The organism is Vibrio sp. YIC-376 (assembly GCF_052353105.1).
Classification (GTDB): Bacteria; Pseudomonadota; Gammaproteobacteria; order Enterobacterales; family Vibrionaceae; genus Vibrio.
The window spans coordinates 1-57,671 of record NZ_JBBWFK010000017.1; the positions used below are offsets into that span (position 1 = coordinate 1).

Annotated in this window: 49 protein-coding genes, 2 tRNA genes and 2 rRNA genes (1 of these 53 running past the window's edge); 30 read left to right on the top strand and 23 right to left on the bottom strand. The window is 43.4% G+C overall.

All coding sequences use genetic code 11. From position 1 onward, the window contains the following. The 3 genes from rrf (WJM94_RS21330) to WJM94_RS21340 all read left to right on the top strand — a co-directional run bounded on the left by rrf (WJM94_RS21330) (position 1) and on the right by WJM94_RS21340 (position 462). A 5S ribosomal RNA gene (gene rrf / locus WJM94_RS21330) occupies positions 1-116 on the top strand. A 46-nt stretch (positions 117-162) separates the two neighbouring features. Next, positions 163-279 (top strand): 5S ribosomal RNA (gene rrf / locus WJM94_RS21335). Positions 280-371: 92 nt separating this feature from the next. Beyond that, a tRNA-Ser gene (locus WJM94_RS21340) sits at positions 372-462 on the top strand. A 78-nt stretch (positions 463-540) separates the two neighbouring features. Here WJM94_RS21340 and WJM94_RS21345 read toward each other — a convergent pair. From WJM94_RS21345 to WJM94_RS21355, 3 genes are all read right to left on the bottom strand, one after another. Then, positions 541-1,576 (bottom strand): IS630 family transposase gene (locus tag WJM94_RS21345; protein ID WP_444496184.1). Its coding sequence is split into 2 segments (ribosomal slippage): positions 541-1,111 and positions 1,110-1,576, totalling 1,038 coding nucleotides; the frame shifts between segments, so codons are not numbered across the junction. 182 nt (positions 1,577-1,758) lie between these two features. Continuing rightward, positions 1,759-2,115 (bottom strand): YibL family ribosome-associated protein, encoded by a 357-nt coding sequence (locus WJM94_RS21350; RefSeq protein WP_444496185.1) that lies wholly within the window; start codon positions 2,113-2,115, stop codon positions 1,759-1,761. Between the two features lie 89 nt (positions 2,116-2,204). Continuing rightward, entirely contained in the window at positions 2,205-3,200 is a 996-nt protein-coding gene (locus tag WJM94_RS21355) for a 2-hydroxyacid dehydrogenase (RefSeq protein ID WP_444496186.1), read from the bottom strand. Between the two features lie 231 nt (positions 3,201-3,431). Between WJM94_RS21355 and WJM94_RS21360 the strand changes: the two genes are divergently transcribed. Then, positions 3,432-3,914, top strand: a complete 483-nt coding sequence (locus WJM94_RS21360; protein WP_444496187.1) for a L,D-transpeptidase family protein — start codon at positions 3,432-3,434, stop codon at positions 3,912-3,914. A 37-nt stretch (positions 3,915-3,951) separates the two neighbouring features. On the opposite strand, the gene WJM94_RS21365 is transcribed toward WJM94_RS21360, so the two are convergent. Next, entirely contained in the window at positions 3,952-4,662 is a 711-nt protein-coding gene (locus WJM94_RS21365; protein ID WP_444496188.1) for a glycerophosphodiester phosphodiesterase family protein, read from the bottom strand. Between the two features lie 320 nt (positions 4,663-4,982). On the opposite strand from WJM94_RS21365, the gene WJM94_RS21370 reads away from it, so the two are divergent. The 8 genes from WJM94_RS21370 (at position 4,983) to WJM94_RS21405 (ending at position 13,013) form a co-directional block, all read left to right on the top strand. After that, on the top strand, positions 4,983-5,936 hold the full coding sequence (locus WJM94_RS21370; RefSeq protein ID WP_444496189.1) for a lactate/malate family dehydrogenase: 954 nt from the start codon (positions 4,983-4,985) through the stop codon (positions 5,934-5,936). A 696-nt stretch (positions 5,937-6,632) separates the two neighbouring features. Then, a complete protein-coding gene (locus tag WJM94_RS21375) occupies positions 6,633-7,400 on the top strand; it encodes a DUF3450 domain-containing protein (protein WP_444496190.1) in 768 nt (255 codons plus the stop codon). Then, a complete protein-coding gene (locus tag WJM94_RS21380) occupies positions 7,401-8,768 on the top strand; it encodes a MotA/TolQ/ExbB proton channel family protein (RefSeq protein WP_444496191.1) in 1,368 nt (455 codons plus the stop codon). Next, on the top strand, positions 8,768-9,322 hold the full coding sequence (locus WJM94_RS21385) for a MotA/TolQ/ExbB proton channel family protein (RefSeq protein ID WP_444496192.1): 555 nt from the start codon (positions 8,768-8,770) through the stop codon (positions 9,320-9,322). The genes WJM94_RS21380 and WJM94_RS21385 overlap by 1 nt, the downstream gene beginning before the upstream one ends. After that, on the top strand, positions 9,319-9,723 hold the full coding sequence (locus tag WJM94_RS21390; RefSeq protein ID WP_444496193.1) for an ExbD/TolR family protein: 405 nt from the start codon (positions 9,319-9,321) through the stop codon (positions 9,721-9,723). The genes WJM94_RS21385 and WJM94_RS21390 overlap by 4 nt, the downstream gene beginning before the upstream one ends. Continuing rightward, positions 9,723-10,343 carry an energy transducer TonB gene (locus WJM94_RS21395; protein WP_444496194.1) on the top strand — a complete coding sequence of 207 codons (621 nt, stop codon included), beginning with the start codon at positions 9,723-9,725 and terminating at the stop codon, positions 10,341-10,343. Before WJM94_RS21390 ends, WJM94_RS21395 begins: the two co-directional genes overlap by 1 nt. Further along, positions 10,340-11,512, top strand: a complete 1,173-nt coding sequence (locus WJM94_RS21400) for a tetratricopeptide repeat protein (protein WP_444496195.1) — start codon at positions 10,340-10,342, stop codon at positions 11,510-11,512. The genes WJM94_RS21395 and WJM94_RS21400 overlap by 4 nt, the downstream gene beginning before the upstream one ends. Before the next feature lie 520 nt (positions 11,513-12,032). Further along, positions 12,033-13,013 (top strand): porin, encoded by a 981-nt coding sequence (locus WJM94_RS21405; protein WP_444496196.1) that lies wholly within the window; start codon positions 12,033-12,035, stop codon positions 13,011-13,013. 97 nt (positions 13,014-13,110) lie between these two features. Here WJM94_RS21405 and WJM94_RS21410 read toward each other — a convergent pair whose 3' ends face one another. From WJM94_RS21410 to speA, 4 genes are all read right to left on the bottom strand, one after another. Further along, on the bottom strand, positions 13,111-15,276 hold the full coding sequence (locus tag WJM94_RS21410; RefSeq protein WP_444496197.1) for a S9 family peptidase: 2,166 nt from the start codon (positions 15,274-15,276) through the stop codon (positions 13,111-13,113). Between the two features lie 314 nt (positions 15,277-15,590). Next, positions 15,591-16,796 (bottom strand): multidrug efflux MFS transporter EmrD, encoded by a 1,206-nt coding sequence (emrD, locus tag WJM94_RS21415; protein ID WP_444496198.1) that lies wholly within the window; start codon positions 16,794-16,796, stop codon positions 15,591-15,593. A 247-nt stretch (positions 16,797-17,043) separates the two neighbouring features. Next, a complete protein-coding gene (gene speB / locus WJM94_RS21420; RefSeq protein ID WP_444496199.1) occupies positions 17,044-17,964 on the bottom strand; it encodes an agmatinase in 921 nt (306 codons plus the stop codon). A gap of 1 nt (position 17,965) precedes the next feature. Next, a complete protein-coding gene (gene speA / locus WJM94_RS21425; protein ID WP_444496200.1) occupies positions 17,966-19,876 on the bottom strand; it encodes an arginine decarboxylase in 1,911 nt (636 codons plus the stop codon). 688 nt (positions 19,877-20,564) lie between these two features. Here speA and WJM94_RS21430 point away from each other — a divergent pair. Further along, on the top strand, positions 20,565-21,305 hold the full coding sequence (locus WJM94_RS21430) for an MBL fold metallo-hydrolase (RefSeq protein ID WP_444496239.1): 741 nt from the start codon (positions 20,565-20,567) through the stop codon (positions 21,303-21,305). A 36-nt stretch (positions 21,306-21,341) separates the two neighbouring features. Here WJM94_RS21430 and WJM94_RS21435 read toward each other — a convergent pair whose 3' ends face one another. From WJM94_RS21435 to WJM94_RS21445, 3 genes are all read right to left on the bottom strand, one after another. Further along, positions 21,342-21,770 carry an ATP-dependent zinc protease family protein gene (locus WJM94_RS21435; RefSeq protein ID WP_444496201.1) on the bottom strand — a complete coding sequence of 143 codons (429 nt, stop codon included), beginning with the start codon at positions 21,768-21,770 and terminating at the stop codon, positions 21,342-21,344. A 68-nt stretch (positions 21,771-21,838) separates the two neighbouring features. Further along, a complete protein-coding gene (gene rimK / locus WJM94_RS21440) occupies positions 21,839-22,744 on the bottom strand; it encodes a 30S ribosomal protein S6--L-glutamate ligase (RefSeq protein WP_444496202.1) in 906 nt (301 codons plus the stop codon). 1,614 nt (positions 22,745-24,358) lie between these two features. Next, on the bottom strand, positions 24,359-24,697 hold the full coding sequence (locus WJM94_RS21445; RefSeq protein WP_444496203.1) for a 50S ribosome-binding protein YggL: 339 nt from the start codon (positions 24,695-24,697) through the stop codon (positions 24,359-24,361). Between the two features lie 300 nt (positions 24,698-24,997). On the opposite strand from WJM94_RS21445, the gene WJM94_RS21450 reads away from it, so the two are divergent. Further along, entirely contained in the window at positions 24,998-27,031 is a 2,034-nt protein-coding gene (locus WJM94_RS21450; RefSeq protein WP_444496204.1) for a PhoX family protein, read from the top strand. A 205-nt stretch (positions 27,032-27,236) separates the two neighbouring features. On the opposite strand, the gene WJM94_RS21455 is transcribed toward WJM94_RS21450, so the two are convergent. Together WJM94_RS21455 and brnQ are read right to left on the bottom strand one after the other, a co-directional pair. Continuing rightward, positions 27,237-28,454: a GGDEF domain-containing protein gene (locus tag WJM94_RS21455; protein ID WP_444496205.1), complete on the bottom strand. Its 1,218-nt coding sequence runs from the start codon at positions 28,452-28,454 to the stop codon at positions 27,237-27,239. A gap of 105 nt (positions 28,455-28,559) precedes the next feature. Then, a complete protein-coding gene (gene brnQ, locus WJM94_RS21460) occupies positions 28,560-29,870 on the bottom strand; it encodes a branched-chain amino acid transport system II carrier protein (protein WP_444496206.1) in 1,311 nt (436 codons plus the stop codon). 716 nt (positions 29,871-30,586) lie between these two features. Between brnQ and lhgO the strand changes: the two genes are divergently transcribed. Beyond that, positions 30,587-31,837: an L-2-hydroxyglutarate oxidase gene (gene lhgO / locus WJM94_RS21465; protein ID WP_444496207.1), complete on the top strand. Its 1,251-nt coding sequence runs from the start codon at positions 30,587-30,589 to the stop codon at positions 31,835-31,837. A 23-nt stretch (positions 31,838-31,860) separates the two neighbouring features. On the opposite strand, the gene WJM94_RS21470 is transcribed toward lhgO, so the two are convergent. Then, entirely contained in the window at positions 31,861-32,472 is a 612-nt protein-coding gene (locus tag WJM94_RS21470; RefSeq protein WP_444496208.1) for a DUF2913 family protein, read from the bottom strand. A 32-nt stretch (positions 32,473-32,504) separates the two neighbouring features. Further along, positions 32,505-32,588: transfer RNA gene (locus WJM94_RS21475), tRNA-Leu, on the bottom strand. Between the two features lie 557 nt (positions 32,589-33,145). On the opposite strand from WJM94_RS21475, the gene WJM94_RS21480 reads away from it, so the two are divergent. Then, a complete protein-coding gene (locus tag WJM94_RS21480; protein WP_444496209.1) occupies positions 33,146-34,354 on the top strand; it encodes a NupC/NupG family nucleoside CNT transporter in 1,209 nt (402 codons plus the stop codon). Between the two features lie 52 nt (positions 34,355-34,406). On the opposite strand, the gene WJM94_RS21485 is transcribed toward WJM94_RS21480, so the two are convergent. After that, positions 34,407-35,501, bottom strand: coding sequence for a DUF3541 domain-containing protein (locus WJM94_RS21485; RefSeq protein WP_444496210.1), 1,095 nt, complete (start codon positions 35,499-35,501; stop codon positions 34,407-34,409). A gap of 69 nt (positions 35,502-35,570) precedes the next feature. Then, on the bottom strand, positions 35,571-36,176 hold the full coding sequence (locus WJM94_RS21490; protein WP_444496211.1) for an alpha-ketoglutarate-dependent dioxygenase AlkB family protein: 606 nt from the start codon (positions 36,174-36,176) through the stop codon (positions 35,571-35,573). Between the two features lie 131 nt (positions 36,177-36,307). Between WJM94_RS21490 and WJM94_RS21495 the strand changes: the two genes are divergently transcribed. Next, on the top strand, positions 36,308-37,690 hold the full coding sequence (locus WJM94_RS21495) for a diguanylate cyclase (RefSeq protein ID WP_444496212.1): 1,383 nt from the start codon (positions 36,308-36,310) through the stop codon (positions 37,688-37,690). 378 nt (positions 37,691-38,068) lie between these two features. Here WJM94_RS21495 and WJM94_RS21500 read toward each other — a convergent pair whose 3' ends face one another. Further along, positions 38,069-39,625: a DUF3612 domain-containing protein gene (locus WJM94_RS21500; protein WP_444496213.1), complete on the bottom strand. Its 1,557-nt coding sequence runs from the start codon at positions 39,623-39,625 to the stop codon at positions 38,069-38,071. 175 nt (positions 39,626-39,800) lie between these two features. Here WJM94_RS21500 and WJM94_RS21505 point away from each other — a divergent pair, with 175 nt between their 5' ends. Beyond that, positions 39,801-40,379, top strand: a complete 579-nt coding sequence (locus WJM94_RS21505; RefSeq protein WP_444496214.1) for a hypothetical protein — start codon at positions 39,801-39,803, stop codon at positions 40,377-40,379. A gap of 115 nt (positions 40,380-40,494) precedes the next feature. On the opposite strand, the gene gefA is transcribed toward WJM94_RS21505, so the two are convergent. Then, positions 40,495-41,508 (bottom strand): diguanylate cyclase GefA, encoded by a 1,014-nt coding sequence (gene gefA, locus WJM94_RS21510; protein ID WP_444496215.1) that lies wholly within the window; start codon positions 41,506-41,508, stop codon positions 40,495-40,497. Positions 41,509-41,690: 182 nt separating this feature from the next. Here gefA and WJM94_RS21515 point away from each other — a divergent pair, with 182 nt between their 5' ends. Next, positions 41,691-43,235, top strand: a complete 1,545-nt coding sequence (locus WJM94_RS21515; RefSeq protein WP_444496216.1) for a cryptochrome/photolyase family protein — start codon at positions 41,691-41,693, stop codon at positions 43,233-43,235. Positions 43,236-43,299: 64 nt separating this feature from the next. On the opposite strand, the gene WJM94_RS21520 is transcribed toward WJM94_RS21515, so the two are convergent. After that, entirely contained in the window at positions 43,300-43,455 is a 156-nt protein-coding gene (locus tag WJM94_RS21520; protein ID WP_444496217.1) for a DUF2256 domain-containing protein, read from the bottom strand. A gap of 10 nt (positions 43,456-43,465) precedes the next feature. Next, positions 43,466-44,605, bottom strand: a complete 1,140-nt coding sequence (gene msrB, locus WJM94_RS21525; protein WP_444496218.1) for a peptide-methionine (R)-S-oxide reductase MsrB — start codon at positions 44,603-44,605, stop codon at positions 43,466-43,468. 174 nt (positions 44,606-44,779) lie between these two features. On the opposite strand from msrB, the gene WJM94_RS21530 reads away from it, so the two are divergent. The 8 genes from WJM94_RS21530 (at position 44,780) to WJM94_RS21565 (ending at position 54,087) form a co-directional block, all read left to right on the top strand. Continuing rightward, positions 44,780-45,178, top strand: coding sequence for an OsmC family protein (locus WJM94_RS21530; RefSeq protein WP_444496219.1), 399 nt, complete (start codon positions 44,780-44,782; stop codon positions 45,176-45,178). A gap of 115 nt (positions 45,179-45,293) precedes the next feature. Beyond that, positions 45,294-45,848, top strand: coding sequence for a sugar O-acetyltransferase (locus tag WJM94_RS21535; RefSeq protein ID WP_444496220.1), 555 nt, complete (start codon positions 45,294-45,296; stop codon positions 45,846-45,848). Between the two features lie 235 nt (positions 45,849-46,083). Further along, complete coding sequence (locus WJM94_RS21540; protein WP_444496221.1) at positions 46,084-46,461, top strand: hypothetical protein; 378 nt, start codon at positions 46,084-46,086, stop codon at positions 46,459-46,461. A gap of 287 nt (positions 46,462-46,748) precedes the next feature. Beyond that, positions 46,749-47,099: a DUF3147 family protein gene (locus tag WJM94_RS21545; protein WP_444496222.1), complete on the top strand. Its 351-nt coding sequence runs from the start codon at positions 46,749-46,751 to the stop codon at positions 47,097-47,099. 8 nt (positions 47,100-47,107) lie between these two features. Further along, positions 47,108-47,629 carry a GNAT family N-acetyltransferase gene (locus WJM94_RS21550; RefSeq protein ID WP_444496223.1) on the top strand — a complete coding sequence of 174 codons (522 nt, stop codon included), beginning with the start codon at positions 47,108-47,110 and terminating at the stop codon, positions 47,627-47,629. A gap of 43 nt (positions 47,630-47,672) precedes the next feature. Beyond that, positions 47,673-48,149, top strand: coding sequence for a GNAT family N-acetyltransferase (locus WJM94_RS21555; protein WP_444496224.1), 477 nt, complete (start codon positions 47,673-47,675; stop codon positions 48,147-48,149). A gap of 920 nt (positions 48,150-49,069) precedes the next feature. Next, positions 49,070-49,936: a hypothetical protein gene (locus WJM94_RS21560; RefSeq protein ID WP_444496225.1), complete on the top strand. Its 867-nt coding sequence runs from the start codon at positions 49,070-49,072 to the stop codon at positions 49,934-49,936. 32 nt (positions 49,937-49,968) lie between these two features. Then, positions 49,969-54,087, top strand: a complete 4,119-nt coding sequence (locus WJM94_RS21565) for a M66 family metalloprotease (protein WP_444496226.1) — start codon at positions 49,969-49,971, stop codon at positions 54,085-54,087. A gap of 154 nt (positions 54,088-54,241) precedes the next feature. Here the strand turns inward: WJM94_RS21565 and WJM94_RS21570 are convergent, their stop codons facing one another. Then, positions 54,242-55,165: a LysR family transcriptional regulator gene (locus WJM94_RS21570; RefSeq protein ID WP_444496227.1), complete on the bottom strand. Its 924-nt coding sequence runs from the start codon at positions 55,163-55,165 to the stop codon at positions 54,242-54,244. 145 nt (positions 55,166-55,310) lie between these two features. On the opposite strand from WJM94_RS21570, the gene yjjG reads away from it, so the two are divergent. Then, on the top strand, positions 55,311-55,985 hold the full coding sequence (gene yjjG / locus WJM94_RS21575; protein WP_444496228.1) for a pyrimidine 5'-nucleotidase: 675 nt from the start codon (positions 55,311-55,313) through the stop codon (positions 55,983-55,985). Positions 55,986-56,036: 51 nt separating this feature from the next. Further along, positions 56,037-56,576, top strand: coding sequence for an NUDIX domain-containing protein (locus WJM94_RS21580; RefSeq protein WP_444496240.1), 540 nt, complete (start codon positions 56,037-56,039; stop codon positions 56,574-56,576). 70 nt (positions 56,577-56,646) lie between these two features. Here the strand turns inward: WJM94_RS21580 and WJM94_RS21585 are convergent, their stop codons facing one another. After that, positions 56,647-57,084 (bottom strand): hypothetical protein, encoded by a 438-nt coding sequence (locus WJM94_RS21585; RefSeq protein WP_444496229.1) that lies wholly within the window; start codon positions 57,082-57,084, stop codon positions 56,647-56,649. A gap of 323 nt (positions 57,085-57,407) precedes the next feature. Between WJM94_RS21585 and macA the strand changes: the two genes are divergently transcribed. Beyond that, on the top strand, positions 57,408-57,671 hold the 5' portion of the coding sequence (macA, locus tag WJM94_RS21590) for a macrolide transporter subunit MacA (protein ID WP_444496230.1). It continues 909 nt past the right edge of the window; only the first 264 of its 1,173 coding nucleotides appear in the window; its start codon is at positions 57,408-57,410; its stop codon lies off the right edge, out of view.

A 57,671-nucleotide genomic window follows, 5' to 3' on the forward strand; every position in this document is an offset into this window, starting at 1 on the left:
TTGGCGACCATAGCATTTTGGACCCACCTGACTTCCATTCCGAACTCAGAAGTGAAACGAAATAGCGCCGATGGTAGTGTGGGGTTTCCCCATGTGAGAGTAGGACATCGCCAGGCTTATTTTATGTTTTCAGATTTTGTCTTTTTTATAAAAAGTCTGAAGGTTGGCGACCATAGCATTTTGGACCCACCTGACTTCCATTCCGAACTCAGAAGTGAAACGAAATAGCGCCGATGGTAGTGTGGGGTTTCCCCATGTGAGAGTAGGACATCGCCAGGCTTACTTTAGGTTTTCATCTTTTAGAAAAAGATGAAAACCAAAACTAAAAATTAGCATCATTAGTGTAAGACTAAATTTTAGTAACAATTTGTGGAGAGATGGCTGAGTGGTTGAAAGCACCGGTCTTGAAAACCGGCATACGTTAATAGCGTATCTAGGGTTCAAATCCCTATCTCTCCGCCACTATTAAGAAAGCCCGTTGAGAAATCAACGGGCTTTCGTCGTTTTAGCGCATGAGAAAATTTATACCAATCTGGAAAATTAACTGGTCAGGTCTATCCATCTTCTCGAACACATCTTGGTGACTCTGATGGAACATTCCAAAAAACTATTCCAAGCCCTACACACTTTGGAGACAATGTCTTCGTAATCCGAAAAAGACTGATTGGCGAGATAGTGTTGTCTTAACCAACCCCATACTTGTTCTATGGGGTTTAGCTCTGGAGAATAGGGTGGAAGTTTGATGACACTGAGGTTAGGAAAGTCATTGGCAATATCTTCTGTATGCCATCCTGCGCCATCCATAATGATGATGGCATGACGTCCTTTTTCAGTGACCGCCGATATTTGCTTTAAATGCTCGATCATGATGTCTTTATTGACCCACGGGACAACGATAGCGTCACCCATGCCTTTTTGGGGACAGACAGAACCAAACAGATACGCATATTCGAATTGTTGTTGCTTCACGGCTCTGGGACGCGTTCCTCTTTCAGCCCATAACCGTGTCGTTGTGTTTTGTTGCCCAAATCGAGCTTCATCCTGAAACCAGATATCAACATGCTCTAAAGCCAAATGACCTGGGATCTTAAGGATCGTTTCGAATTTGAATTTTTTTAAAATCTTCCTGTACTGCTTGAGATTGTTGTGGGTGTCTTGAACGGGAAGTTATCCATGCGAAACCCATATGGTCGAGTAGGTAATAGATAGAATCAGGATGATAATGCGTGCCAAATTCTTTCACGATATAGGCATGGGTATCGGCACCGGTAAGTCGTCCACCTTGAGTATCATGAGCTTTATCTTTGATGTATTGGCTCAATTGCTCTCTTTGTTCAGAAGTTAATAATGGTGGTCTTCCCGTTCTTGGCTTTTCCTTCAGCCCTTCTAATCCTTCTTCAAGAAAAGTCTGAACCCACTTATTAACACTGGTTCGGCTCACCTTAAGAAACTTGGCGATTTGGGTGCGAGAGTGTCCATCTTTGAAATGAGCAAGGGCCAGCAGTCTCATTTTCATCTGAATAGATTTCTGCTGGCTTGCGAGCTTTTTAAAGTCGATATTATTGAGGCTATCCATAGCGAATACGTTCTATCGTTGAATGGCCTCAATTAGATCATATTTTTTCTTAGATTGGTATAAGATGCACTTCAACTCACGACTATATTTGGACATGAAAGACCCCCAATAATTGGTGTCCAACTATTGGGGGTCAGTTCAATCTACTTGGGCTTGGAATAAAAATTGTGCCTTGAAGCTGATCAAAACTCTTTAGGGGCGAAGCCTGTCATCACATCTAAACGAAGCTCTTTACCCATTTTTGTCATTGGGTGAACGATCACCAGCCCACGCACACGTTTCTTTAGTTTACCGATGTCTGCTTGCTCTTCTTTGGTGATTTCGCGAGAAAATGGCATATCAAGCAAGCTTTTACGCTCTTTATTAAGCTCGTACGTCTGTTTGTGTTTTAGCTGATTAAGCTTTTTAGTTAATTGCTCAACTTCATCTGTAAACTTAGAAATCATTTCGTGATCACCACGAGAACGTGCTGCATCAAGTTTACGTTGGCAGGTATCTACGCGGTTGTGCAGCTTTTGAATATCAGTTTTTATGCTCATGGTAATTAGACTCTAATTTTAAATGGTCGAGGAGTATAGCATAGCTGAAATCCGGCTCTCTACTATTACTAAAGAACTCGCTCATTACTTCAGCTAATCAATTCGTTACCGGAAGTTTGACCGGAGAAAAACGCTTCAATGTTGCTTAGTGTGACTGTCGCAATATTATTTAGCGCTTCATGGGTAAGGAAAGCCTGATGTCCAGTGAACAAAACGTTATGACACGCGGACAAGCGGCGGAATACGTCGTCTACGATGACATCATTGGACTTATCTTGGAAAAATAGTTCTTTTTCGTTGTCATACACGTCCAGGCCAAGTGCACCAATTTTGCCTTGTTTGAGTGCTTCGATCGCCGCAAGTGAGTCTAACAACTCTCCACGACTTGTATTGATGATCATCACTCCATCTTTCATTTGGGCGAATGAATTGGCGTTCAGTAGATGGTAGTTCTCTTTACTCATAGGGCAATGCAAAGTAATGATATCTGAGTTGGCATAAATATCTTCAAGTGAACAGTAACGAGCGCCTATTTCGATAGCCAGTGGGTTTTCGTAGGGATCATAACAAAGGATCTCCATGCCCAACCCTTTGAATATTCTCATAGCGGCAATACCAATTTTACCAGTACCAATGACACCTACTGTTTTACCGTAAAAATTAAAGCCAACTAAGCCTTCCAATGAGAAGTTCGCATCTCTGGTTCGCTGATACGCTTTGTGTAAACGTCGATTCAAACACATCATCAAGCCGACCGTATGCTCGGCAACGGCTTCTGGAGAATAGGCAGGTACACGAACGACTTGTAAACCTAACTCTTTAGCGGCGTTTTGGTCGACTTTATCAAAACCAGCGCAGCGCATCGCAATCAGTTTTGTACCACCTAGAGCCAGTTCTCTCAGGACCGGCTCAGATAGGTCATCATTAACAAAAGCACACACGACTTCACAATCGTGTGCCATTTTGGCTGTCTTTGCGGTCAACCTGAAGTCGTGATAGTGAAATTTAAAGTCTCGGTTATTTTTTATTTTATTAAAAGAGGCCTCGTCGTAGGATTTTGCACTAAAAAAAGCAATGTCAATCATAATTCACTCTCTAACTCTGTGAGCTTTATCAATAAATCTACATATAAAGTAATTCAACTTAGGTACGATGAATAGATAAATCTGCAACAAATCTTTTGTCATACCAAGATGGCACTACAGAACTATTTTTTGCGTCTTGGCGTTATAATCAGATTGCTTTGTCTCCATCAACTGACTAGCATAACTTCTCTTCGTTTTTCCTTGTTGGCTTCTTTATTAGGCGTTCTGGCGATGTCAGTAAAATGGTGTTCTCTACTTTTGTGTTGTGCGTTTGTGTCTGGTGCGCACGCTTCTGTCGATCTTGTTAAAGTAGATAAATCCAAGCGGCGGATGTACCTGATGGCAGAAGAAGCTGTAGTAAAGGAATATCGAATTGCTCTGGGCGCTAACCCCAAAGGTCACAAGCAAGAAGAAGGAGACCATCGCACTCCAGAAGGTAACTATACTCTGGATTACATTATCAATGACTCCGCATTCTATCGCTCAGTACATATCAGTTACCCTGACCCTATTGATAATCTTGAGGCTCGTCGCCGAGGCGTTTACCCCGGCGGGAATATCAAAATCCACGGTTTAAAAAATGGCGAAACTCTGGAGTCGAGTTTCATCCAAAGCTTTGATTGGACGAATGGCTGTATCGCCATCACAAATGAGGAAATGGATGAATTCATTCAAATGGTTCCGATGGGAACTCCTATTACTATTGAATGGTAACTTTAAACGTTAGTATTCCTCATTCATAAAAACGCTTTTATTCGATAAAGCGGGTTGGGTGATCACTGAAAATACCATCCAATTTTGGAAGGTGTTTCAGTTTATTGGGGTTGTTGACGGTGTAACACATCACTTTATAGCCACGTTGTTGTAGCTGTATGATTTGGCGTGCCCGAATCCAGTTGATGTTGAGGTTACAGCTATATGCCTGAACTTCTTCCAGTAGTAAACGATCTTTTTTGGTTAGAAATTCGCTTAGTACACCTAAACGATAGCCCTTACAGTGTTTGAATAGCGCTCGTATCACGTCATGGCTAAAACTGGAAAGTAAAATATTTTCTTTAGAGAGGGGGCTGTCAGCGAGAACCTTTGCTAATAACTGAGCCACTTGTTCTGCTGGATGGCGATCGACTTTCACTTCAATATTTAAATTGAGACGGTTATCGGCAGCCATTTCAAGCAGCTCGTCCAGTGTCATGATGGTTTCACCCGAAAAAGCCTCGTTAAACCAGCCACCAAAGTCTAAATTTTTCAGCTCGGTTAACGTAAGTTCATCGACTCTGCCTTGCCCATTGCTACAGCGATTAACCGTGTGATCATGACAAACAACCAAAATATTATCTTTGGTTGGCTGAACATCAACTTCTACCCACTTCAAGTCAAGGTTTATTGCTGCCTGAACACTTATCTTGGTATTTTCTGGGTGCGTACCTGCAACACCGCGGTGGCCTATTAACAGTGTATCCATGTGATTGTTCTTCTCGTGTTGGGTTGAACCAGATTGTAATCGATTTTTGAGTCGTTTGGATTGGTGAACATAGCGTCATGTTGATGAAAAACATTCATTTACTAAGGCATTCTCAGAAATAGAAATATGTTGGACTTTTACTCTATCGCAGCTCATTTTTAAAGTAACGACTAATCTAGCGATGGAAGATCAATACCCAGAAACCGCGAGAAGCTGAGTTTGAGTATGATAGTTTACACGTGCGGTAATGATTTGATAAATGGATGGATTTGAATTGTGCATCTTGCAGTGATTTGAGTAGAAATATCAGGGAGAGAAAAATGAAGATCGGGGTCATTGGCGCTGGTGCCGTTGGCGTTGGAGTTTGTCATTACTTACTGACGCTGGGTAGTTTTAGCGAATTAGTTCTTTTAGACCAGAATCTGGAGCGAGCTGAAGGGGAAGTGTTCGATTTTCGACATACAGCGGCGTTAACCTTTTCTAAAAATACACGTATTATTCCTTCTAATGACTATCTGGACTTATTGGAGGCTGACATCGTTGTAATTACCGCTGGCGCCCAAATTCAACAAGACCAGAATCGTCTGGATATCGCAGAAATTAACGCCAAAATTGGAGTTGATATAGCGCGTAATATCGAGCGTGTGGCGCCAAAAGCGATACTTATCGTTGTGACTAACCCATGCGATATTGTCACTCACTTTATCGTCACTAACACTGGGTTTACAGCAAGCAAAGTGATCAGTAGCGGGTGTGTTATCGATACTGCGCGTTTAATGAGTATTGTCGCTAATCGTGTTGACCTCGACCCTAAGAATATCTTCGGGTATGTGTTAGGAGAACACGGTAGCCATTGCTTTACTCCGAAAAGCTTGATCTCTATTGCGGGGCAATCCGCTGATTATTACTGTGATACGCATAACCTCAAGCGAATCGATGCGGATGATTTACTAGAAGCGGTCAAACAAGCGGGATATGAAATCTTTCGCCGTAAACACAATACCGTACATGGTATTGCCGCGAGTGTGTTCCGAATTATTCAGGCTGTCATTATAAATGAGCGTTCAGTACTACCTGTTGGAACCATGATGTCTGGGCAATATGGCTTGAGCGGTGTGGTATTAAGTTTGCCAACGGTTGTGGGTAAAAAGGGGGCTGAATCTGTCCTTACTCATCCTTTTAGTGGTGAAGAGCTGAAAACGCTGCGAGCAATTAGTGAGAATTTGCGAACTGTAGTTGAGAACGTAGCAAAATCGACCAATTTAAAATATTAACCTTGAGCAATAAGAACTCAATAGCATTTCTATGAGCCTACTGCGAAGTAGGCTTTTTTGTCGCTTAATAAAAGAAAGAGTATGACTAGTTTTCAGACGAGAATTGCTCGTTTCCTACATCTGGGTGAACAGTGTGGAACTCTGCTACCTTGAAGATGTTAGGATAATTTTGTGATATAAGTCACGTTATTGTTGTTTGTCGTCAGAGAGTACTTTACAAAACATCGCGAATGCCAAGAATGTTCATTAATGCAAATGGTAATGGTTATCAGTAATATTCGTTCGTAAAATGATCGAGAGGAATCACATAGATATTGGTGTGCGATCTTAAAATAGTCTGAGTGATAGAGCCTGTTTACCAAGCACTAACGAATATTAGTACTCGATGCGAAAACAGAGAGTGTATCGAAGAAATATGGGTATGCACGTATTGATATGGGCGTGTTATACAAACATAAGTATGATGAAACCTTGGATATCTTGTTTGGCTGAATGTTGAAAGTCTGTTGGGTACCAATTAGCACGCGGAGTGCGTTAACACGACGAGTCAATAGATAGGCTAATCAGTTTAGTTGCGGACAACTTAAAAAATGCTGGTCAGCAATCCAGTTCAAATACTGATAACAACCTGATTTACAAAGGGGGGAGGACATTCTTCCCCTTTAGTCATTTTTAGGAAATAACATTTTAACTCGTATGAATCTAATCAAATCAAGTATCACTCTGCTGATCTCATCAGTTTTGATTCCCGTACACGCGGAAAACCTGAATGATGCTCAAGCAGTGCAGAGTAAAACTAACCAAGCATCGGCGGTTAGCCAAAAGCGTATTGATGCTAGCGCAGAAAAGGCGTTGACCTTGGAAGCCGAAATCGCACAGCTACAAGAAGAAGTCGCCAACTTGAAGATTTATCGCGATCATCTTACTAGCCTGGTTGATAGTCAGAACCAAGAGGTAGACAGCTTGAATGAGCAAATCGAGCAGATTGCTCAGACTCGTCAGGGTGTTGTGCCGTTGATGTACCATATGCTAGATGGGTTAAAAACGATTGTGGCTAACGATAAACCTATTCGCAAAGCTCAGCGTGAAGAACGTATCGCCAAGCTAGATGCGATGATGACACGTGCGGATGTAGCAGATGCAGAGAAGTTTCGTCGCATTTTAGAAGCGTATCAAATCGAGATGGATTACGGTTCCCGACTGGGCGTTTATCAAGGCAAGATTAACTTAACGGCTAATGAACAAATAGAAGCGGATGTTCTCTATCTGGGTCGCGTATCACTGATTGCGCGTAGTTTATCTGGAGAGGCATTCTGGAGCTGGTCACAGCAGCAAAACTCGTGGCAGCCACTTGGTTCTGATCAAAAAACGGAATTGGACAAAGCGTTTGCGATGGCAAACAAGCAAATCGCACCGAGCATGTTAACCCTGCCAGTGTCACTTACCGTCGCGGAGGGCAAATAAATGATCAATAAATGGTTATCGGTTGCTCTAATCTCAAGCGCAGCGTTGATGTCACACACCACATTTGCCAGTGACACTCTATTGCAAAAAGCGCAGCAAGAAAATCGTCAGCAACAAGCACACAATGTGACACGAGAAGCGGGTTTTAAACAAACAGAGACAGAGATCCAAGCGCTCAAAAATCAATTAGCCGCTGAGCGTGCTGCTCTGCAAGCTGAAGCGGACGCACTGAGTGCGACTTTCAGTAAAAATGAAGCCGAGTTGTCACAACTTGAAGAGAAACTTCGTTTAGAAACAGGTAGTCTTGGCGAACTTTTTGGTGTGGTTCGTCAGAATGCCAAAGAACTGGAATCCGAACTCAAAAACTCTGTTACCGGTGTGGACGGTAACTCTTACCAAAATGAAATTGATGCAATTGTCGCTGCGAAGTCGCTGCCGACTCTGCCTCAACTGCGCGCGATGTGGCGCAGCATGGAAGAGCAAATCAAAGTCAGTGGTGAGTTAGCTAAAGTGTCATTCACATTACTGGATGGTGAAGGTCGTGAGCAAACTGTCAATGGTGTTCGACTAGGTGCAATGGCCTTGTTGGACGACAGTGGATACGTGAAGTGGAATGGTCAACGTGGAGATGCGGTGAACTATCTGCGCCAGCCTGAAAATGGTCCAACAGCGGGCTCACTAACCTCGGGCGATATTGAAAATGTCGTAATTGATCCATCACGTGGCATTCTTTTAGAGCAACTTGCGAACTCTCCATCGCTACAAGATCGCCTTAATGCTGGTGGCGTGGTTGGCAAAATCATCCTTGGCTTACTTGCAATCGGTTTGATTATCGCACTGGTCCGTGGTGTTTCACTGATGATTGCTCGTCAGAAGATCGCACAACAATTGAAGAGTCCGGCTCAGCCAGGTGACAACCCGTTGGGTCGTGTTTTGGCTGTATACCAGAAAGATAAACACCGCAGCGTAGAAGCATTAGAATTACGCCTTCTTGAAGCCGTTGTCGACGAACAGACGCATCTGGAAAAAGGTTTGTCGATGCTAAAACTTTTGGCGGCACTCGCTCCTATGTTAGGTCTGCTCGGAACGGTAACTGGCATGATCGAAACCTTCCAGGTGATCACACAGTTTGGTAACGGCGATCCAAAAGTAATGGCAGGTGGTATTTCAATGGCGCTAGTGACGACGGTCCTTGGTCTTGTGGCCGCGATGCCTTTATTACTGGCTCATAATGTATTGAGCTCTCAGGCTGAGAACATTCGAAACATACTTGAGAAACAAGGCATCGGCCTAGTTGCAGAGCAAGTTGAGCGCGATATGCCTAAAGGTAAACATAGCGCGAATATCATTGCGGAGAATGCAGCGTAATGGAGCAGATCCTACTCAACACATTGGGTTTGATCAGTGAAGATTGGGCCACGACCTTGCTGAGCTTTATGCAGCAGGGTGGCCAGATCCTGTGGTGGCTGGCTGCTGTTGTTGCAGTGTGCTGGCTACTGGTGATGGAGCGGGTTATTTACCTGACGACGGTTTTTCCAAAGGTAAAGAGTCAGCTTTATGAACAGTGGCAAGCCAGAACAGAGCACCACTCTTGGTACGCACATCAAATTCGAGAAGGGTGGATTGCAAAGGCACAAATTGAGCTACGTCAGAACCTGTCCACTATCAAGCTGCTTGTCGCTATTTGCCCGATGCTTGGCTTGCTTGGTACTGTGACTGGCATGATTACGGTTTTTGATGTCATGGCTTCACAGGGCAGCAGCAATCCCAAATTGATGGCTTCGGGCATCTCTCTGGCCACCTTGCCTACCATGGCAGGAATGGTGGCTGCTTTGGCGGGGATGTTTATTCATGCGCGTTTAAGCAAAGTGTGTGAGCGCAAAGCTATCCAGTTAGAACAATCTTTAAGGAGTCAGAAGTGAGACTCGGACGCAGACCTAATCAACAGGACGAAGCACAAGTCGATTTAACATCCATGCTTGATATTGTCTTTATCATGTTGATTTTCTTTATTGTTACTAGCTCATTTGTACGTGAGTCAGGGGTGGAAGTAAATCGACCTCAAGCTTCAAATGTGGTGAGCCAAAAAGACGCGGGTATTTTCATTGCTGTGACTGCAGCAAACGATGTGTATATCGATAAACGTTTGGTAGATATTGAGCGTGTAGAAGCGTCGATAGAACATTTGCTGCTGGAACAGCCAGATGCATCGTTAGTGATTCAGGCAGACGAACATGCGTATAACGGTACAGTTGTAAAAGTCATGGATGCCGCTAAAGGTGCAGGTGTCAAGAACATCGCATTGGCTGCGGAGAAACCTTAATGGGCAGGCTGTTACTTGCGCTACCCGCATCGCTATTGATTTCTGTCAGCTTGTTTAGCTTTATGGCGTGGATGGTCGACAATGGCAATCAACGTGCTCCAAAGCCCTCTGAAGCAGTACGTTTTGATATGGTGATGGTGGAAAATGATGCGGATCTCCAGCGTCGTCAACGATCGGTTCCACAGCAGCCTGAGCCACCAAAAACGCCACAGCCAATGGATCTGTCTCACGCAAATACCCAAGTAGAACCAATGAGTCAGGTTACCCCAACCAGTGCTTTGGGATTAAATACAGCGCTAGATGGCATTGCAATTAGCGCGCCTAATCTTCAAGGCACCATGGGTAATCAACAAGCGCTACCTCTTTATCGTGTGGAACCTCGTTATCCGAGCAAGGCTCAGAAACGTAAGATCGAAGGTCACGTGGTGTTGCGCTTTACTATTGACGCGACTGGCCGTCCAAAAGACATTGAAGTGCTCGAAGCCGAACCAAGCCGGATGTTTGAGCGTGAAGCGATACGTGCTCTTAGAAATTGGAAATATCAGCCAAAAGTTGAGAATGGTGTGTCAATCGAGCAGTTTGGACAGACCGTAAGACTGGAGTTCAAGTTAACGAAATGATGAAGAAATTCCTAATCGGTGCCGTCCTGAGCTTAAGTGCTTTTACGACCATCGCCAGCGAGTTAAGTCAGTATACGGCTTCTCGTGTCCAGCGGGCGCATAACATGGCGCAGGAGGACAAGCTCAAAGAGGCCATTTCGACACTAGAGACATTGGATCTTTCTCGTGGTTACGATCAGGCTTTTGTCGCGCGTATGTTGGGCATTCTCTATTGGCAAAACCAGCAAATTAAGCCAGCCATCAAACAGCTGGAACTTGCGGTTAACAGTGGCTTATTACAGGATGAGCAAGCCTGGCAAACTCGTAAGATGCTGGCCGATATGTTGCTTAACGATCAGCAGTTTTCCAAAGCATTGCCTCACTACTACACATTGAGCAAATCAATACCCAAGAACCAGAAGGCCCATGATGTCTGGTTGCGTATCGCACAGTCGCATTATCAGCTAAGTGAATGGCAAAAAGTGATTTCAGCGATGGGACACTACGAACAGTTCGGCCAGCCAGACAAAACTGGCCCACTTTCGATAAAACTGTCTGCTGAACTTGAACTGAAAAAGTGGAAGCCAGCGATTGGAACCATAAAACGTTTGATTGCTATCGAGCCTGAACGTGTAGAGTGGTGGCGTCAATTGGTCTCACTACATTTGCGTGTTGATGATAATAAGCATGCACTGGATTCTCTGGCGCTTGCTAAACTAAGGGGTGTGAAACTTAGCCAAGATGATCTGAAACTGCTGGCACAACTCTATGCTAACCGGGGGATTCCAGAACGAGCGGCGTTGGTATTGAGCGAATTGGATGAGATTAACTCCAACAGTAAGCTAAAAGCGCAACAGGCAATGTATTGGCAAATGGCCAAAGAGTGGGACAAGTCGATTGATAGCTGGCGTGTGGCTGCACATCTTGATCCTCAGTACAACTGGAACTTTTCTCAGCTATTGGTGCAAGAAGGACATTACCAACAGGCGCTGGTGGTATTGGATAAAGTTTCTGGCCGAAAAGCGGATGTCGCACTTGTCAAAGCTCGTGCTTACTATAAATTGAAACGCATCGACGATGCGCTAGCGAACGCGAAACGATCTTATGAAATGAAACCGTCAGATCAAGCAAAAAGCTGGGTTATATATCTGTCTCAACTACAAAAAGTGGAAACCAGTTTAAATTCGTAAGCAATCCAAAGTACTTGTTAAAGACCCGAGGTAACACTCGGGTCTTTTTGTTTTCTCGGGACGAATATAAATCGCTGTATAGGTTATTACTTTTTACGTTCGTATTGGAGCCTGTAATGGCAGAGGATCTAACTTCAAAAAGGCAAGATTAATAGCACAAATAACTGTTATTTTTATCACTTAAACGCGTGTAAAAATCTTCCTTTCTCCATTTAACGGGATGGGATGCTGCAAAATATAATTATTGACCGGCAGGGCAGTAAAGGAAATAAAACTGATAACTCTTCTCACGCTGGGAGATGTAACACGCAAAAAAATACAAAATCTGTGCATATAAATGAAAAGTTCACTATTTTTTTGTGATTTTGTTCAAAATTTAATCACTAAGTGAACTAGTTGCATAAAAAAGTGTTTGTTTCATTTAGATTTCATTACTACTTTGTTATCTATTCGTTGCAAATGATTCAGGGTAACTCTGTTTCTTGGCGAATCGGCACAAACAACTATATGGATGTTAACAATGAAAATGAAAGCTCTAGCCGTAGCAGTGGCGGCACTAGCATGTGGTACACAGGCATTCGCAGCAGAAGTTTACAACAGCGATGGTACATCTTTATCAATCGGCGGTCACGTATCTGTGGGCGTGGGTGAGTACTACGACGAAGACGTTAAAGTTCACCAAGTTTCTCCTCGTATCAACGTTGCGGGCAAAAAAGACATCGGTAATGGTGTGACTGTTGATGCAAAAGGTGAATGGTCGCTTAACTACCTAAACGGTGGTGATCAGTCTTTCTCAACTCGTCTTGGTTACATCGGTGCAACTCATGAACAACTTGGTCGTCTAGTTGTGGGTACACAATGGTCACCTTATGCTGATGTTGCTCTTGTAGCAGATAAACCAATTGCATTTGCCAATGATTTCGCTTACCCATCCAATATGTATGAAGTTGGCTCAGCCCGTGCGGAAAAAATGTTGAGCTACCGTAAAGGCTTCGATTTCGGTGAAGGTATTGCTTTCAACCTAGGTCTAGCTTGGCAAGGTCAAAACGGTGATTACGATGACCGTGGTCAAATTGCTCTTAGTACAGAACTAGCTGGGTTTGGTCTTGGCTACGCATACAGTGGCGGTGACGTAGATATGGGTAGTTCAACAGAAACTGCAGAGTCACATATTTTCTCGGTTAACTACGGCTCTTATGGTTCAGGCCTATACGCTGCATTTGTGTACGGCATGAACGAATACTTCTATGAAGATTACGAAGATACAACTCAACTAGAAGGTATTGTAGCGTACGGCGTTAACGACTGGACATTCAGTGTAAACTACGAGTCAGTTGAAGATGACGATCTAGACACGCTATACAGCCAAATGGCGCTCCAAGCTGAATACGCTGTAACTCCATCATTCTACACATTTGCTGGTTACCAAATCGATCTAGGTAACGACATTGATGAAGATGAGAACGACTACTGGACTATCGGTGCTCGTTACTACTTCTAATTAATAGGACAGTTTCTACTGCCTAAACACATTTATTGTGTTAACGCCTACTCAATGTGAGTAGGCGTTTTTATTTCTTTCTGCTCGAGTCAAACCATTATTTTTCGTCTAAAAGGTCAAGGAAGAAGGCATACTCCAATGCATCTTCTTTCAATCTCTTGAAGCGGCCTGAAGCCCCGCCATGACCCGCTTCCATATCGGTTTTAAAGATAAGCACGTTACTATCCGTTTTCATTTCACGCAGTTTGGCCACCCATTTCATAGGCTCAAAATACTGAACTTGGGAGTCATGCAAGCCAGTGGTGATGAGCATGTTAGGGTAATTTTTCGCGGTTACATTATCGTAAGGCGAGTAACTTAACATGTAGTCATAGTAGGTTTTATCGTTCGGGTTGCCCCACTCATCGTATTCATTTGTCGTTAATGGGATAGATTCATCCAGCATGGTGGTGACGACATCGACAAACGGAACATGGGCACCAATACCACGATACAGCTCTGGCGCTTGGTTTATTACTGCGCCCATTAACAAGCCGCCCGCAGAGCCTCCAACAGCGAATACTTTGTCTTTTGCGCCATATTCTTGCTCTACCAGGCCTTTAGTGACGTCAATAAAGTCATTAAAGGTATTCTGCTTAGTGAGCTTCTTACCGTCCTCATACCACGGACGCCCCAGCATTTCAGAGCCGCGAATATGGGCGATCGCGAAAACGAAACCACGATCTAACAAGCTTAAGCGTGTGGAGCTAAATGTTGGTTCAATGGTTGCGCCGTAAGAGCCATAACCATATTGGTAAATTGGGTTGGTACCATCTTTCTTAAACAGATCTTTGCGATAAACCAGCGAGACAGGCACGGATTTTCCGTCACGAGCGGTAACCATAATACGTTCAGACTGGTAGTTATCTGCGTCGAAATCACCAAGAATCGGTGTTTGCTTCATGACTTCAGATTCACCCGTATTCAGATTGAAATCGTAATAGGTGCCAGGCGTAGTTAAGCTGCTGTAGTAGATGCGAACTTTACCGTTGTCTAACTCATGATTACCCGTCAGATAAGCAGCAAATGCGCTGTCGTGAAACTTGAGAGGGAACTCTTCACCTGTTGACAACTGACGCACGGTGACCGTCGATAAGCCATTTGCTCGTTGTTCATAAACTAAATGGTCATCGAATAATTCGAAATCCACGAGCTGTGTATCTTGGTCTGCAGGAATGACATCTTGCCATTTTGAACGATCGTGCATGTTGTCTTTATGCACTTTCATTAGGCGAAAGTTGATCGCTTGGTAATTGGTATAGATATAGTACCAGTCCCCGAGTTTTTCGATGCTGTATTCGATGCCAGATTCACGAGGGAAAAATGGCTCAGCTTTCGCGTTCGGCTCGTTGGCGTCCAGAACGGAAACACCGCTGGTTTCTGTACTAGAGTGCCAAATATAAACCTCTTCCCCGTCTTTACTACTGCTGATATAGGTGAAGAACTCACTATCTGTTTCTTCGTAGATAAGCTCGTCCGTGCTTTGCGGTGTTCCCAGCACATGTCGATATACTTGGTAACCTAACAGAGTTTTTGGATCTTTCTTTATGTAGTAGAACGCTTGGTTATCGTTTTGCCATGCGATAGCACTGGACGCTCCCTCGATTTCGTCCTTCAGGTATTGATCCGTCGAGAGGTCTTTAATCTTAATGGTATAAATACGTCGGCTTAAGGTGTCTTCCCCATAGGCCAATAGCTTCTCATTAGGACTGATGTGTAATCCACTGACACTAAAGAAATCATGATCCTTTGCCAGCTCGTTTACATCTAAGATCACCGATTTATCGGTGCCTGCGAAGTCTTTAGCTCGCAAGTGAACTTCGTATTCGTTATCACCAGAAACTTCGCTTGAATAAAAGTAGTTACCTTTACGAACCGGAACGGAGTTATCGTCTTTGGCGATGCGTCCCTTGATTTCTTCAAACAGTTGCTGCTGAAGCTCTTCGGTATGCTCTAACACAGTTTCAGTATATTGATTCTCTTGTTCTAGGTGCTGCAAGACGTCAGGATCTTTTCGCTCGTCGTCACGCATCCAGTAATAATTGTCGATACGAGTATTGCCATGAATCGTCATCGCGTGCGGGACTTTTTTAGCTACTGGCGCTGGTGTCTGTTGCGCGATGAGCTGCGATTGAGAGTGGTGGTTCATTGGTGAAGTTCCTTGATTGCTGCATCCGGCCAAAAGTGCGAGCGATACGGCCAAAGTCGTAAGAGTGAAACGCATCTGTTTATCCTTGTATTTTATACCTAAGCAAACATGTTGATTGTCATCTATATCTGCATGGTTTGTATGTGCTTTCTGGTGTGACACGGATTCTATTAATCTTCCTATGATCAATATGAAACTTAATTGTGTAAGCAGTTGTTATACAAAGCAAACAGTCTTTTTGAATATGAGACAGAAGTAGGATGCGCTTTGTGGATGCAATGAATAAATAAAAAAGGGACATACTTTAAAGTATGTCCCTACTAACTGTTTAACTGTTTAACTGTTTAACTGTTTAACTGTTTAACTGTTTAACTGTTGTGATGAGCGGATTATACGACCTGCGGCACTTGGTTGGAATGATCGGGCGTGCGATTAATCCAGCGTAAGCCGAGCATCGCAATGACCGACATCGCCAGCATTAAAATACCTAAAGGCATTTGGTTATGAGCTGGAAATAGCGATGCAAGTAAGGTAGCAATACCAGCGCCTAAATTTTGCATACCACCCAGCGAAGCTCCAGCGGTACCAGCATGGTTTGGGAATGGAGCAATTGCGCCTGTTGTGGCTGCGGGAAATAATATGCCAGCCCCCAGGAAGTAAATGGTTGCACCACCGATGAGAGTCAATGCGGTTGTTAGGCCAAATAGCCCCGGAATTAATACCATTGCAGAGCCGATAAAAATCGATACCAGACCGACATTAAGGGCTCGGCGCATTGAGCGACGCTGCGCTATATAGCTGGATAATCCTGCGCCGACTAAGTATCCCGGAATTGGAATAATAAACAGCAGACTTACAGTGGTGGCTGGTAAGCCTAACACACCACCTAACAGTACGCCCGCAGCTGCCTCAAATACCCCGACGCCTGCGAAAGTCGCCACAAGGCAAATTAAATATCCTTGGAAGCGTTTGTCGGATAAAACGTATTTATAGCTTTTGGTAACAGACTCATATTTTCTTTTTTCTGTCGGTAGTGTTTCCACCATGCTCGTCATCATCGTAATAACAACGGCAATACCGAATAGTGCAAGGAACAGGTAGCTAGAGCGCCAGCCTAAGGCTTCTGTCAAGAAACCACCTAACAACGGAGCCATCAATGGTGAGAACAGTATACACATGCTGATCAAGCTGTTTGCACGATGTAATTCTGCCCCATCAAAGCAATCGCGAGTTAATGTGCGAGCCATCGCCCCACCACAGCCGATCCCTAAGCCCTGAATAAAGCTGCCCACCAAGAACCACTCAAACTGGTGCGCAAACAGAGCCACCAAAGTACCTACAATGTATATGAGCAGGCCAGAGATGATAATAGGTTTACGACCCAGACGATCTGACAGTGGGCCATATACGAATTGCGATAAGCCATAAGGAATCAGGTAGCATGCCATGACAGCTTGAAGTGAAGAAGCAGAAACCAAAAAATCACTCGCCATATGACCAATTGAAGGCACGTACATTGTTTGGGTCATTTGACCTACGGCTGTCAATATTGCGATTAGAAAGGTAAGTTTCGCTAATGAAAACGAAGCCGACATTTGCGTAAATCTCCAAAAATTTAAGGTGCACAAAGCCTTAGCGCTCAATGTAGAGTGCTAACATACTTGTTGTATATAGGGGTTTATGAGGCGAGATATTAGTGTGCGAGTGTATGATTGGCAATCTAAAACTGTGACGTAAAGCAAGATTAAATTCTATGATTTGGATTAGAAAAACTAATCCATTTTATAGGGGGGAATAGGAAGAATAAAAAAGGGAGCCTGAGCTCCCTTTACAAGGTAGTGATTACTCGCGCCCAGAGGCGTAGGCGTAGAGCAATTCAAGAGCGATGGTAGCACCTGCTAGCGCAGTGACATCACTTTGGTCATAAGGTGGAGAAACCTCAACCACGTCCATGCCGACGATATTCATACCTGCCAATCCGCGAATGATCTTAAGTACTTTGTCGGTGTTAAGACCGCCACAAACTGGGGTACCCGTGCCCGGTGCGAACGCTGGATCAAGACAGTCAATGTCAAACGTAACGTATACTGGTTTATCTGCCACGGTGCGGCGGATTTCATCCAGAATCTCGTTTACAGACATGTCATTAGCCTGCATAGCATTAATCACGTTAAAGCCATGATCTTGCTTTTTGTATTCAGTACGAATACCAATTTGCACTGAGTTTTTCGCTGAGATCAAACCTTCTTTAGGCGCATGATAGAACATTGTACCGTGGTCGTATGAACTACCATTCGCGTAAGTGTCTGTATGAGCATCGAAGTGAATCAGAGCCATTTGACCATAGTGTTTCGCGTATGCACGAAGGATAGGTAAGGTGATAAAGTGATCACCACCTAAACCGAGCATCATTTTCTCGCTTTTTAGGATCTCACTTGTCGCCGCTTCCAAACGGTAAGTAAAATCTTCCGCATCTCCGCAATCGAAAACCAAATCGCCGGCGTCGATGACTTTCAACTTATCAAATACGTTGAAGTCCCAAGGGAATTTCTTACCTTCCCAAGCCAAGTTTACAGAGGCACGACGGATTGCGTCAGGCCCCATACGTGCGCCTGAGCGACCAGACGTTGCCATGTCAAGAGGAACGCCCAGTACTACGACGTCTGCCTCTGCTGTTACCGGATTTCTGATATACGGCAGACGCAGAAACGACATTGAGTTGGAGTAAAGCGAATAATCAGTTTTAGTAAACAAATCATTCATGTTAGAAGTCCTCTAAATAGGTGTATCCCACTAAACCTTGTTCCAGTTCAGCAAGGATTTGTGTTTGTTCACTGGCTTCAACACGCTCTGAAACCAGTTGTTTGTAATTCTCACGAATAGCATCAACGTCAATGTGAACGTAACGCATCATGTCTTCTACGCTATCACCTTCGTTGATGTAGCTGATTTCAAACTCACCATTTTCTTCCACATTGACGACTACGCTATGGGTGTCGCCAAATAAATTGTGCATGTCACCAAGAATTTCTTGATATGCACCAACTAAGAAGAAACCAAGTAGGTATGGCTTGTCTTTGCTCCATGCAGGAACAGGTAGCGTACTTTCTATACCTTGACCATCAACGTAAAGATCAATTGCACCATCTGAGTCACAAGTGATGTCCAACATCACTGCACGACGTTCTTCGGCATCTCCCAGACCAGAAAGAGGCAGAACAGGGAACACCTGATCAATCCCCCACGCATCTGGCAAAGATTGGAAGAGTGAGAAGTTCACAAAGAATTTGTCCGCAAGGCGTTCGCTTAACTCATCCAGAATTGGACGGTGGAAGCGGTTCTTCGTGCTCATCTTACGACTTAATTCGAAGTAGATGCGCAATGAAAGTTGTTCTGCCCATGCACGCTGCTCAAGGTTAATTACGCCAGCCGCAAAGTTTGAGTGCGCTTCTGCCAAATCGCTTTGGGTATCGTTGTAAATCTCAATCAGTGCTCGTGCATCGGTACCGTTTTGCAAGTTTTCCCAATTTCGCCACATGTTTTGTAGCAGCAGGGGTGCTTCTTCAGCCGGTTCGAATACTTCTTCAGGTTGATATGCTTCTGTACCAATTACATTAGATACCAACACGGCGTGGTGAGCTGTTAAAGAACGACCAGACTCAGAAATAATGACTGGCATTGGCTGTTCATATTGTTGGCACACGTCGCCTACGGTGTTCACGATATTTCGCGCGTATTCCGCCAGGCCATAGTTCATTGAGTTTGAAGATTGACTACGAGTCCCGTCATAATCCACGGCTAAACCGCCACCCACATCGAAATATTCGATGTTTGCGCCCATTGCACGTAACTCACAATAGAAACGTGCCGACTCATTTACGCCGTTACGCACGTCGCGGATGTTCGCCATTTGTGAGCCAAGGTGGAAGTGCACTAATTGTAACGCTTCTAGGTTGCCGTTGCTCTTAAGGCGATTAATCACGCTCAATACTTGTGATGCAGATAGACCAAATTTAGATTTATCACCACCACTTGACTGCCATTTGCCTGCGCCTTGGGATGCAAGGCGGATACGTAAGCCTAGGCGAGGTTTTACCCCAAGGCTTTTGGCTTCTTCAAGTACCAGATCAAGCTCAGATAGCTTTTCTAGTACGATGAAAACTTTATGACCCAGTTTTTCGCCAATCAGGGCAAGACGCACATACTCGCGGTCTTTATAGCCATTACATACGATCACGGAGCTAGCTTGCTGAGCCAGAGCCAGTACCGCCAACAGTTCTGGTTTACTACCTGCTTCAAGACCCAGTTGCTTAGTTTCAAGCTCTGCTTGGCTGGCGAGTATTTCATCAACCACTTCACGTTGCTGGTTTACCTTAATCGGGTACACCAACAAGTATTTGTTTGGATACTGATAATCGTCAATAGCTTGGTTGAAAGCGTCACAAAGCCCATGCACACGTTGATGCACGATCTGTGGGAAGCGAACGAGTACAGGCAAGTTCAGCTGTTTCGCTTCTAGCTCATTGACAATGGCACTGAAAGGGATTTGATGTGCACGATCACTACGAGGAGATACGTATACCTCGCCTTGGTCATCAATACCGTAGAAGCCTTGGCTCCAGTAGTGAACGTTGTAGTCCGCGCGAATGCGGTCTAGTTTAGTTGCTTTTTCCAACTCAATTCTCACAAAAATGTACTTAAACCTTTAATTAATTAGAAGGAAAAGTACCAAAAAGCAATTCATGAGGCATTAATACCAATCACAGTGAATAAGTGATCAGAAATAGCGCAGGAAAAATGCTTGAGAACAAGGCACAATTTTTTGATAAGTAGTTACTCTACAGTCAAAAATTGTAACGCAGTTGTCGAACATTTTAACCAGCTAGAATGACCAATTATTTGCTACGATTGGTATCACCTCATACCCTGACACGAACTCCGTGTGCGCGCATTAACGGACAAAAGTTGCCTAGAGTCTAATGATTAAAATCTATCTTTTCGATTATGCTTTGTTGTCGAACTGCGGTGTAAAAAATTTTACCCAAATGTCTTAAAAACTCAGTATTCAGGACGCTGTGAGTGGTGTTAGCTCAGGGATAATCATGCCGAAAAGGGCGGATTATTTTCGAAATAATTGACACTCAAATCGAATTGATGACCCGTTCACGAAGGCAGAACTTTTAGGGCTCCTAAACTTCAATTAACGGTTTCAATCAAACACTATTAGAATATCAAATCAAGTTACAAATATTTAACAATCATTCTATTCTGCTGTTATAGTCGATCTGACCTGCAAAGATGCGGTCACTCCAACATAAGGATATGTTTTGCAACTTCACAGAATTCAGGGATATATACAAACGATGTATCTCGCTGAGTATAACGATAAGCTCATGTTGCTTGATGGTGCGAGTCGGGCTGATATTCCTCATCTTAAGGACTTTATTGAGCATCAGCTCCAGCGGTCATTTACCGATCTGAAGTTGGTGGTGGTAACGCACATGCATCCTGATCATGCAGGAGCGGCGCATAAACTCAGAACTATCACGGGATGCAAAGTGCTAGCGGCCAGACGTGATGTTCAATGGTATGGTGGTGTCGATGGTTGGTTGATGCATTTAACCGATCTGGTACTGGCACGATGGATGGCAAACCGCATGCGCAAACCAAAACGTAATCTGTGGTACTCACGTAAATTACGGCCAGACATTGAGCTGGTGGATGGTGAAAGTATTCCCGGGTTTGAAGATTGGAAAGTACTGGAAACGTTAGGTCATACCGACAGAGATTTATCGGTGTATCACTCTGAGCAAAGTGTGCTGTATGTCGCTGATCTGATAGTAAAGGTGAAAAAACATCTCATTGCACCGTTTCCTATATTTCATCCGAATCAATACCGCCGTTCCGTCAAACGGGTTTTTGAACTGCAGCCGAAATGCCTGTTGCTAGCGCATGGAGGGGAAGTGATACTGGATGAAAAAGCTTATCAGCACATTCTTGATACGGCACCAACTAAGCCGCATACACATTGGCGAGTGACCAAAATAAAAGCGAAGGGAATATTTAAAACGCTATTGAGGAAAAAGCAGAAAACAGGCGAGTGACAAAAAATGGAAGTCACTCGTCTGAAATTGTGGGATTTATGGGGCCAATAAGTGAGATTGGCTTGGATCTACCAAGACTTTATCTTTCATCGCCTGACGACCTAGCAACATCATGTAAGTCATACTCTCACGATTTGTTAACGTAATATCGATTGGCCATTGCTTATCACCTAAGCGTAGCATCGTTGTGATTACACAGCGATGTTCGAACGTACCATTCGATGATTTTACTTTACGGTTCGCTTTTAGCCGTGCAGTACAACGAACCACTTGTTCCAAGTGATAAACATCAGGGTGTAGATCAAACTCTACATATGAGCGTCCATCTTTCTCAAAACACTCGAGATTATCTACATGTATAGAAGACGTTTGTGCGCCTGTATCAATGCGCGCTTCAAGGTGAGCTATCCCTAACTCTGGCAAGCAAATAGCTTCGGCATTCCCAATGATCATTTTCTGATTCATAGTGTCATCCTAGCGACGAGTAGCACAGAGAGACACATTGCTCCCTGGTGCTTGTTTGGACAGAGTAATTAACCTCTACCTCGAGTACGGTTCGAATTTGGTTTTGCGTTCTTCTCAATAAAGTCGAAGATCATACCTGCAATGTTTTTATGTGTTGCAAGTTCGATACCTTCAAGGCCTGGAGATGAGTTAACTTCCATCACAACAGGACCGTTTTTAGATTGAAGAATATCCACACCACATAGGTTTAACCCCATCACTTTTGCTGCATTGATTGCGGTTGCGCGTTCTTCTTTGCTCAATCTTACTAGTTGTGCCGAGCCACCACGGTGAAGGTTAGAGCGGAACTCGCCTTCTTTCGCCTGACGTTTCATTGCTGCGATGACTTTGTTGCCCACAACAAAGCATCGAATATCGGCACCTTTCGCTTCTTCAATGAACTCTTGAACCATGATGTTCGCTTTTAAGCCCATGAACGCTTCAATTACACTTTCTGCCGCTTTGTTTGTTTCAGCAAGTACAACACCAATACCTTGTGTGCCTTCTAAAAGCTTGATCACCAAAGGAGCACCGCCGACGTTCTTGATTACGTCCTGGATATTGTCAGGATGGTGTGCAAAGCCAGTACGAGGCAAGCCAATACCTTTACGTGATAAAAGCTGCAATGAACGCAACTTGTCACGAGAACGGCTGATCGCTACAGATTCGTTGACACAAAATGTACCCATCATTTCAAACTGGCGCACAACGGCGGTACCGTAGAAAGTGATTGATGCACCGATACGTGGAATAACCGCGTCGTACTGTGGCAATTCTTTCCCCATGTAACGGATCTTGGGGTTGTTACTCGTAATATCCATGTAGCAGTGCAGAGTGTCGATAACATCGATTTGATGTCCACGCTCTTCACCAGCTTGCTTTAGGCGCATGGTTGAATATAAATTCTCATTACGAGAGAGAATAGCAATACGCATGGCTGTTCCTTTGTAAGTCAGTACCAAAATAAAATATAAGTATAGAGTATAGAATGTAGCAGGTTGATGTTATTGATATGACATAAGCTACATACTTCAACGAGTTAGAATTGTGGTTGGACAACCACGTCGTCAAGGGTGTGCACCTTAGGTTTTTTCGCCATCAGATTAAAACGAAAAAAACTCATCGTAACGATAAAATTTATTTATCGAACTATGACTCTTTACAAAGTGTGACCGTTAAATAATTAAAGAACATCAATCAGAGAAAATGCACTTAATTTGAGCTTACTCGTAAAGATATCCAGTGGAATCTGCACCAATTGAAGAATGAGTATAAGCGACGATGAATAACGGTAAGTCGGAGATAAAATAAAACCCCGCCTGGATCTCCAGACGGGGCTTATTCTCTTTCGCAGCAATCCAGCTACTAATAGGTGCTCCCTGCATCTATCCTTGATTGTGGTTAAGTCCTTTAACCGAGTTCCCTGTTCATCGCCTTCCTAGCGGTGTCCATTCTTGCCTATCGTCCTGACGGGCGAACTCTATCCTAGAGTCTTAACTACATCCTTGCTGACAACTCATCCTAAGCCATCAAATCTTCATCCTGAAGATACCTAATCCATTAGGCTTTTTCCTGTTCCTGCCAACATCCTGTCGACACACTCAGTATTGATGTTTTGCGGATCTGACTCAATTAGCTATTTGAATTTTTTTTTGAAATCGATTGCAGTGTTTATTTGATTATCATTTAAATACAACATGTTATGTTATTTTAAGGCTTTGGTCTCAGAGTTGAATTGTCTATAGGCTTACATGCTGTGTGAGAGATCTCGCACAAAGAGGCGGGCTTATATCCTAACTTTGCTCGTTTTAATGAAGTTTTCAGGTTTGCTCCAGATCACAATTCAGCCTATATAACAATGTGTTTGGTATTTATAGTTACGCTTGGAGCCTCGTTGAGCGACTAACTGAAAAAGTGATTAAAGTAGGACAACTGAATATTCATGAGGTGATGTGATTATCAAGGACTAGACTTTTGTGTCGATGATGTGGTAATTGATTAATAACCACCTCGTGAAGTCTTGTTAAGATCTAAGTTTTATTAAGATTTGGTGACAGATAGAAAACGGAACTTGTTTGCCATTTTTTTGTCATATCAGGTGAGTAATTTGATCGTGTGAGAAGAAAAATCACGTTCAATTTAGTAAGTGGCTAACAGCTGCAACGCAACAATATTTTTCATTATATTGTGAAATTTGTCACGGTTAAGTGCCTTATTCCCATATAAATTCAAGGGATTAACGCACCTTAGACATTAAGCTCATGAAGAGCGTTATTTATATAAATGAGGGAGATTGCTATGAAAAAAATGAGAAGAGCTCAGTTACATCGTGTTCGTATTCAATATTGGAAAGACACAAAAGAAGCGACAGCTAAAAGAGCATAGTTAAGTACATTCGACGTCATTGGGCTGGCAGAGGGAAATAGAATTCCTTTCAATTGCCAGTTCCATAATAACCTACCGTAAATTTTTCCTATCTATACGCCATAAAAAAGCCAGTCCGAAGACTAGCTTTAAATGTTTGCGCTCAATTCAGTTTTACTATGTCTTTACAGGTAATTTGCGTCGACTAATTCGCCCGTTTGAGCACGCTTTACTTCTGAGCGAGCTTCTAACCAAGCTAAAACTTGTACTTTTTGCTCTTCAGTAGCGTTACCGTAACGTTCAGTCGCGCATAGGAAGCCTTCAAACAGCTCAAGGCCACCACCACCAAAGCACAGACCTAAACCATCAATGTAGTCGACAAAGTCATCAACGAATGCATCATAGCGGTCGAAGTCGTTGATGTCTGTTTCGCAGCTAATTTCGAAACCTAGGATAGCGAACTCTCCCAGAAACAGTTTCTTACGGATACGACGGCTTTTGTTATCGATTTTATCTAATTTCATAACTATCTCTCGCAGATGATCTTATTACGCACGCTTTATACCTTTAATGAGGTTATATCCCAAGTAAAATTCTAATAAATTGGCGTATTTGTAGGTTTCCTGACCAAACAGTGCTTAGTGCTTTTTTCATTCATATTAGGTTAAACCGGCTGTTTATTGATTTAGCTGGGTAATAATTAAGAAATATAACCTTCATGTTTCTTAATTATTTCTGTCATGTTTTTTCTCCAAACTTCCTCACGCTCAACTACTTATAGAATTCCAATTTAAAATCAAATCTGACATCGGGAAAGTGAAACCATGAGTAAGGAAACCTTCGACGCAACGCGTTATAACCGCAGCAATAACAAACCATTTGAAGAAGTACTAGAAGCGAGTTTATCTCGCCGCAGTATTCTCAAAGGCGGCCTGGGCATCAGTGCTATGACTGCGTTTGGTGCTTTTGGATTGGCTGGGTGTAACTCGTCTAGCTCAGGTAATTCGGTCAGCAGCGCGTCTGGTGTATCAAAAGCAGTGCTGAATTTTGAATCGATCCCTGGTTCGTTAACTGATGCTGTCTCTATTCCATCAGGTTACACTGCTCAAGTGTTGGTTCCTTGGGGTACTCCGTTAAATGCACAAGGCAACGCTTGGGAAAGTGACGGCTCAAACACCAGTACAGACCAGCTTAATGCTCTGGGTATGCACCATGACGGCATGCACTTCTTCCCTCTGAATGACAACACAACAGATGGCCTGCTATGTATCAACCATGAATACATTGATGAAAATGCTCTGCATCCAAATGGTCCAACAGTTGAAAATAATGTTCGCACTATCGTTGACGAAGTGCGTAAAGAGATCAACGCGCACGGCGTATCTGTTGTTCGCATCCAGCTAGAAGACAACGTGTGGAAACTGGTTGATACCGATCCATTAAACCGTCGTTACACTGGTGCGACAGTGATGGATTTATCTGGCCCGCTTGCACATACAGAACTAGCGGTGACACGTTTCTCGCCGGACGGCAGTCAGGCACGCGGTACACTGAATAACTGTGGTAATGGCTATACTCCTTGGGGCACTTACTTAACGTGCGAAGAAAACTGGCCGGGTTATTTTGTGAATGCAGGCGAGCGTACAGAAGATCAAGATCGTATTGGTATTGAATCTGCAAGCACTCGCTACCTATGGGAAACACTGGCAGGTGATTCACAAGAGCGTTTAGATGAATTTGCTCGATTTAACTTAGCTCCAACAGGCGCTAGCTCAGCTGATGATTACCGTAACGAAGCGAATGGCCACGGCTACATTGTTGAAATTGACCCATACACGCAAAACTCGCGTGCTAAAAAGCGTACGGCGCTAGGTCGTTTCCGTCATGAAGGATGTACATTCGCTAATCTAGAAGAAGGTAAGCCAGTTGTATTTTACTCTGGTCACGATTCTCGCTTTGAATATCTTTACAAGTTTGAATCAGCAGCGGCTTGGGAACCAGCTGATGCAAACCCTGCTAATCGCCTTGCTACGGGTGATAAGTACATGGATGAAGGCACACTTTATGTTGCTCTTTTCAATGAAGACAGCACTGGTACGTGGCTACCATTAACGCTAGATAGCACGACTACCTCTGGTGGTACATTGGCAGATCATTTTGATTCTCTTGCTGAAATTATTTTGAACACTGCAGGTGCAGCTGACCTTGTTGGTGCGACGCCAATGGATCGCCCTGAATGGTGTACAGTCGATCCATTTACGGGTTCTGTTTATTTGACACTAACCAACAACACTCGACGTGATGAAGCAAACGCAGCAAACCCACGTTTAAATAATAAGTTTGGTCACGTGATCCGTTGGGATGAAGGTGAATCAGCCACAGAATTTACTTGGGACATCTTTGTGTTTGGTTCACCAGCAAATGGTGATGCGGACACAAACCGTTCAAGCCTAACGGAATTGAACCAGTTTGCGAGCCCAGACGGCTTGTCATTCGATGGTCGTGGTATCCTTTGGATTCAAACTGATAACGGTGCGGATGAAGTAACTTCATACACTAATGACCAAATGCTGGCGGTTGTACCATCAAAACTGACTGATGAAAATGGCGATCAAGTGACAATTGGGGCAGATAACCAAGCAGAGCTTAAACGTTTCTTTGTTGGTCCAAACGGTTGTGAAGTAACTGGCTTTACTATCAGCCCGGACTACAAGTCCCTGTTTGTAAATATCCAGCACCCAGGTAACTGGCCTTATAGCGATGATGCAGCAGAAGAAACCCCTGCAGGTATAACGGTTCGTCCTCGTGCTTCGACGGTAGTGATTCGCCGTGAAGACGGTGGTGAAATTGCTGTGTAATCTCAGTCGATTATCAAAGTAGAAAACAAGCCCTGCAGATTGCAGGGCTTTTTGTAATTAGTTGATATGTATTAAGAAAAAGAAGACTTGTTTGTAAACGAGGTATATTGAGATCAGGGCACGATAATTGGCTTGCGGCAATGTTATCGTCCAAAAGCACATTAGCAGGGAATTTAATCGTCTGTTGCTTTGTACTTTAATAAACTCAAGGGGCAGGATATGCGTCTCGAAGCTGCTCGTGAAGATTGCCTGATACGGAGTTATCTTGGCTAAAAAGTGTTACTTGGTTACGTCCAGTATGTTTCGAGTGGTATAGCGCTATATCTGCTTGAGTCAAGGCAGTTTCCAACGATGCTCCTTTTTCTAACTCACTGATCCCAAGACTCATTGTAAGAGTGGCGTCAAATAATTGAAGCGAACTTTCGTTCTCGACGGAAGTTCTAATATTCTCTGCAAAACTTTTGGCGTGGCCTACTTTCTCTAAAAGAATCATCATAAACTCATCACCACCCACTCGTACAGCACACGCCGATTCAGGCAAGTGCTCTTTAATTATCTTGGCGACCTTCTCCATAACCTGATCTCCCGCGGTATGCCCGTAGTGGTCATTAATCGCTTTAAATCGGTCTATATCGGCCATAATAATACTGACGGGGTTGCCTTGCTTAATGGCGTTGCAAATCAGTCTCGGAATGATCTCTTCCAAAGCTCGACGATTATAGAGTCCTGTCAACGCATCTCTTTGGGACAGATTGTTAATAGACAAGACCAAACGAGCGTTAATCAGCCATAACATGCTAAAGCTCAAGGCAACGATAAGACAGATACCAAACAAAAATGCCAGTTGATGAACTAATCCTGCATGCATAAAACTGGTTGTTTCAGGTGCAGCCATCGTCCAAATTGTTCTTCCCACCATAAAAGCGCTGTAGCAGGCGAAAGAAAACGCCATGATATTTACTGGTAGGTTTAGATCCTCATTTTTACCTCGCAACATCGCTATTGCAGAACACAAAGTGACGACAGAGAGATAAGTTCCGTGGCAGATAATACGAGTTTTTATGGAAGGTTCGTACACGCTGTAGTAATACAAGAGGCCGCTGACAAGGGGAATGAAGCACGCCATGATGTGGGCGAGTTTTAAGGGAAAGCCTCTGAAAATACTGACGCTATATAACGAAAGTAAGAAGCCGACTAAAATAAACGTATTTGAAACTACGATTGTGAGCCAATCAGGACCGATACCTCGTAATCCAAGAAAGAACGGTCCTAAGCCAAGAAACAAAAGAGAAATTGAGAAGGTATTTAAACCTTTTATTTTACTCTGAGAGTATTGGTAGCAAAGGAGACAGACAGAGTAGATACAAGAAAATAAAATAATAATAAAGTTAAGCGTTCTTATATCTAAATATTGATCGTCCATACGTGCACCGCAGTGAGCTAAAGTACAGGCAATTCCTTTGCCTTGTACAATAAATAAACGCTTATATATTAACGTAATAATAAATAGTTGTCTTATTTTAAACCGCTATTCTTTTACCAACTTCAAGCTTTCTACTTGTTCAGCTTTGTTAGAGAAGACTAGCCCCAGAATGGCCATGGTTACACTAGGAACAATCCAGCTTGCGAACTCACTGTAAAGTGGCATGTTACTGCTCATCCATTGATCAACAAGCTCCGGCATGTTTCCTAAAATATGCAGCGCATCGAGACAACCAAATATCAGCGCAGTGAATGTGGTAACAACGATCATGGTTTGAGACATTTTATTACGTACGGGGGCCATCAGCATTAATGCAATCGCAACAGGATGAAGTGCGACTACTGCAGGTAATGTGATAGCTAATAACTGCTCAAGTCCTACGTTGGCGACTAAACCGGCCAATACCATTGTGGTAGCAACACAACCTTTGTAATTTACTTTGCTAAAGGTGTTGTCGTAGAACTCGCTTCCCGCCGTGGTTACACCAATCGCTGTGGTTAGACATGCCAGTACCATTACAGCACCCAACAAAAGCGATCCAAATGCACCAAAGTGATTGAAGGTAAATGCTGTCAGGATGTCACCACCGTTAGTGAAGTCAGAACCTAGGTAAGTGCTTGTCGAGCCAATATACGCCAACGAAATGTAAACAAACGCCATCGCCACTGCATACATCAAAGCCGCAATTAAGGTGTATTTTGCCGTTGCCTTCGGGCAATCCACGCCCATACTGCGAATCGCGCGGAAGATGATCCAGCCAAATCCGATCGATCCTAACGCGTCCATCGTCATGTATCCCTGAATTAAACCTTCTGCAAAAGCACCACCTACGTATGCTCCACTTGCTTGAGTTATTTCACCTGCAGGATATAGCAGGGCTGTCACTGACATGATTACTAAAATCGCCATCAAAGCGGGAGTCAGTATTTTCCCCAAGTTATCAATCAACTTGCCAGGGTAAAGCGCAAACAAAATGGTGATAGCGCAGAACACAAGGGTAAAGGGGATCAAAGCCGCATCGCCAAAGATGGGAGCGAAGCTGAATTGGTAAGCCACCGTAATCGCACGTGGAATCACGAATGCAGGACCGATGACGATAAAGACCATTACCCAAAAGCTCGTTGCAAGTGGCTTTGGCAGGGCGGTGGTTAATTTGTCTGAGCCATTTACAATTGCGACTATCACTAACGCCATTGCTGGTAATCCAACCCCTGTTAAGAGGAAGCCTGACATTCCGCTCAGAAAGTTTTCACCTGCCTGGTAACCCAAAAATGGAGGGAAGATAAGATTACCTGCGCCCAAATACATGGCGAAAGTCATGAAGCCTAAAGCAGCGATATTGCGTGCGCTTAACATTGTTATTCCTCTTATGTTTCGCTTGGAAGAAACTGAAAGGAATGGGGAAGTATTGATTGACCCGTCAGCTTCTTCTCAAGCTGACAGAAAGTGTGGTATCGCCTGTCAGCTCTAAATAAGTTTCAGAGAGAGCAGGAGGATCGGAGCAGCAACGTCTGATTGGCGTTTTAAAGCAAATGATTGCATAGTCGCTGACATGATAGATCCTTAAAAGTGAAAAAAGCCAAGGAAAACGTTTACCTTGGCGTGCCGGTACATTAACGAATATGGGGGGATGGATACAACCCCGAAGTGGAAAATAAGTTGATATGGTTAATCTTTGTTTTCAACTTGGTTTATTGAACTGGATTTTTGATTTGTTTTTGGAATATATCGCTGACCAAATAATTAACATACACCCAATTGATGGTTTATTATTCAATGTTTAGTGTTTTCATCTACTAGTACATGTGTAAATTCTCAATTGAACTGGGCCGTTCTGTGATTGCTTAGATGCATATGCGAAAGAAACATCATATGAAACACCGCCTAAATGGAATCCACTTAATGATCAGGATGAGACTTTTGTTTGCTCTCAGAGTCGGATTCTGCGCTTTTCGAGATATACCAATGTTGTTTCGTGTGGCAGGCTGCGCGGTATTCTCTGTCAACTTTGTTTACAGTAGTCGCAATTTTAAATGGCAACAATCTCAAGTCACGGTTTTATAAGAGGTAGTATGAAATCAGTCTATGACTACATAGTCGTTGGCGGCGGTATCGTTGGAGTATCTACAGCTTGGCAATTACAGAAACGTCATCCTGATAGTTCTGTATTGCTGGTGGAGAAGGAGTCTGGTTTTGCCAAACATCAGACCGGACACAACAGTGGCGTGATTCACGCTGGTGTCTACTATGCTCCGGGCAGTTTGAAAGCCGATTTTTGTAAACGAGGTGTTGAGAGCACCATCGAATTCTGCTCTGAGCACGATATCCCTGTCGAGAACTGCGGCAAACTATTGGTGGCAACGGATGAGCAAGAAGTAGAGCGAATGAATGCCCTCTACGAGCGTTGCCTCATCAATGGAATAGAAGCAGAACTGCTCGATCAGGCACAGCTAAAGCTGGCGGAACCTAACGTGAAGGGATTGGGGGCGATTTATGTCAAAGCTACCAGTATTGTGGACTATCGATTAGTCACTGAGCAAATGGCTAAAGAGTTCCAAAAGCTCGGTGGGCAAGTCAGTCTGCGTACTCAGGTGGTTGCAATCGAAGAAAAGGACGAAGAGGTGCAGCTTACCGGCATATCTGATGGTCAGTCGATGCAGCTTAACTGCAAAATGCTGATGACCTGCAGTGGCTTGATGGCTGACCGCATGACCAAGATGATGGGTATTAAAACCGATTTTCAGATCATCCCTTATCGCGGCGAATATTATCGTTTAGATAGCAAACACAATAACGTGGTCAATCACCTGATATACCCAATTCCTGATCCGGATTTACCCTTTTTGGGTGTCCACCTCACTCGTATGATTGATGGCTCGGTGACGGTAGGGCCGAATGCAGTGCAAGGGTGGAAGCGAGAAGGCTATGGCAAGGTGAATTTTAGCTACCGGGATACATGGCGAATGCTGCGCTTTCCGGGTTTTTGGAAAGTCACACGAAAGCATTTGAAGACCGGATTAGACGAGTTCATCAATTCCTGGTGGAAACCAGGCTATTTAAAGCTGGTCAATAAATATTGTCCAATTATCCGAGTTGAAGATCTTAAACCCCACCCAGCCGGTATTCGCGCACAGGCTGTATTATCTGATGGCACGTTAGTGCATGATTTCCTGTTTGCTGAAACAGCCCGAAGCCTGCATGTGTGCAATGCTCCATCACCAGCAGCAACATCAGCGATGCCAATCGGAGAGTACATTTGCGATAAGGTCGATGCGAAAGTGATGGCTAAAGTGGATATAGGCCAAATGTCTTCAAGAAGGTGAGAAATGAGTGGTCAGATTTCGAATTACGCTAGCTCAAGCGTAATTCGTACAAACTGGTCATCTTGATACTGCACTTCGTAATTAAACGTGTTGTTGGCGTAAATACTGCCTAAAAACAGTGAACGCTGGCTCATAGGGCCGCGGAACAGCATCGATATAGGGGCAATTAAGGCGTTATTATCGTCGAAATGCTGGTTTAAGTTGTCGGATAACACGCACAATAAGCAGCCATGCTGATCATGAGAAAGATCGACATCTTCTGGACGAGAGAGTAGCACGGTGGTGCCTAGTTTCTTTTCGATTTCGTTTATAAGTAGCAGGTAACTGTCCAGATGAGGCTGAGGGTTACCTGGCTTATTTGCGTTAACACAACGTTCGAGTAAGACTTCAAGGTTGCCATCTTCCCCTTTCGCCTGTTGAGTCAAAGACTTTAACGGCTTTTTAATCAGCTTGTAGCGATTGCTTTTCAGTTTGGGCTTGAGCCACTTTTGGAGCAGATCGTTGCGCTCTTTTAAAGGGAGAGGGTGTGAAGATGCCTGAATTTTGAAGTGCAGATGCAGTAAAGCATGCACAGCAAGTTCGCTCAGAAGTTGGTTAGCATCTGCGGATTGTCTTGCCTGCTTAGAACTTTGCATTACACTCAAACGAAATTTAATAAGAAGGATAATGGTGCCGAGAGAGGGACTCGAACCCTCACACCTAAGGCACTAGCACCTCATGCTAGCGTGTCTACCAATTTCACCATCTCGGCATCATGATGCTCTGTATTACAGAGGCTTCGGAAAGAAGCGAACCAAATTGTATAACCAAATTCCATCTGTTGGCGAGAGCAAAGTTACTGATTTTTAGTCTTTCGAGTTTGATTGCACATTTATTAGCCGCTTTTTAACGTTTATCGAAGTTATTTACTCCAATGCCCTTAAATTTACTAGTGGTATGAGTGAAAAATGGCTGGTTTGAATGAATTATGACCGCTTGAACGTTTGCGTTTATAAATGTGATGAATATCTCTTTTTAGTGGCTATACTGTCGTCCCGTTTAAGCGGGCTTTAGGGTTTAGTTGTTCAGGACCCTTACCCATACAAGCCGTCACATGGAGCAGGCAGAGGTAACCACGCCAGCAGTGAATGACCCCACGGACCGGACCAGCTAAGTTCAATTGCTTGTATAAGGTAAAAATGAGATGTCGAACTATTCGCTCTGTCTATGTTCAGAATCGGTGAGTGTGTCACCACTTGATACGTTATTCCAATCTGCAGCCAAGTTCTTTGGCTCTTCTCTTCTTATTAACGTTCAGTAGGCCGAGCCATGAGTATTCTATTTAGTTTATTTGGTATCGCTGCGCTGCTGGGTTGTGCTGTTTTTCTTTCTGAGAGTCGCTCGTCAATAAACTGGAAAACGGTGTCACGCGCACTGCTTTTGCAAGTGGGGTTTGCGGCATTAGTACTCTATTTCCCCATGGGGCAGGCAGCATTAGCGAGTCTGAGTAACGGTGTTGCGGGGCTGCTTAGTTTCGCCGATGAGGGAATCCGATTCCTGTTTGGTGACCTTGCTTCTACTGGCTTTATTTTCGCTATTCGCGTCCTTCCTATTATCATCTTTTTTAGTGCTCTTATCTCTGCCCTCTACTATTTGGGCATTATGCAGAAAGTAATTCAATTTATTGGCGGCGCTATTCAGAAGTTTTTGGGTACCAGCAAAGCTGAATCTCTTGTTGCGACGGGAAATATCTTTTTGTCTCAAGGTGAATCGCCATTATTGATCCGCCCATTCTTATCCAAAATGACACGTTCAGAGTTGTTTGCAGTTATGGCTGGTGGCATGGCGTCCGTCGCAGGTAGCGTTTTAGGGGGTTATGCTGGTTTAGGTGTCGAACTAAAATATTTGATTGCGGCTAGTTTTATGGCGGCTCCGGGTAGTCTGATGATGGCTAAAATCATCGTTCCAGAGCGTCAGGACCTGAGTGACTATAACAGCATTGAATTAGACAAAGCCGAAGAGAGTAACGTCATCGACGCGCTGGCAAGCGGCGCAATGGGTGGTATGAAAGTGGCCGTAGCAGTCGGTACCATGTTAATTGCTTTTGTCAGCGTGATTGCAATGGTCAATACCGGCCTTGAGAACTTAGGTGAAGTTTTTGGCTTCTCTGGCATCACGTTACAAGCTATTTTTGGTTACATGTTCTCGCCGTTAGCCTGGCTGATTGGTGTTCCAAGCCATGAAATTCTAGCGGCTGGTTCTTATATAGGTCAGAAAGTCGTCATGAATGAATTTGTTGCCTTCATTGACTTTGTGCAGCACAAAGCGATGCTGTCTGAGCATACTCAAGTCATTATTACGTTCGCATTGTGTGGTTTTGCTAACATTGGCTCGATCGCGATTCAACTTGGCTCGATCGGTGTTATGGCACCTGAACGCCGTAAAGATGTTGCTAGCATGGGTCTGAAAGCCGTCGCTGCCGGTACATTGGCCAACCTGATGAGCGCTTGTTTAGCTGGTATCTTTATTTCTTTGTAACGTTCTCGTTAGATCGAAGAAAGTGAAAACCCGCCAAATATGGCGGGTTTTATTATTCTTGGGATTTGGGTACCAGACCGTAAGGTATGGATTGAAAAGCTTTAGGATGCTCTTTATAGGTTGGCCCTCGATTTATACCTTGCCAATCTAACAGCATGATGGCTAACACATTACGATGCTCTCCAAGCTTAAGATCAAAGTTTCCATCAACAGATGGGATCATACCTTGCTCCGCGTTTATGGCGGTACGTATCGCATTACGGGTCTTTTCAACGACAGGATCATGCTCCAGTCCGGCTAAAAGGAAAGAAATGCCGACTTCAGCTATCACGTCCTCTTTACATCGCAGCAAAATGGTATCGATGTTGTTGCGAAAGTAGTCGTAAATCCACTGATGCTCGGCTTCGCTGATCTGCTTCTGATAGTACTGTGAATCGGCAAAGATAATGTGTGTGATGCCATAAATCTTGTTCCAGTATTGCTGAGCAGAAAGCTTGCTGTCTTTATCATCAGGATAGGTTGATTTAAACGCTTTAATAAACTCGTTAACGACATCTTGCTCGCCAAGTTGTCGCAGCCAATAGACTTGATTCGCCAGTTGTGCAGCCCAAGCTTCGATCATCTCAGGGTCAGTGGCATAGCGAGTAAAATCATAACGTCGAACAATCTCTCTCAGAACGGCATCGTTTTTGTGTTTCAAGCCGTATTCGTCAGCCCTTGCCATAGCCCCCAGTAAATCGACGCCAAGATACAGGTACTCAGGATGATCTTTCGTCACCGTATAACGGAGTTGACCACGTTCATCATCCTTGTTTTGGTACTTAGCCAATTGTTGCGACGAGTACAGAGCGATCTCTTCCGGTTTGACAACCTCATTGGCAAATCGATTTAATCGACTGGCAACTTGTGCCATATCCGTCCAAATCGTAGGAAAATACTTTTGGTCTAAGGTTTGGCGATACATTCGAAGACCAAAATGGCCTTCTTTAAATGGGGGAAGAGTGAAGAGTTCGCGTTCATAAGTGTCACGGACCAATTGCGCAGATTGTGAATAGCTCAAAGGTGGGGATTCAACCTGCGACGCTTGAGCATTGAAAATGAGTGAGTAAGAAAGTAAAACCGCTAAACTAAGAGGCTTGATACGCATAAATTCATTCCATGAAAAACATCTGCATAAAACTATCACCAATGTTTACTAAAAAGTGTGAAACCTTGGTCAATAGTTCAAAATTTGTCTAAAAGTCAGGTTAATACGCTCGCCTCTGGGCTTTGAAGTCTTTGGTACGCAGTGTCGCCAATGATGTTGAAGTGCACCTGCCATGATCAACAAAGCACCATGAGAAAGTTCGTATTCGATCTGGGTTTTACAATGTAAATTTCTCAGAATAAATCGGCGACTTTCTCCTAAATTCAGAGAAGCAATCACAGGATTTGTGCCCAACTCAGGCTCATTATCTTGATGCCACCCCATAGAGTCCTGTCCATCTCTATATAAGTTTGCCAATACCGAATTGAACGGAACCTCTGCGACAGCTTCACAGCGCTCTTTCAGTGACAAGAGCTCCGGCGTCCAAGGATGAGGGGACATTGTCAGGCCAGAGTAGGTATATACAGCATCGCCGTGCCAGGCTTGCAACCTAGGTTGGGGGACTGATTTGCCGAAAATGTTAATGTGTTCTTGATGCCATGGTAGCGTCATTCTGAGCTTAGCAAAAAAATCATCTGCTTCGTTGGCGAGGAGAAAGTGCGGGTTATAGTAAAGTTTTCCCTGCTTAACTTCTTGCCAAAACGGACTTTCAAACAAGTCACCTTGCTGTTGCATATCTAGTTACTCTATTAATAAAAATTCCAGATAATGGTTATCTTTATGATAGCTATTGGGTATCCTTTTAATAAGAACTCTAACAATATATGAGCAAGTCTCACTGTAGTACACGAGAAAGCGGATAGCACATGCGCCAGTTTCATAAAAAGCAATATTATTTTGTCCTATTATTCCTTACTTTCTTTATGCTCTGTGTGGGTATTATTGAGCTGCTACATCGCAATCAGCAAGAACTTAACCAAGAACAGTTGCAAGTTGAAACCAAAGAACAACTTTCTATCCTCCGCTCCAATCTCGAGGCGGAACTTATGGCCGACATTTATAAAGCGAGCACACTTGGGACACTCGTTACCTTATTGCCCGAAAGTGATGAACGTAAGTTGGGCTTTGCCGCTAATCGTATTCTGGAGAAAAGTAAAAACATAACCTCTATTGGCGTCGCTGAAAACGACGTCGTAAGTCATGTATTTCCTCTCAGTGGGAATGAAAGCGTAATCGGGCTGGATTATCGGATGATACCTGAGCAATGGGCTCAGGTACAAAAAGCCAGAGAGATTCAAGAAATATTCATTGCTGGTCCCGTTTCTTTAGTACAAGGTGGACAAGGACTAATTGTGCGAGTCCCTGTGTTTCGTGACCCCCCATTTAATCAAGATTACTGGGGTGTTATCAGTGCTATTATCAATTTTGATAGTTTGCTTAAAGCAACAGGTGTCATCGATTTTTCTCAACGTTATCCGTTGACGATACGTGGATATGACAGTGGTGGTGAGTTTGCCGATATCTTTTTCGGAGTGCCGAACTTATCAAAGACAAGATACGCCAAAGAAACCGTCCATTTTCCTTATGGTAGCTGGGTCTTGGCGGTGTTCTCGGGTGATACATTGGAACACCAGATCCCTTGGTACGTAGCCAATTTGGTGAGATTGATTGGCTATCCAATACTGTTTGCATTAAGCATCGCGCTCATCGCTATCTATCGTTTGTATATCATCGCGGATACGCGGGCATTGCATGATGAACTCACTCACCTGCCAAATCGTCGATACTTTATGCAATCCTATAAACAGCAATTTGAGCTTGCTAAGCGTTATGGCAAGCGTTACGGCTTTGCTTTGATCAATATCGATCTCGACCGGTTTAAATACATTAATGACACTCTTGGTCATGATGCAGGTGATAAAGTTTTGTGTGCGACTGCACTGCGTATCAAAAACAGCCTGCGTCGCTCAGATATGGTTGCGCGTATGGGCGGGGATGAATTCTTAGTCATGGTTTATAGCCCAAAATCGGAAGAGAGTTTACTGGCGCTAATTCAAAAGGTGAGATCGGCACTATGCTCTTCACCAGTAATCTATGATCAAAAGCCCATCATCTTAAACGTCAGTGTGGGGTACTCAATGTTCGAACGGAGCTTCGAATCACCTGAGCAAATGATGAAAATAGCAGACAAAAGAATGTACGATCAGAAACATGGCTACAGAAACGCAAATCAAATGAGTTGCGGCTAGATTTTGTTTTTTACCTATGAATCTGTTTCATCAATCAGGATTATTGGGTTAAGAAAAGCCATATTATCGGTTCGAAAATAGAGAATGCATGGCCATTCTCTTTTTGAGAAAGTCATTAGTAGCAATGCGGTTGATAGCATATTTGCATGCTATTGCAATTTGCAATTGCAAAATGCGAGTAGTTAGGTTAATAAAGCAACGATATGCATCTGGATCGGCTATAAAATGGGTTTTTAAAAGTTGGCACACATCGTGCTTAATAACATTTGACCCTTATTAAGCCGAGGGTCACCTAGCCAACTGACGTTGTTAGTGAATACATATTGTTCACAAGTTTATATCGCCAATCACAGATATTGTGATTGGCGTTTTTTCTTTCTAGAGGCTAAGAATGTTTACGTCCTTACAAGTCTCATCCGCCTCCTCGCACTTGCTGTAGCAACTTGGTTGTCTTGGACACACCGCACCTCTGGAACAAATGAGTCTCGCCTGAGTCTGAATACCTCGTTCTATCCAGTTAATATTTAGTATCTTAGCGATGGTCGTTAAGTCCTTTTTAATATGAGCTGGAATCATGCTGCTGCCACCGGAAGCGACACATAAAGACTTTAGCTCTTCTGCGATGGAAACTGCGTCACCACCTTGTGCAGAAATCGCCGGATTTAAATCTATGCCAGCACACAACACTCGATTATTACCCGCAGGGTCAAAGACATTAACCGATTCACAGCAGTAAATACGTGGCTCATCACCGACATTCAAAATTGAAATTTGCGCGGAACTGGTATCCAGAGGCTGTGCTAAACGACGAAATACTGCCCAGTGCTGACAAGGATCGTTGACTGTACGCATGTTGCCCCAAGGAAGTGGAATACCATTTCCTCGATAAACCGCTTTGAGTTTTCCTGGGCCATAGGCATCAAAATAGTGCCAATGCGGATAAGGCGATACCACCGTCATTCGACGCATAGCAACAGACGGGGAGACCCCCGCTTTTTTGTGCACATCGATTTCGTAGCCAGAGCGATCGAGCAACTGACGAAATGGAACCTTAGGGCATAACAGCGCACCTGCAAAGAAGCTGGATTCGAAATCACGCCATGCTTGTAAAATATCTTGAGAGTTTAGTTCTGAGCTGGAAACTGGACTGTCCATTTGCTCCCAGTTGTTCTGATGACCGATGGAGAGCACATTGTTCATCGCGTCATTGCTGTGCAGTACTCTATGGCCTATATAGACTGCCAAGTCGTACTTCAGTCTTGTCGGATAATCGCGCATCCGCTTGTTAAGATAAATGGTTCCTGGCGCTTCCATAAAAGAAGTGATTAGCTGTTTCGCACTAACACCCAGTTCATCAATGACATCTTGAGGAGCACGGTCTACCCATCTGATTTCCAGTCCCATACTTTTCGCAATATCGATCAAGTCTTCTACCGAAAGATTCAAACGTTTCAGCCCGACTTCTTCAGCGGCACGCTCTAAATCCGGGAAGTGGTTCTGATGGTTCTCTTGGTGTGCACGAATCAAGAGGTGAGCAAATTGTCGTCCTGTAATTCCTGTCTGGGAGAGCATTTCAGGAATTGCAATTTGAAGAATATCGTTGGAAAACAAGAAACTTGGCTCCAGTGCCATACCATTAATGCCACCTCGATTCCCTTTATTCGGTGTAATGGCTTCCAATTCAGGTTCATCATCTAAAAACCAAGCTGGATCTTTCTGAAAAACTTCAGCGATAACCTCAAGCATATCGATGCTTGGAACGCGTTTTCCTCGTTCAATCATTGAAAGATAAGAAACAGACGGAGCGTACTCAGGATTAATTCTTATACAGCGGGCAGACAAATCTTCCATGGTTAAATGGTTGTTTTTTCTCAGGTTACGTATTTTTGTACCGAGAAAATGAGACTGACGAATTAAGCTTTTTGACACAGACATTTTTGTAAAATTCACATTGTAAAATTTTTGTTGTGAAATTGTAGTAAATATTTCGCTAATCTACATAGTGTCCAGGCAAGGAAATTAATCATCAACTTCACAGAATTGCCTGAAACTTAAACAACAGAATTAAGTTAATACTCTAGGAAGAGTTTTAAAGTACGAGGATACGACGATGAATATGCTGAACTTCGATAAAAAAGAGATGCAACAACAACAACGCCCATTTATCGCTGAAGCTGTATTTGCCGTCGAAGCGGTAAGTGCAGAGCAACAGAGCGAGAAACAAGTTAAAGCTAAGCAACTGCTAGACCGCATGTTCCCTTTGGAAAGTGGCTCGCACCAAGACGTATCAAGTTATGTAATCGACTATCGCCACGTATTGGCGTACTTTAAAGACGGTTCTCATAGCGGTCTGCAAATTCCAAAACACTTCGTGGCATACACAGGCGAAAAAGAAGATCCTAAATCAATCCTGTTCAAGGATGAGTCTGGAAACCACGTGGAAGTGCTCTTCGGTTGTCACAAAGGCACAGGCAGTGTTGAGTTGATGGATATCGATGATATTCAATTAGAAACTCGCATAACATTTAGCCCGGAACTGACAGGTAACGCACCTACTGCGATGCGTCACTGGATCAGTCTAGTGAAAGGCGACAAGAACGGTAAGCCGATGGCATGCAGTGAAGATAAAGAATACACCGCTAAAAATGGTGAAGACTACTTCTTGAGCTACTGTTACAAAGTGGATTAATTCCAAAAACCGCACCCAATAGACAAAACCCTGCCAGTACGCAGGGTTTGCTATTTTTAGTGCCAGCCAGAGATAAAACGCTAATCAAAGCAGGTAGCCGTCAGGGCTCCAGACGCTAAAGAGGCATAACTCGGTTGCGACCTAACTGTTTCGCTTCATAGAGCTGCTTATCGGCTTTACAGACGAGAGAGTCCGCTGTATCTCCAACTTCAAATTCTGCCACGCCGAAAGATGCGGTTATGCTGTGAACCTGATTTCCGGTTCGTTTGTCTTTGACACGTAATTTTTCAAACATGCGGCGTAGTGAATCAGCATATTGGCGAGCAATGCGCAGTGACTTATTCGGCAAGATCAACGCGAACTCCTCTCCACCAAATCGGTAAGCACAGGCTCCATCACGACAGCTCTGCTGTAGCCGACGAGCGATAGATTTCAGGACATTGTCACCAAAAAGGTGGCCGTAGTTGTCGTTAAACTCTTTGAAGTGGTCAATATCAAGCATGACAAGACTCATAGCTTGGTTTGCTTCGACCAATGAGGCCAGATCAGCATCAAAAGCGCGACGATTGTAAAGGTTGGATAGTCCGTCAAATAAAGCGTCTTTTTGTACTTCTGCCAACTGATTTTTCAGACGGGAGATTTCTTCGCTCGCGTTCGTCAGTTGATGATTTAGAAACTTAGTTGAGTGGCGTATTTCGTGAGAGTCATCAACGAGCTGGCGGACAACATTCATCACTTCTTCGATACTCAAGTTACTGTCTTGGACCTTTTCTAATTTATTGAAGCTCTTATCGACCATATCTGAAAATGAGGATGTATCGGACAATGTATCATTCATCGAGCTGGCCACTTCATTGAGTAACACTTCTAGGTTGGATCTGAGCTCTTCTAGACTGGTTTCTGCTTTATTGGCAACGTAGCGTTTATACAGTTGCGTTGTGGTAGCAGGAGGGCAGATACCGTAACTTTCTAACACTGTATCCATCTCCAGATTAAGATCCGGAATCGTTTTATCAACGTAGGTATACCACAGTGCATAGTTGGCAGGTGTCGCGGCTACATAATTTTTGATCATTAGCGGCACCGCTTTTTTTAAGTTAGCGGTTGATTTCTTAAACTCGTCAGTCATTTCTGCGATAGAAGTAGCAAAATAGAATTGGGTTTAGAGTAACGGAAATTGACATGTATCGCTTTAAATTTTTGATCAGTTTATACAAAAAATGTGGAGTCAGAAGAGAATTCGATCGTTTCATATAAACATATTTAAAATTAAAGAGTTGAAGCACGGGTTGTCTGTATAAGGAGTCATTAATGCGTTATGAGACGGTGAGATTAATACTTGGTGATCAGCTCAATAGTGAGCATTCATGGTTCGAAAAAGTTGATGAAAAAATACTGTATCTAATAGCAGAACTCAAACAAGAAAACACCTACGTTACTCATCACATTCAAAAGGTGTGCGCCTTTTTCTCTGCGATGGCGCAATTCGCCACAGAGAAGCAAAGTGAGGGACATCATGTACTGCATTTGACCTTGGATGACACGCAATCTTTTGAGAATCTCGAGCAAGTATTGAAACACTATGTCAGTGCAGTTGACGCGATCAAATTTGAATACCAGAGGCCGGACGAATATCGGTTACTTGCGCAGTTAGCCAAACTAAAGTTTGAAGGGGTAGTAACGCGTTGCGTTGATTCGGAGCACTTTTTACTACCTTTTGATGAAATCGAGCAGAACTTCCCGCAGGGAAAACACATCACCATGGAGCACTTTTATCGCCGCATGCGTAAGCGTTTCAACATACTGATGCAAGAAGGCAAACCATTCGGCGGAAAGTGGAATTATGATGCTAATAACCGAAATAAACTAAAAGCAAAAGACATCGATCAACTCCCCAAGCCTTTGAAGTTCAGCCTCAATGTTAATGAGACCATCGAGCGACTAAAACGACACAACATCCAGACTATTGGTAAACTTAGCGGCGATCTGCTGTGGCCCGTAAATCGAACACAAAGCTTGTCTCTGCTGGCGCATTTTTGCCAAGTCTGTTTACCTCATTTCGGCCGATTTCAAGACGCGATGACGGCAGAGCATGAGGCGAAGTGGAGTCTGTATCATAGCCGATTGTCTTTCTCGATGAACTGCAAGCTGCTGCATCCTAAAGAAGTGATTGATGCTGCGCTTCGTGCCTTTCATTCGAATCCAGACATTGATATTTCTCAGGTTGAAGGCTTTATCCGCCAGATCTTAGGTTGGCGTGAGTACATACGCGGTGTTTACTGGGCTAACATGCCTCAGTATCCGCAGAGAAATGAGCTTGGAGCGATGCGACCTTTGCCAGGTTACTTCTGGAATGGCCAAACGAAGATGGCGTGTATGCATAATGCGATTGGGCAGTCGCTGGATTACGCCTACGCACACCACATTCAGCGGTTAATGGTAACAGGCAATTTTTGCCTACTAACAGAAATTGATCCCGACCAAGTTGATGAATGGTACCTCGGCATTTATGTCGATGCGATTGAATGGGTGGAAATGCCCAATACGCGTGGCATGGCACTGTTCGCCGATGGCGGTATTGTCGGCACTAAACCTTATGCAGCCAGCGGATCCTACATCAACAAAATGAGTGATTATTGTAAAAGCTGTCAATACGATAACAAAGCGCGGAGCGGGGAAGGCTCGTGTCCATTTAATAGTCTCTATTGGCGTTTTATGTACAAGCATGAGAAGCGCTTGGTGAGTAATCCACGTATCGGGATGATTTTTCGCTCCTGGGACAATATGGAAGAATCACAGCGGCAAGCCATTTTGGATACTGCGGAGCGATACATCGCTGATTTGGAGAACTTGTAATGAATATTTTGGTTGCAGGCGAAAACGGTGGGGTAGGCTGGGCGTGTTTTCCTTGGCACTGCCTTTACTGCATCTGAGCTAGTGAAGACTTCCTGCGGCGACAACGCTCAGAGCAGTAAACGGCATCTGTCCAATTTCGAGCCCATTTCTTTCGCCAGGGAAATGGGCGGTTACACACAGGGCAAATTTTCGTCGGTAAGTGCGATTTAAAACCCTTCATGTTTTTCTAATTATTTGAAAAGGTACAAGTAATCACCATACCCCAGCTGAGCCATTTTATTTACGGGAATAAACTTCATCGCCGCTGAATTCATGCAGTAGCGTAATCCTGTTGGCTTGGGCCCATCTTCAAACACGTGGCCAAGGTGTGAGTCACCGAACTTACTGCGTACCTCTGTCCTTGGGTACAACAACTTATAATCAGTTTTTTCCACGATGTATCCCGGATTGATTGGTTTGGTAAAGCTTGGCCAGCCGGTACCGGATTTGTATTTGTCAGTCGAGGAGAAGAGTGGCTCACCAGTAACAATATCGACGTAAATACCAGCTTCTTTATTGTCCCAATACTCGTTTTCAAACGGTTTTTCCGTCCCTTCTTCTTGTGTGACGTAATACTGCATCTCGGTTAAGGTAGACTTAATCTTGGTCGGGGACGGTTTGCTGTATGTTTTTACTTTCGATAGCAACTTTTTCTCTTCAATGAGTTGGCGAAGGGTTTTCGGGCGATCTTTACGGTCATCACCAAAAACTTCATCCAAATATTTGTCGCGACCTGATGCGTAACGATAGTATTTGTATTTCAGACTGCTCTTTTTGTAAAAGTCTTGATGGTACGCTTCTGCAGGATAGAATTTTTCAAATTTTATCAGCTCCGTTTTGAGTGGTTTTGGATAGATCTTCGCTTTGTCGATTTCCATCATAAATTGCTCTGCAATCTGTTTTTGTTGCGTGTTGTGATAAAAAATCGCCGGGCGATATTGAGGTCCGCGATCAACGAATGATCCTTTATCATCCGTCGGGTCGATATGTCTGAAAAAGTAATCCAGCACCTGCTCGTAACTCACCATATTTGGATCGTACTTCACCTCGATTGATTCAATATGGCCGCTCTTACCAGAAGACACTTGTTTATAGGTTGGGTTTTCAACGTGACCGCCTGAATAACCAGAAACCACGTCTAATACACCGGGTAGTTGTTCTAAATCTGATTCCGTACACCAAAAGCAGCCGCCAGCAAGCGTGGCAATTTCCACTTTCTCTGACGCAGTAGTTTTACTCATTGTATCAGCACTACCAGCTTTACTTAGCAACAGGAACAAAACTGGAAGCGCGAAAGATAATCCTATCAATAGCTTAGATAAATTCTTCATAGCATCCTCAAACATTATTTTTTCAATTGTTACGTAAGTAGAAAGGCAACAGAGCTAAAAAATTGCACTATTTTTGAAAATTTCTTTGCCCTTTTTTCTAACAAAGATAGAGTATCCGCATGAAACACACCGCTCGTTTTATAAAAGAGTGGGCGAAGAAATATGAGGAAAACCATGCAAGCAGAAGTTAAATGGGTCGAAGACTTTAAGTTCCTTGGCCAGTCTCAATCTGGTCACTCCGTCGTGATGGACGGCAATGGCGGCGCGACGGCACCAAGTCCAATGGAGATGGTATTGATGGCCGCTGGTGGTTGTAGCTCTGTGGATGTGGTAGATGGTTTAAAATCGGCAGATCAAAAGGTACGTTCAGTTAACGCTAAATTAACCACAGAACGCCGTGAAACGGCACCACGCATTTTTACTCAAGTGAATATCCATTTTGAAGTCTCTGGTGAAGACCTTGACCCGGAGATTGTGGCTAAAGTAGCGTCTGATTCACTCGAAAAATACTGTTCTGTGTGTCTGATGCTAGGCCAGGGTGTTGAGATGACTCACAGCTGGGAAATTGTATAAGCCACTCAAAATTTAAAAATTCAGAAAATGGGAAAGAGAAAAGCGTTGGCTTTTCTCTTTTTTTAATCATCAAATCACGTACTGTGTGCGGTGTTTAAAGTAGTAGGAGTTCCCAATGACAGAATTAGAAAAAATGATGTCTGGCCAAGTGTTTAATGGTATGGACGAATCAATTGATGCCATCAGAACTCACGCCACACATGCACTGCGCGCACTCAACAGCAATACGGATGAAAGCAAACGTGATGCGCTGCAAAAGCAGTTGTTTGGTAAGGCGGGTTTGTGCGTTGTTCAAGCTCCCTTTCATTGCGAATTCGGCAAAACAATTGAAATTGGTGAAGAGACCTTTATCAATATGAACGTGGTGATGCTCGACGGTGCGAAAATCACCATTGGAAACCACGTGTTGATTGGACCAAGCGCACAGTTTTACACCGCATCTCATTCTCTGGACTATCGTAGTCGCCGCCGCTGGGAGACGTTTTGCAAACCGATCACTATCGAAGACGATGTATGGATTGGTGGTAATGCTGTCATTAATCAAGGTGTAACTATTGGTGCTCGTTCAATCATCGCCGCAAACTCAGTGGTAAACAGTGACGTGCCGCCAGATTGTCTATACGGTGGTACACCTGCAAAATTGATTCGTCGTTTGGACGAAGACGCTTAAGTTTATATTTATCTCTAAGCAGAAAAGTCGCAGGTTGGTTTAGCACTCATCTGGCCTGCGTTCCACAATCCACTTTTCAATCTTTATGGTTTCGCGTCAATCTTTTCCATAAACCATCTATGTCACGACTTACCGCTCTTGAGCTTATAATTAATGGATGTCATTTTCTGGGTCGCCTGTCTGATAAGAGGCAGATACTCGTTCTCGATTTAATCTGAATGAATAGGAGCCAATAATGGGACGCAAATTGATCATCATATTGGCTTTTACGCTTACCGTATTTCTGCCTTTAAGTGTGACTGGCGCTATCACATCCTATTTAACTTTTTCTCCTAACAGTGGCTGGCGGGAGGGATTTGCGCTCATTGCTGCGATATATGCCGGAGGACTTGCAATATTATCCGGTGTGGTGTTTGCCGTTAGCTGTCTGTTTTTTTGTCCTCAGCTACAAATAAAATCGGCAATGACCCAAGGTGCTATAGCGGTCATATTCAGTGCTGTACTGAGCATTTTTGTTTATCAGGTTGGTTTGCCTTGGAGCACTTCCATTGGGTTATTTTGTATTTCGCTTGTTATCTCTTCGTTTTGTGCTCCGCTAGTATCAGTAAAATAAATAGCGAAACCAAAAATAAACAGGCTATTGTTCAACACGAAAAGCATAGCTTTTGGCTACCGCACTTAATCTACTATGTTCGACTGGATACAGAAGCTCGCATTTCTAGTTCGGTATGCAAACTGCAATAGTGAAAATTACAAAAGTATGGGCAGGTTTATGCAGTACCAGTCTTCTTTTTAATTTAACTTCGCAAAATTGGAACGTTCAAAGTGTAAATAAATTGTGAACAACTTCTAAGGGTTGCATTATAGACGTGCAAAAGTGATGGAGTGAGGCGTACAGAGATGTGGTGGATTGTAATCAAATACCTAACAACGGCGGGTATTGTTGTTCTTGTCTCTGAAGTTGCGAAACGAAGCGATAAATTAGGCGCTTTGGTTGCAGCACTGCCCACCGTCACCATTATGGCTCTTATCTGGATGTACGTTGAAGGGCAAGGAGATGAAAAGCTCTCAAATCATGCGTTTTATACCTTCTGGTATGTTTTGCCAACATTGCCCATGTTTTTGCTATTTCCATATTTACTGACCAAATACTCTTTTTGGATCACCCTGCTGATAAGTTGTTTGATATCCATTACCTGTTTTGGAATAGCACACTTTGTCGGCAAGCACTTTGGAATCAATTTATTATAAGGTGAGAAGTGGATATCTACCCTGAGATTGAATTGTCACAACAGCAACATGCTGAGATAGAGGCCCTGCGTAATCAGTCGTTTCCAGATCACCAAGTTCCTCGCTCCTATTTTAAGCAACTTCCTCACATGAGAGCCTTGAAATATCAAGGTAACCAACTTGTTGGCTATATGGGGTTAGATTATCGGGTTGTGAGTGTGGGGGATACTGTTTACAAAGTGTTAGGTATCATCGATTTTTGTATCGATGATGTTCATCAAGGGGAAGGGATGGGAACTGCAATGTTGTCTCACCTTTCTTATTACGCCTCTACCAAAGAGGTGGATTTCATCATCTTAATCTCTGACTTACATGACTTTTATACTGCGAATGGCTATCAGCGAGTGGATTCTATCAATTCGTGGCTACGATTATATGAGCATAAAAATTATGGTGTCGCGGTAGAACAGGTCGATGATTTATATGTAAAACCAGTTAGCGGTAAAAACTGGTCTGCTGGTCATCTGGATTGGCTGGGTTACATGTATTAGTTACCTCTGATTTGACTAACGTACTATACAAAAAAGGATATTAATGAAGCCTGATTTATATGGTGAGCGCGTATTTCTAAGGACGATTCGAGTTGATGACGCTGAGGATCTGTTTGAGATTTATGGCCATGTACAAACAATGCAGTTCGCTTCAGACCCAACATTTACCTCTTTAGCGATGATTCATCAGATGATGGAGAGCGTGACTCGATTAGAAACGCTTAATGAGTCTCTGGAATGGGCGATCGTTGAACAAACGTCGAATAAAGTCATTGGCACTTGTGGCTTACACACGTTCAGTCATTGTCGATCATGTTGTGAAATAGGGTGTCTTCTTAATGCCAGGTACTGGAATCAGGGCTATATGTCTGAAGCACTGGGCCTGTTGTTCTCGCATGCTAAATCACAAGGGATATATCAATTGGTCGCAGATATTGATGAAGACAACTTTCGTTCTCGCGCTTTGTTCGAAAAGTTGGGTTTTGAATTAAAAGGAGCACTCTTTCATTACTCTTTGTGAGTCTTTGCCAGCCTACTCTCCAAACCTCAGATGCTTCACTACAACTTCGTTTAACACTTCACGATATCAAACCTGCCGACTAGGTGAATATCTGGCAGGTATTTGATTCTTATCGCAGCGTGGAGTGGTAACTATCTGTGAGGTATTAAATGACTGATTCAATTGATATTTAGTCTTGCTCGTGAATTGAATCGCATTTTTTTGATTTTATAAAAAAATATCTAAATGAATAAAATTTCAAATATATGCAGACCAAGTGTGCTATTAAATGGATTCGGAGTTCATAATTATTCGTTTCGTGAATGTTTTGTTGGCTTTTAATTTGCTGTGGATTTGATTTTCTATTCAAAAAGATGAAATGCCAAATCGATATATTAGAAAATTCGAATTTGATCTTATTTATATGTTTTGTATTAAATGCGAAATTAATTATTAACAACGGACAGCATCAGTGATTTCTCCTATGAATATCACGCCAATCTTAGGAATAGATAATTGACCTGTCTTAATTTAATAACAGAAATTATTAAATTAACTCATGTTCTTATAAGCAGGTTGTATGCTTTGGTTATAATATATCTTCTATTTGTTCCTTAATGTTGCCTATTTTCAACTTGTTGATACTTATTGGTATTTGTCTTTAATTTTATGGATTTGGATTTGTTCTCTCTATTTTTAATATGATGGTGATACATCGAACATATAAAATATAAAAGAAACTCATGCTTATACAATAAGTGATACCTAATAAACTAAATAAATAGTATTAAAAAATAAAATAAGGATTTAACCATAAGATAAATCTTGTGGTTGATAGGCTTGTTGGGTTTGATTGGCCATTTTTATGGAAATTCATCCCGATAATCTGTTTGTCTTTAAGTTTATTCTAATAAACTTAATTTTCATGGAAGTTTTAAAAAATGCAGCACACAACAAAGTGGATGATGACGCCGCTTGCAATGTTGTTGGGTACGCTATTTTCAATGCCGTCATTCGCAGAGGAAACGAGTGTATTCGATAGCAGCGGGCCAGAATCTACACACAATGAAGGAGACACGTCCTGTATTGTTTGCAAGTTAAGTGGGGCCGTTTACCTATCTTACGATACAAACATTTACGATAAAGACGATTACCGAGCCGTCCGCAATTTTTCTTGGGGAGGCGATCTCAGTTATTCCCTTTCTAACGATATAAAAGCTTACTTTTCTGCTGGTGGTTATCGGGCCCTAGAGGACGAAGTCGGGACTTACGCAACGGACTCGGTATTAGGTTTGCAATACTCAAACCTTTATCGCTTCGGCGATACGGGAAAAATCGGTATTGCTGGTCAGTTCACAATTCCTACCTCAGAAGCCTCACGTAAAGATGAACTGCAAACAGCATTTCGTTTGGCAGTGCCTATTTCCTTTTCTGTCTGGAGTATCGATTTCTCCATTTCCCCAAGAGTCAGAAAAAATTTTCACGAATACAAAACCATGGGTGGACGCTCTCTGACGGAGTGGAGTTACTCGGTGTTCACTTTAGCGGAAAAGTCGTGGGAATCGTTTTCTATGGGGATGACTGCCCTAGGTGGAAACACCATCAGTTATCAAGGCACTCGTAGAAGCAGCTGGAAGTACGAAGGTGCTTTGTACGGTTCTTATAAGTTTGATGACGACTGGTCTTTGTTACTCGCAGTGTCATCGACAGGTTTCTATCACGATGCTGAGCGAGGCACATTGGGCAACATTGATTTGTTAGACCAAGAAAAAACCTCGTACATCGCCGAAGTAACTTACTCCTTCTAGGAAAATAAAAGAAAATTAAGGATATCCAAACAATGTTTAAAAAATTGACACTGGTGTCAGCAATTACAGCCGTGCTCGTTGGTTGTGGAGCAGACGATCAGGCTTATGACTATGTTGAAAGAGATGCAAAAGAGGTTGCGGTTAAGGATCTAAAAAACGGTCGCTGGTTCTATGTACCGACGACAGGCGCAGCTCCACGATTCGCGTTAAACCAATTTCCTTTCTTGCAAGGCTCCCCTCGCTACGTTGAATTGTGTTTTACGAAAGAGGGTCTGGAAGTTCGTAGCTACGATAAAAACTACCCTGATGCAAAGCTAACCAAAGACGTAAATAACTACTGTGGTGAAGAGAAGTTTGTCGCAGATGACGACGATGTAAACTTTGCGCAAGTGCTTTCCATCCCTGGTGATTTTGCTGCATATCGCTGTGAGGAAGACTCGTACGGCGACTGTACCAACCAAGAAGAAGTTAATGACGATGATAGCTTGGTCTACAAGCAGAAAACACACTTTACACCTAATCCAGAAGAGCTCGAGGTTGCTGAGTTCAATAAGGAAGATCTGTACGGCGTCAATGACGGTATCTCTGAACAAGGCACGCCACGACTCATCTCCTGGGACTTTGAGCCTGAGAAAGGCATACTGAACTTCGAATTAGAGCGTACGTTCCGTGTTGATTTAGATAAGTTGTCTGATTACATCAACTTTGCCACTAAAGCGAGCCTGGAAGAAGCGCTTGTTGACGGCGCATTCAAATCTCGTTTCTATTACTCTTTGGTTCATGAAAGTGAAATCGCAACAGAAGGCTACCAACCAATTCTGTACCCAGTTGGCGATGAGAACGACATTGGCTTTTTCACCACTTCGACCAAAAAACTGAATCCGATAACAAATAAGTACGACCGAGATGTGGTTTACCTGAACCGCTTCAACCCAGATCAAGACTCAATTGAATATTACTTGAGCGACAATTTCTTTGAAGAGAAGAACAAACTATTTCTTGATGCGACACTTCAGTCGATCGATAAAATGAATCAAACGCTTAGAGTATTTGGTGCAGATTCTGGGAAACCAGAAATTGAGATAGTGAACAAAACCTCAGCGGCTGGCATACATCCTGGTGACTTGCGTTACAACGTGATTAACCTGATTGATGAACCACTAGCCAATGGTTTGTTGGGGTACGGTCCTTCAGTTTCTAACCCGATGACGGGCGAAATTATCAAAGCACACGTTAACCAATATGCTGGTGTAGCAAGAACTGGTGTGCCTTTCTACTGGGATAACTTGGCTCGATTCTATAATCGTAATCAGTTGGATTTGGATGGATTGGAGCCATTGCAAACCCGCGCTACTAAGGTGAAAACAGACGTTTCGGAAAGAATTGAAGCACTGTCGACTCTGGCAGCAATGGAGAAGCTGAACGTTGATGAGAATGTTCATGCGCCACTAATCGCGAAAGAAGAAATGATTTCTGGCGAAGCGGTGACTAAGAGCCCGACGCAACTGCTTTCAAACTTCAATGATGATATGGCGTTCGAAGACGTTGTTGCGGCAGAAGAAAACCGTTTGTCTTTCTGGGCGGAAAACAACGTTTATCCAATTGAAGCATCGTGGGTTTCATCAACCAACAAAGCAATGCTAGATAACTTGCAACTCGATGATGACCGTTATTTTGAGATCAAACTTGATGATGCTGGTAATGAAACGTCTCGTCATCTGAAGCGATGGAAATACCTACCAAAAGATTTGCAAGTAGAAGCCGCCAATGCGATTACGGTGGCGACGTACAGCAATACATTAGTACACGAACTTGGTCATAACATGGGCCTGCGTCATAACTTCAAGGCTTCTAATGATAAAGAGAACTACTATACCCTGGAGCAAGCACATCAACTTGGCTTGAATAACATTCCTGCTTACAGCTCGACGATGGACTACGCACCAAGCATGTTGGATGAAACGCCAACTTGGGGTCTGTATGACATTGCGGCATTCAAGTTTGCCTATGGCCGTAAAGTAGAAACTATCCAAAACGCTTCAGGTTCGGCTCCTGCACCAGTCGAAAAACCAGCAGACAGTGCGAGTGATGAAGAAAAAGCGGCATACGAACGCTATCTAACTGAGCTGCAGGCATACCAACAGAGCTTTGCGTACAAGTTTGGTGACAATTCAGAGAATGATTCTCTAATGGTGTGCTCGGAGGTTAAGACGTTATCGGGCGATGATGAAGGTAAGTCTCTGTACAACTGTGACTTTAGCCGATTTGATGCGGCTGCGTTGTCTGATGATGTAGAGCTGGATGCGAAGACTCGTTACGGTGTTCTCTACTACTTAGATAAGGTGAACGAGATTGAACGCAAGCCTTACGACTTCTGTACTGATGGCAACGTGTCACTAAACAGTGATTGTAACCGTTTTGATGAAGGCACAAACTTAGAAGAGATCGTGTCGTACGAATGGCAAAGCTATCTTGATAGTTATGATCGTCGCAACTTAGTGATGTACGGTACAAACGGTCTGTACTCATCTGATTACCCAAGCTATCTGGTTCGTCGCTTTAGGGAAATGAGCTCTATCCGCGATAAGATGGAAGATTTAGAGCGCATTGACAACGTGTATACGAATCTGGGTTTAACATCGAGTACAGACAAGCCAGGGGATTTCTTGCTACGTCTTGTATCAAACCCTGAATACTGTAATGAGGGTAATGCAGACAATAGGTGGTTCTGTGATTATGCATATGGTGCGAAAAAATCTGCGGCATTCTTCCTTGATGTGTTGCGCACGCCTGAGCACCAATGTGTGATTGAAAATGCAGCAGAAAGTCAAAAAGTCATTTCGTTTGGTCAATTGCTGGATAATAACGCTTACCAAATCCCTGCCGACTACGACCTTCAAACTGCGAACTGTTTTGATGACTTAGTGGCTGGCTTTATTGAAGATGCAGAAAGTGGTTATACGGCAGTGGCTGAAACCGCAAATGGTCGCTTCCTAAACTCAATTGGCAGCTTTGATCCGGATTACCCTTGGTCAAATGCCATCTCTGTTTTGGGTTACTGGCCAGACAAAGCATTGGCAAGCTACTTCTTAGCACGCCGATTCTCAACCCGTTATACCGATGAAGTGAGCTTTGCGTCGTTGCTTGATATTACAGGTGTGCAGTCAGAGTACGAAGACATCATGAATAACATTTTGGTGAATGATGCCCTGAATACGCCAGTCGCATTGGTTGATAAAGACGGTAAGGAATACCAGAATCTAAAAGGTGTGAGCGTGAATCTGCATAGCACTGAGCAGATGGAATCTTTGCCACCAATGCCTCGTGGTATTGCCAACTTCTTAGATATTGATAGCCGAAGCCGCGAGCGTATCGGTGATGTTCTTCTAAGAATGGGTGTGCGCCAAATGCAGTCTGACGACTACAAAGTAAAGTCACGCGGTAAAGCTCAGTTTGATGTTTTCACCAAGCAGCAAGATCGCTATGACATTATCGCGGGTGATAAGGTGGAGTTCGTTATCGACGGTAAGAAGTTCGTAGCAACAAAAGCAAACAAACTTGCCTATGACTACGCGAACCAACTGGTAACGTCGGAAGGCTACGACCTGAAAACTTACTTGGATAGCTATAATCCAGAAGAATTAAGTGTGATTGCCGCTAACATTGAGAGCGCATGGGGCCCATTCCGTACTTCAATTCTTCCTGCATATCATGATGCGGTACTTCTATTAGATGCCCCGATGGTCAATGCAATGAAGACAACGATTGATGCCGATATCGAAGCAGGTGTTCTGAAGTTTAGCCAATCATTCATCAATTTTGTGAATGCAAACATTGCTTCAGGAGACATCCTATTTGACGCTAACGCGAGAACATTGAGTTACCAAGGTGGTGAAGCGCACAGTGACCTAAAAGCGTTCGAAGCCTACTCAGATGCGATGCTTTTGATCTTCAACGGATACACCCAACAAATGATGTTTGCTGTCGACAATGTGTACGCAGGCTACATGGCGTCCTCAGATGAGGATAAAGAGTTGTGGCTAAAAGATCTGAACATGATTCAAGCGTATCTTCGTGGTGATATTGGTGCTGTCGCTGGAGATTACTATAAGATGCTTGATCGTCTACCAGACGCAAGTGACTTTGAATAAGTGATACTCAAAAACTAAAGCTAAGGCCTGCATTGCCGCAGGCCTTTTTATTGCTTAACGCCTTAGTTTGACTGATGCATAACTTACGTTAGCCTATTACGGTGGATGAATACTCGGGCAAAATGAAAATCTCGCTGAGTTCTTTCCAATAGGATTATTTATCTGGACTGCTGTATCGATCCCAGTAGGGCAAATCAGTACCGAGTTTCTCACTAATGTAGTCGATAAATACTCTTACTTTTAGCGGCATATGTTTTCTTTCTGGGAATACGGCATAAATGGCGTGCTCTGGCAGAGCGTAGTCTTCCATTACCACTTTTAGGTTGTCAGCAGAAATATCTCGTGATGCGATAAAAGTGGGTAACTGTGCAATTCCGGAGCCTCTAAGAAGGAGCTGACGAATGGCTTCACTATTGTTTACCACAAAGTTGCCTTTAGGTAGCACGCGGTACTCACTGCCATTATTCAGAAAAACCCATTCCACGCCACCCCGAAAATAAGAATAAAGCAGGCAGTTATGTGCAACTAAATCACTGGGTTTTTGTGGAGTACCATGTTGAGCGAGATAATCAGGAGATGCGCAGAGAATACTTTTGCAAGGAGCGAGACGTTTGGCAACTAAGTTAGAGGAAGCCAGTTCACCAATTCGAATACCCAAATCGAAGCCATCTTTTATTAAGTCGACCATTTTATCTTCGAGGTGTAAATCCACTTCTATCTTGGGATAGCGGATAAGGAATTCACTGATTAAAGGGGCAATATGCAGCACGCCAAACGACATCGGCACCGTGATTTTGAGTCGACCTTGCGGAGAACCTTGCAGCTCAGAAACCGCATCGACACCTTGTTGGGCCAGATTGACGGCTTGAGATGCGTATTCAAAGTATCGTCGTCCCGCTTCGGTAAGGCTTAATTTACGCGTGGTGCGATTAAGCAGGCGGATACCAAGATCATCTTCTAGTTGATTGATGCGTTTGCTGACAGCAGATTTGGTCAGATTAAGTTGTTTAGCCGCCAACGAAAAGCTGCCGCACTCAACCACAGCCACAAATATGGGAAGAGAAGCTATCGCAGTCACATCAATCTCCTTATATGGAATGGATTTAATTGTTGATTTTAGAGATACAATTAATTTCCAATTATAGTGATTATCTTCCAGATGAAAACAATCTAGACTATGCACCCATAAGATTATCGACGACCTTTAAATTTGGGATGAAAAAATGAAGTACGATTGGATCCTGTTTGATGCTGACGAAACCTTGTTCCACTTTGATGCCTTCAAAGGTTTACAGCTGATGTTTTCTCGCAAAGGCGTAGATTTTACTGAGCAAGACTATGCTCACTATCAAACCGTAAACAAACCTTTATGGGTAGAGTACCAAGACGGTAAAGTAACGGCAGATGAGCTAAAGCATAAACGTTTTACTCAGTGGGCGGAAAAGCTCAATACCACCACCGCAGAATTAAATAGCGCATTTTTAGAAGCCATGGCTGATATCTGTAGCTTGTTGCCGGGCGCTAAAGAGCTGATGGAAGCGCTACAAGGTAAAGCTAAAATGGGTATCATCACCAATGGTTTTACTGAACTACAGGCTATTCGCCTTGAACGTACGGGAATGTCCGCATACTTTGATCAAGTCGTGATTTCCGAGCAAGTCGGTGTCGCAAAACCAGATTTAGGCATATTTGAATACGCGATGCTTCAAATGGGCAATCCATGTAAGACCCGAGTATTGATGGTGGGTGACAACCTTCACTCAGATATCCTGGGCGGTAATAACTTTGGTATCGAAACGTGTTGGCTGAACACCAATGGCGCAAGTGTGGATGAGAGAATTGCTCCAAGCTATACCGTCGAGTCTCTGAGTGAGCTACAGAATATTTTGTTGGCTTAGTTGGTTCGCAGTACAGTAGGTGACTACACCAAAGAAAACAAAGGATTAATGATGTCGGATATCAAACAGCTAGACAGCAAAGTGGTTTATCAAAACAAGTGGATGACAGTTCGTGAAGATAAAATTTTACGTCCAAGCGGGGCTGAAGGCATCTATGGTGTCGTCGATAAACCAGACTGTGCTGCGATTCTTGCTGTCGATAATGGGGTGATTCATTTGGTTCAGCAGTATCGCTATACCGTGGGGCAACGCTGTTGGGAGATTCCGCAAGGTGCCTGGGAATCAAGCCCTGATGTTGATCCTTTGGAACTGGCAAAAGGTGAATTGCGTGAAGAAACTGGCATGCTGGCTGGAACTATGGAGTATGTTGGCGCACAGTTTATTGCTTACGGTTTTCTGAATCAGACTTGCCATGTTTATTTTGCAAGCGATCTTACTGAAGTTGGTAATCAGCTTGATAGCGAAGAAGAGGATCTTATTACTCAGGATTTTGCTGTAGAAGAGTTCGAGCAAATGATGATTGATGGCACCATCAAAGACAGTGTTACCATTGCAGCGTATGGTTTGGCTAAGCTTAAGAAGTTGATTTAATTTAACTAGTCATCTTTGTTTTTACGATATACAGCGGCATGGTGCCGCTGTATATAGACAGCGTCAACGCTTACTTGTCGTCGACTTTTTTACCTAAGATCTCCACATGCGCTTTTTTGGCCACACCTGCCACTTGAAGCGCAGTGCTACCAACCGATTCATAGTTCAACTCGATCTTATCTAATTTCGCTTCATCTTTGGTCGGTAGGCTCAGGCCGCGTGATGACATGCCATTGGTAAGTACACCTAAACTGTCGAATGTCTTTTCCTGACCATCTTTCATAACCACTTTAATGCTTTTTAGATTCACCGTACCTTGCGTACATTTGATCTTTATGTGGCTAAAGCGAGCATTAGCAAATGGTGAAAGTGGATTTACCGTGTCTGTTTCGGATTTAAAGCTTACGGTTTTTTCAGCTATTTTATCCCAGTCGCTATCGCTGGCGACTGATTGAAAAGAGGTAAAAGCAACCAATAGAGAGAGTGTGATAGCTTTGAACAATTTCATGTATTTTCCTCGCGATTAACCTAGACGTTTTTTAAATCAAGTTGATGAACATTGTGATGTCTTTTTAAGTAAAAGCTTGCTTTGTCTTACAAATGGAACTCGGCCATTTTGGTATTGAACGGTTGTGCCAGAGTCTTCTTACTTGTAAATCCTGAGCTAAGTTTAGTTCAGAATATGCATCTAACTGTTTAATTTAGGTAGGATATTTTGACTTCGAAATACTCAATCTTGACGATACTTTACTTTTCTTTACGGCAAGCTGCCTATACGTAAACATCAAATCGCAGTATAAAATAATAACGATTACTTACTTCACATCTTTTATGAAACTCAAGAAAAAATGGCTTGCATTGTGTGGCCTTCTTCTCGCTGGTGCGGCTGGCGCGTACTTTTTACAGCCTCCAGAAGAGCTTTCCTCATATGCCACGGAAACAGTACGTAAAGGAAACATTGAAAAAGCTGTTTTGGCTAACGGTATGTTGCAGGCATCTAAGCTGGTCAATGTCGGTGCTCAGGTGTCTGGTCAAATACAAAGTCTGGCAGTCAGTCTCGGTGACGAGATAAAACAAGGCGATCTTATCGTCCAA

Bases quoted from the DNA above. Each gene is read 5' to 3' on its own strand.
- WJM94_RS21350 (WP_444496185.1), bottom strand. From the start codon at position 2,115: ATGAGCATAAAAACTGATATTCAAAAGCTGCACAACCGCGTAGATACC.
- WJM94_RS21355 (WP_444496186.1), bottom strand. From the start codon at position 3,200: ATGATTGACATTGCTTTTTTTAGTGCAAAATCCTACGACGAGGCCTCT.
- WJM94_RS21360 (WP_444496187.1), top strand. From the start codon at position 3,432: ATGTCAGTAAAATGGTGTTCTCTACTTTTGTGTTGTGCGTTTGTGTCT.
- WJM94_RS21365 (WP_444496188.1), bottom strand. From the start codon at position 4,662: ATGGATACACTGTTAATAGGCCACCGCGGTGTTGCAGGTACGCACCCA.
- WJM94_RS21370 (WP_444496189.1), top strand. From the start codon at position 4,983: ATGAAGATCGGGGTCATTGGCGCTGGTGCCGTTGGCGTTGGAGTTTGT.
- WJM94_RS21375 (WP_444496190.1), top strand. From the start codon at position 6,633: ATGAATCTAATCAAATCAAGTATCACTCTGCTGATCTCATCAGTTTTG.
- WJM94_RS21380 (WP_444496191.1), top strand. From the start codon at position 7,401: ATGATCAATAAATGGTTATCGGTTGCTCTAATCTCAAGCGCAGCGTTG.
- WJM94_RS21385 (WP_444496192.1), top strand. From the start codon at position 8,768: ATGGAGCAGATCCTACTCAACACATTGGGTTTGATCAGTGAAGATTGG.
- WJM94_RS21395 (WP_444496194.1), top strand. From the start codon at position 9,723: ATGGGCAGGCTGTTACTTGCGCTACCCGCATCGCTATTGATTTCTGTC.
- WJM94_RS21400 (WP_444496195.1), top strand. From the start codon at position 10,340: ATGATGAAGAAATTCCTAATCGGTGCCGTCCTGAGCTTAAGTGCTTTT.
- WJM94_RS21405 (WP_444496196.1), top strand. From the start codon at position 12,033: ATGAAAATGAAAGCTCTAGCCGTAGCAGTGGCGGCACTAGCATGTGGT.
- WJM94_RS21410 (WP_444496197.1), bottom strand. From the start codon at position 15,276: ATGCGTTTCACTCTTACGACTTTGGCCGTATCGCTCGCACTTTTGGCC.
- emrD (WP_444496198.1), bottom strand. From the start codon at position 16,796: ATGTCGGCTTCGTTTTCATTAGCGAAACTTACCTTTCTAATCGCAATA.
- speB (WP_444496199.1), bottom strand. From the start codon at position 17,964: ATGAATGATTTGTTTACTAAAACTGATTATTCGCTTTACTCCAACTCA.
- WJM94_RS21430 (WP_444496239.1), top strand. From the start codon at position 20,565: ATGTATCTCGCTGAGTATAACGATAAGCTCATGTTGCTTGATGGTGCG.
- WJM94_RS21435 (WP_444496201.1), bottom strand. From the start codon at position 21,770: ATGAATCAGAAAATGATCATTGGGAATGCCGAAGCTATTTGCTTGCCA.
- rimK (WP_444496202.1), bottom strand. From the start codon at position 22,744: ATGCGTATTGCTATTCTCTCTCGTAATGAGAATTTATATTCAACCATG.
- WJM94_RS21445 (WP_444496203.1), bottom strand. From the start codon at position 24,697: ATGAAATTAGATAAAATCGATAACAAAAGCCGTCGTATCCGTAAGAAA.
- WJM94_RS21450 (WP_444496204.1), top strand. From the start codon at position 24,998: ATGAGTAAGGAAACCTTCGACGCAACGCGTTATAACCGCAGCAATAAC.
- WJM94_RS21455 (WP_444496205.1), bottom strand. From the start codon at position 28,454: ATGGACGATCAATATTTAGATATAAGAACGCTTAACTTTATTATTATT.
- brnQ (WP_444496206.1), bottom strand. From the start codon at position 29,870: ATGTTAAGCGCACGCAATATCGCTGCTTTAGGCTTCATGACTTTCGCC.
- lhgO (WP_444496207.1), top strand. From the start codon at position 30,587: ATGAAATCAGTCTATGACTACATAGTCGTTGGCGGCGGTATCGTTGGA.
- WJM94_RS21470 (WP_444496208.1), bottom strand. From the start codon at position 32,472: ATGCAAAGTTCTAAGCAGGCAAGACAATCCGCAGATGCTAACCAACTT.
- WJM94_RS21480 (WP_444496209.1), top strand. From the start codon at position 33,146: ATGAGTATTCTATTTAGTTTATTTGGTATCGCTGCGCTGCTGGGTTGT.
- WJM94_RS21485 (WP_444496210.1), bottom strand. From the start codon at position 35,501: ATGCGTATCAAGCCTCTTAGTTTAGCGGTTTTACTTTCTTACTCACTC.
- WJM94_RS21490 (WP_444496211.1), bottom strand. From the start codon at position 36,176: ATGCAACAGCAAGGTGACTTGTTTGAAAGTCCGTTTTGGCAAGAAGTT.
- WJM94_RS21495 (WP_444496212.1), top strand. From the start codon at position 36,308: ATGCGCCAGTTTCATAAAAAGCAATATTATTTTGTCCTATTATTCCTT.
- WJM94_RS21500 (WP_444496213.1), bottom strand. From the start codon at position 39,625: ATGTCTGTGTCAAAAAGCTTAATTCGTCAGTCTCATTTTCTCGGTACA.
- WJM94_RS21505 (WP_444496214.1), top strand. From the start codon at position 39,801: ATGAATATGCTGAACTTCGATAAAAAAGAGATGCAACAACAACAACGC.
- gefA (WP_444496215.1), bottom strand. From the start codon at position 41,508: ATGACTGACGAGTTTAAGAAATCAACCGCTAACTTAAAAAAAGCGGTG.
- WJM94_RS21515 (WP_444496216.1), top strand. From the start codon at position 41,691: ATGCGTTATGAGACGGTGAGATTAATACTTGGTGATCAGCTCAATAGT.
- WJM94_RS21520 (WP_444496217.1), bottom strand. From the start codon at position 43,455: ATGAAGGGTTTTAAATCGCACTTACCGACGAAAATTTGCCCTGTGTGT.
- msrB (WP_444496218.1), bottom strand. From the start codon at position 44,605: ATGAAGAATTTATCTAAGCTATTGATAGGATTATCTTTCGCGCTTCCA.
- WJM94_RS21530 (WP_444496219.1), top strand. From the start codon at position 44,780: ATGCAAGCAGAAGTTAAATGGGTCGAAGACTTTAAGTTCCTTGGCCAG.
- WJM94_RS21535 (WP_444496220.1), top strand. From the start codon at position 45,294: ATGACAGAATTAGAAAAAATGATGTCTGGCCAAGTGTTTAATGGTATG.
- WJM94_RS21540 (WP_444496221.1), top strand. From the start codon at position 46,084: ATGGGACGCAAATTGATCATCATATTGGCTTTTACGCTTACCGTATTT.
- WJM94_RS21545 (WP_444496222.1), top strand. From the start codon at position 46,749: ATGTGGTGGATTGTAATCAAATACCTAACAACGGCGGGTATTGTTGTT.
- WJM94_RS21555 (WP_444496224.1), top strand. From the start codon at position 47,673: ATGAAGCCTGATTTATATGGTGAGCGCGTATTTCTAAGGACGATTCGA.
- WJM94_RS21560 (WP_444496225.1), top strand. From the start codon at position 49,070: ATGCAGCACACAACAAAGTGGATGATGACGCCGCTTGCAATGTTGTTG.
- WJM94_RS21565 (WP_444496226.1), top strand. From the start codon at position 49,969: ATGTTTAAAAAATTGACACTGGTGTCAGCAATTACAGCCGTGCTCGTT.
- yjjG (WP_444496228.1), top strand. From the start codon at position 55,311: ATGAAGTACGATTGGATCCTGTTTGATGCTGACGAAACCTTGTTCCAC.
- WJM94_RS21580 (WP_444496240.1), top strand. From the start codon at position 56,037: ATGTCGGATATCAAACAGCTAGACAGCAAAGTGGTTTATCAAAACAAG.
- WJM94_RS21585 (WP_444496229.1), bottom strand. From the start codon at position 57,084: ATGAAATTGTTCAAAGCTATCACACTCTCTCTATTGGTTGCTTTTACC.